53 protein-coding genes (1 of these 53 running past the window's edge) are annotated in these 56662 nt (G+C 66.9%); 13 read left to right on the top strand and 40 right to left on the bottom strand.

Annotated features, from left to right (window positions below; translation table 11 throughout):
• The 13 genes from B5F79_RS05160 to B5F79_RS05100 form a co-directional block, all read right to left on the bottom strand.
• Positions 1-81 carry the 5' portion of a tyrosine-type recombinase/integrase gene (locus tag B5F79_RS05160; protein ID WP_087218346.1) on the bottom strand. It extends 753 nt beyond the left edge of the window, so the window shows 81 of its 834 coding nt (coding positions 1-81); its start codon is at positions 79-81; its stop codon lies off the left edge, out of view.
• A gap of 227 nt (positions 82-308) precedes the next feature.
• A complete protein-coding gene (gene pheT / locus B5F79_RS05155; RefSeq protein WP_087218343.1) occupies positions 309-2777 on the bottom strand; it encodes a phenylalanine--tRNA ligase subunit beta in 2469 nt (822 codons plus the stop codon).
• Positions 2778-2823: 46 nt separating this feature from the next.
• A complete protein-coding gene (gene pheS, locus B5F79_RS05150; RefSeq protein ID WP_087218340.1) occupies positions 2824-3903 on the bottom strand; it encodes a phenylalanine--tRNA ligase subunit alpha in 1080 nt (359 codons plus the stop codon).
• Positions 3904-4232: 329 nt separating this feature from the next.
• Positions 4233-5540 (bottom strand): lipase family protein, encoded by a 1308-nt coding sequence (locus B5F79_RS05145; protein WP_087218337.1) that lies wholly within the window; start codon positions 5538-5540, stop codon positions 4233-4235.
• Between the two features lie 196 nt (positions 5541-5736).
• Complete coding sequence (locus B5F79_RS05140) at positions 5737-6525, bottom strand: sulfite exporter TauE/SafE family protein (protein WP_087218334.1); 789 nt, start codon at positions 6523-6525, stop codon at positions 5737-5739.
• A 63-nt stretch (positions 6526-6588) separates the two neighbouring features.
• The gene (locus tag B5F79_RS05135; protein ID WP_087218331.1) at positions 6589-7224 is read right to left on the bottom strand and encodes a hypothetical protein; all 636 of its coding nucleotides are present in this window, start codon (positions 7222-7224) and stop codon (positions 6589-6591) included.
• Between the two features lie 42 nt (positions 7225-7266).
• Positions 7267-8754 carry an arylsulfatase gene (locus tag B5F79_RS05130; RefSeq protein WP_087218328.1) on the bottom strand — a complete coding sequence of 496 codons (1488 nt, stop codon included), beginning with the start codon at positions 8752-8754 and terminating at the stop codon, positions 7267-7269.
• Positions 8755-8834: 80 nt separating this feature from the next.
• Positions 8835-9929: a radical SAM/SPASM domain-containing protein gene (locus B5F79_RS05125; protein WP_087218325.1), complete on the bottom strand. Its 1095-nt coding sequence runs from the start codon at positions 9927-9929 to the stop codon at positions 8835-8837.
• Positions 9930-10146: 217 nt separating this feature from the next.
• Positions 10147-11646, bottom strand: a complete 1500-nt coding sequence (locus B5F79_RS05120; RefSeq protein ID WP_087218322.1) for a sulfatase-like hydrolase/transferase — start codon at positions 11644-11646, stop codon at positions 10147-10149.
• 71 nt (positions 11647-11717) lie between these two features.
• Positions 11718-12551: a PTS system mannose/fructose/sorbose family transporter subunit IID gene (locus tag B5F79_RS05115; RefSeq protein WP_087218319.1), complete on the bottom strand. Its 834-nt coding sequence runs from the start codon at positions 12549-12551 to the stop codon at positions 11718-11720.
• Positions 12551-13360: a PTS mannose/fructose/sorbose/N-acetylgalactosamine transporter subunit IIC gene (locus tag B5F79_RS05110; RefSeq protein ID WP_087218316.1), complete on the bottom strand. Its 810-nt coding sequence runs from the start codon at positions 13358-13360 to the stop codon at positions 12551-12553. The genes B5F79_RS05115 and B5F79_RS05110 overlap by 1 nt, the downstream gene beginning before the upstream one ends.
• A gap of 70 nt (positions 13361-13430) precedes the next feature.
• Positions 13431-13919, bottom strand: a complete 489-nt coding sequence (locus B5F79_RS05105) for a PTS system mannose/fructose/N-acetylgalactosamine-transporter subunit IIB (RefSeq protein ID WP_087218313.1) — start codon at positions 13917-13919, stop codon at positions 13431-13433.
• Positions 13920-14000: 81 nt separating this feature from the next.
• Positions 14001-14441 (bottom strand): PTS sugar transporter subunit IIA, encoded by a 441-nt coding sequence (locus tag B5F79_RS05100; RefSeq protein ID WP_087218310.1) that lies wholly within the window; start codon positions 14439-14441, stop codon positions 14001-14003.
• A 398-nt stretch (positions 14442-14839) separates the two neighbouring features.
• On the opposite strand from B5F79_RS05100, the gene B5F79_RS05095 reads away from it, so the two are divergent.
• The 3 genes from B5F79_RS05095 to lacB all read left to right on the top strand — a co-directional run bounded on the left by B5F79_RS05095 (position 14840) and on the right by lacB (position 16723).
• Entirely contained in the window at positions 14840-15604 is a 765-nt protein-coding gene (locus B5F79_RS05095; RefSeq protein ID WP_087218307.1) for a DeoR/GlpR family DNA-binding transcription regulator, read from the top strand.
• A gap of 128 nt (positions 15605-15732) precedes the next feature.
• Positions 15733-16161, top strand: coding sequence for a galactose-6-phosphate isomerase subunit LacA (gene lacA, locus B5F79_RS05090; RefSeq protein WP_087218304.1), 429 nt, complete (start codon positions 15733-15735; stop codon positions 16159-16161).
• A gap of 40 nt (positions 16162-16201) precedes the next feature.
• A complete protein-coding gene (gene lacB / locus B5F79_RS05085; protein ID WP_087218301.1) occupies positions 16202-16723 on the top strand; it encodes a galactose-6-phosphate isomerase subunit LacB in 522 nt (173 codons plus the stop codon).
• Positions 16724-17132: 409 nt separating this feature from the next.
• Here the strand turns inward: lacB and B5F79_RS05080 are convergent, their stop codons facing one another.
• From B5F79_RS05080 to B5F79_RS05035, 10 genes are all read right to left on the bottom strand, one after another.
• A complete protein-coding gene (locus tag B5F79_RS05080) occupies positions 17133-17846 on the bottom strand; it encodes an SIS domain-containing protein (RefSeq protein ID WP_087218298.1) in 714 nt (237 codons plus the stop codon).
• A gap of 9 nt (positions 17847-17855) precedes the next feature.
• Positions 17856-19022: an N-acetylglucosamine-6-phosphate deacetylase gene (nagA, locus tag B5F79_RS05075; protein WP_087218296.1), complete on the bottom strand. Its 1167-nt coding sequence runs from the start codon at positions 19020-19022 to the stop codon at positions 17856-17858.
• A 161-nt stretch (positions 19023-19183) separates the two neighbouring features.
• Positions 19184-20350, bottom strand: coding sequence for an SIS domain-containing protein (gene agaS / locus B5F79_RS05070; protein WP_087218293.1), 1167 nt, complete (start codon positions 20348-20350; stop codon positions 19184-19186).
• A gap of 52 nt (positions 20351-20402) precedes the next feature.
• A complete protein-coding gene (locus B5F79_RS05065; RefSeq protein WP_087218290.1) occupies positions 20403-21131 on the bottom strand; it encodes a GntR family transcriptional regulator in 729 nt (242 codons plus the stop codon).
• A 47-nt stretch (positions 21132-21178) separates the two neighbouring features.
• Positions 21179-21607 carry a PTS sugar transporter subunit IIA gene (locus tag B5F79_RS05060; protein ID WP_087218287.1) on the bottom strand — a complete coding sequence of 143 codons (429 nt, stop codon included), beginning with the start codon at positions 21605-21607 and terminating at the stop codon, positions 21179-21181.
• A gap of 82 nt (positions 21608-21689) precedes the next feature.
• On the bottom strand, positions 21690-22310 hold the full coding sequence (locus B5F79_RS05055) for a hypothetical protein (protein ID WP_087218284.1): 621 nt from the start codon (positions 22308-22310) through the stop codon (positions 21690-21692).
• A 154-nt stretch (positions 22311-22464) separates the two neighbouring features.
• Positions 22465-23295, bottom strand: a complete 831-nt coding sequence (locus tag B5F79_RS05050) for a PTS system mannose/fructose/sorbose family transporter subunit IID (RefSeq protein WP_087218281.1) — start codon at positions 23293-23295, stop codon at positions 22465-22467.
• Positions 23276-24163, bottom strand: coding sequence for a PTS mannose/fructose/sorbose/N-acetylgalactosamine transporter subunit IIC (locus B5F79_RS05045; protein ID WP_087218278.1), 888 nt, complete (start codon positions 24161-24163; stop codon positions 23276-23278). Before B5F79_RS05045 ends, B5F79_RS05050 begins: the two co-directional genes overlap by 20 nt.
• Before the next feature lie 97 nt (positions 24164-24260).
• On the bottom strand, positions 24261-24725 hold the full coding sequence (locus tag B5F79_RS05040) for a PTS sugar transporter subunit IIB (RefSeq protein ID WP_087218274.1): 465 nt from the start codon (positions 24723-24725) through the stop codon (positions 24261-24263).
• Position 24726: 1 nt separating this feature from the next.
• The gene (locus B5F79_RS05035; protein WP_087218271.1) at positions 24727-26556 is read right to left on the bottom strand and encodes a glycoside hydrolase family 35 protein; all 1830 of its coding nucleotides are present in this window, start codon (positions 26554-26556) and stop codon (positions 24727-24729) included.
• A 317-nt stretch (positions 26557-26873) separates the two neighbouring features.
• Between B5F79_RS05035 and B5F79_RS05030 the strand changes: the two genes are divergently transcribed.
• Complete coding sequence (locus B5F79_RS05030; RefSeq protein ID WP_087218268.1) at positions 26874-27809, top strand: 1-phosphofructokinase family hexose kinase; 936 nt, start codon at positions 26874-26876, stop codon at positions 27807-27809.
• A gap of 209 nt (positions 27810-28018) precedes the next feature.
• On the opposite strand, the gene B5F79_RS05025 is transcribed toward B5F79_RS05030, so the two are convergent.
• The 8 genes from B5F79_RS05025 to B5F79_RS04995 all read right to left on the bottom strand — a co-directional run bounded on the left by B5F79_RS05025 (position 28019) and on the right by B5F79_RS04995 (position 35184).
• A complete protein-coding gene (locus B5F79_RS05025; RefSeq protein ID WP_087218266.1) occupies positions 28019-28906 on the bottom strand; it encodes an aldose 1-epimerase family protein in 888 nt (295 codons plus the stop codon).
• A 104-nt stretch (positions 28907-29010) separates the two neighbouring features.
• On the bottom strand, positions 29011-29874 hold the full coding sequence (locus B5F79_RS10835) for a sensor histidine kinase (RefSeq protein WP_158094846.1): 864 nt from the start codon (positions 29872-29874) through the stop codon (positions 29011-29013).
• Between the two features lie 50 nt (positions 29875-29924).
• Positions 29925-30686 carry a hypothetical protein gene (locus B5F79_RS10830; protein ID WP_143786245.1) on the bottom strand — a complete coding sequence of 254 codons (762 nt, stop codon included), beginning with the start codon at positions 30684-30686 and terminating at the stop codon, positions 29925-29927.
• Positions 30687-30786: 100 nt separating this feature from the next.
• Positions 30787-31563 (bottom strand): hypothetical protein, encoded by a 777-nt coding sequence (locus tag B5F79_RS05015; RefSeq protein ID WP_143786244.1) that lies wholly within the window; start codon positions 31561-31563, stop codon positions 30787-30789.
• A complete protein-coding gene (locus B5F79_RS05010; protein WP_087218260.1) occupies positions 31560-32540 on the bottom strand; it encodes an ABC transporter ATP-binding protein in 981 nt (326 codons plus the stop codon). Before B5F79_RS05010 ends, B5F79_RS05015 begins: the two co-directional genes overlap by 4 nt.
• Before the next feature lie 107 nt (positions 32541-32647).
• Positions 32648-33370, bottom strand: a complete 723-nt coding sequence (locus tag B5F79_RS05005; protein ID WP_087218257.1) for a response regulator transcription factor — start codon at positions 33368-33370, stop codon at positions 32648-32650.
• Between the two features lie 182 nt (positions 33371-33552).
• Positions 33553-34368, bottom strand: a complete 816-nt coding sequence (locus tag B5F79_RS05000; protein WP_087218254.1) for an HAD family hydrolase — start codon at positions 34366-34368, stop codon at positions 33553-33555.
• Positions 34369-34416: 48 nt separating this feature from the next.
• Entirely contained in the window at positions 34417-35184 is a 768-nt protein-coding gene (locus B5F79_RS04995; protein WP_087218251.1) for a DeoR/GlpR family DNA-binding transcription regulator, read from the bottom strand.
• A gap of 450 nt (positions 35185-35634) precedes the next feature.
• On the opposite strand from B5F79_RS04995, the gene B5F79_RS04990 reads away from it, so the two are divergent.
• Positions 35635-36486, top strand: coding sequence for a class II fructose-bisphosphate aldolase (locus tag B5F79_RS04990; protein WP_087218248.1), 852 nt, complete (start codon positions 35635-35637; stop codon positions 36484-36486).
• A 106-nt stretch (positions 36487-36592) separates the two neighbouring features.
• Here B5F79_RS04990 and B5F79_RS04985 read toward each other — a convergent pair whose 3' ends face one another.
• Positions 36593-37558: an ROK family protein gene (locus B5F79_RS04985; RefSeq protein WP_087218246.1), complete on the bottom strand. Its 966-nt coding sequence runs from the start codon at positions 37556-37558 to the stop codon at positions 36593-36595.
• Between the two features lie 183 nt (positions 37559-37741).
• Between B5F79_RS04985 and B5F79_RS04980 the strand changes: the two genes are divergently transcribed.
• The 3 genes from B5F79_RS04980 (at position 37742) to mscL (ending at position 40412) form a co-directional block, all read left to right on the top strand.
• Entirely contained in the window at positions 37742-39286 is a 1545-nt protein-coding gene (locus B5F79_RS04980; protein ID WP_087218244.1) for a carboxypeptidase M32, read from the top strand.
• 91 nt (positions 39287-39377) lie between these two features.
• Positions 39378-39854 carry a D-aminoacyl-tRNA deacylase gene (gene dtd / locus B5F79_RS04975; protein ID WP_087218241.1) on the top strand — a complete coding sequence of 159 codons (477 nt, stop codon included), beginning with the start codon at positions 39378-39380 and terminating at the stop codon, positions 39852-39854.
• Between the two features lie 78 nt (positions 39855-39932).
• Positions 39933-40412, top strand: coding sequence for a large conductance mechanosensitive channel protein MscL (mscL, locus tag B5F79_RS04970; RefSeq protein WP_087218238.1), 480 nt, complete (start codon positions 39933-39935; stop codon positions 40410-40412).
• A 103-nt stretch (positions 40413-40515) separates the two neighbouring features.
• Here mscL and B5F79_RS04965 read toward each other — a convergent pair whose 3' ends face one another.
• The 3 genes from B5F79_RS04965 to B5F79_RS04955 all read right to left on the bottom strand — a co-directional run bounded on the left by B5F79_RS04965 (position 40516) and on the right by B5F79_RS04955 (position 42694).
• On the bottom strand, positions 40516-41481 hold the full coding sequence (locus B5F79_RS04965) for a type I phosphomannose isomerase catalytic subunit (protein ID WP_087218235.1): 966 nt from the start codon (positions 41479-41481) through the stop codon (positions 40516-40518).
• 114 nt (positions 41482-41595) lie between these two features.
• On the bottom strand, positions 41596-42147 hold the full coding sequence (locus B5F79_RS11270) for a TetR/AcrR family transcriptional regulator (protein ID WP_158094845.1): 552 nt from the start codon (positions 42145-42147) through the stop codon (positions 41596-41598).
• Between the two features lie 223 nt (positions 42148-42370).
• Entirely contained in the window at positions 42371-42694 is a 324-nt protein-coding gene (locus tag B5F79_RS04955) for a hypothetical protein (protein ID WP_241147255.1), read from the bottom strand.
• A 176-nt stretch (positions 42695-42870) separates the two neighbouring features.
• On the opposite strand from B5F79_RS04955, the gene B5F79_RS04950 reads away from it, so the two are divergent.
• Entirely contained in the window at positions 42871-43860 is a 990-nt protein-coding gene (locus B5F79_RS04950) for an alpha/beta fold hydrolase (protein WP_241147254.1), read from the top strand.
• Positions 43857-45350: a glycerol kinase GlpK gene (gene glpK / locus B5F79_RS04945; protein WP_087218229.1), complete on the top strand. Its 1494-nt coding sequence runs from the start codon at positions 43857-43859 to the stop codon at positions 45348-45350. Before B5F79_RS04950 ends, glpK begins: the two co-directional genes overlap by 4 nt.
• Before the next feature lie 32 nt (positions 45351-45382).
• Here the strand turns inward: glpK and B5F79_RS04940 are convergent, their stop codons facing one another.
• Positions 45383-46603: a CapA family protein gene (locus tag B5F79_RS04940; protein WP_158094844.1), complete on the bottom strand. Its 1221-nt coding sequence runs from the start codon at positions 46601-46603 to the stop codon at positions 45383-45385.
• Positions 46604-46890: 287 nt separating this feature from the next.
• Positions 46891-48294, bottom strand: a complete 1404-nt coding sequence (gene asnS / locus B5F79_RS04935; RefSeq protein ID WP_087218223.1) for an asparagine--tRNA ligase — start codon at positions 48292-48294, stop codon at positions 46891-46893.
• 210 nt (positions 48295-48504) lie between these two features.
• On the opposite strand from asnS, the gene B5F79_RS04930 reads away from it, so the two are divergent.
• Together B5F79_RS04930 and pyrE are read left to right on the top strand one after the other, a co-directional pair.
• Positions 48505-49878 (top strand): ATP-binding protein, encoded by a 1374-nt coding sequence (locus B5F79_RS04930; RefSeq protein WP_087218220.1) that lies wholly within the window; start codon positions 48505-48507, stop codon positions 49876-49878.
• 47 nt (positions 49879-49925) lie between these two features.
• Positions 49926-50588, top strand: a complete 663-nt coding sequence (gene pyrE, locus B5F79_RS04925; RefSeq protein WP_087218217.1) for an orotate phosphoribosyltransferase — start codon at positions 49926-49928, stop codon at positions 50586-50588.
• A gap of 114 nt (positions 50589-50702) precedes the next feature.
• Here pyrE and B5F79_RS04920 read toward each other — a convergent pair whose 3' ends face one another.
• Together B5F79_RS04920 and B5F79_RS04915 are read right to left on the bottom strand one after the other, a co-directional pair.
• Positions 50703-52049: a polysaccharide deacetylase family protein gene (locus B5F79_RS04920; RefSeq protein WP_158094843.1), complete on the bottom strand. Its 1347-nt coding sequence runs from the start codon at positions 52047-52049 to the stop codon at positions 50703-50705.
• Between the two features lie 239 nt (positions 52050-52288).
• Complete coding sequence (locus B5F79_RS04915; protein WP_087218211.1) at positions 52289-52804, bottom strand: nitroreductase family protein; 516 nt, start codon at positions 52802-52804, stop codon at positions 52289-52291.
• Positions 52805-52889: 85 nt separating this feature from the next.
• Here B5F79_RS04915 and B5F79_RS04910 point away from each other — a divergent pair, with 85 nt between their 5' ends.
• Positions 52890-55481, top strand: coding sequence for a DEAD/DEAH box helicase (locus tag B5F79_RS04910; protein WP_087218208.1), 2592 nt, complete (start codon positions 52890-52892; stop codon positions 55479-55481).
• A gap of 147 nt (positions 55482-55628) precedes the next feature.
• On the opposite strand, the gene B5F79_RS04905 is transcribed toward B5F79_RS04910, so the two are convergent.
• The gene (locus B5F79_RS04905; RefSeq protein ID WP_087218206.1) at positions 55629-56630 is read right to left on the bottom strand and encodes a DUF362 domain-containing protein; all 1002 of its coding nucleotides are present in this window, start codon (positions 56628-56630) and stop codon (positions 55629-55631) included.
• Positions 56631-56662: the final 32 nt, after the last annotated feature.

The following is a 56662-nucleotide window of genomic DNA, read 5'->3' as shown; positions in this document are numbered from 1 at the left end:
GACAGTCGCAGGCGCCGCCTCTCTCCCCACGAGATGCGCCCTCCACCCGGCGAGCATGCGCTCGCGCTCTCCCCCGTCCATACAGGCCCCCTTCTTCCGCGCACGTTCCCTGTCACCGCAGCTCCCACATGGTATGGGCAGACCGACGGCCGCCGTCGCGCGCGGCCCGCGATTCCGTTGGGACGGAGCAAGATGCAGGACCGGGGGGTCGCACCTTGGCACGGAAGAAAAAGGCCGGGCGCCCGCTGGGGACGCCCGGCCAGATGCGTGCTGATATGACAGTTTGACCTGAGGAAACTGTCAACTGGTTAGGAGCGGACCTCGCCGCCGGTGGACTTGCAGACCTTGGTCACGAGCTTCTCGTGGGCCTTCTCCACCTCCTCGGAGGTGAGGGTGCGGTCGGCCGCGCGGTAGGTGAGCGAGAAGGCCATGGACTTCTTGCCCGCGCCCACGCGCTTCTCGTCGCGGTAGACGTCGAAGAGGCGCACGTCCGCGAGGAGCTTGCCGCCGGCGGAGGTGATGCGCTGCATGAGGGTCTCGCAGGTCACGGACTCGTCGACCACGATGGCAAGGTCAACGTCCACGCCCGGGAGCGTGGGGACCTCCTGGTAGGGTAGCTCGTTCGCGGCAAGGCGCAGCAGCGCCGCCTGGGAGAGCTCGAAGGCCACCACGGGAACCTCGACGCCCATCGCCGCGAGGGCGCGCGGGTGGACGTTGCCCACCCAGCCCACGACCTGGCCGCCGCCGGCCGTGACCTCGGCCGCGCGACCGGGCTGGAGCCAGGGGTACTTCTCGGCATCGGCCACCTTGAAGCGGACCTTGGTCACGCGCAGGGCGTCCAGGAGCTCCTCCACCACGCCCTTGGCGTCGTAGAAGTCGTACTCGGAGAAGCGCTGGTTCCAGGCATCGTCCGCGCGCTTGCCCGCCATGACGCCGCAGACGAAGCTGGGCTCGTCCGGCAGGCTCTTGCTCTCGTGGCCGTAGAAGACGCGGCCGATCTCGTAGAGCGCCACGTTGGGCACGCCGTGGTCGAGGTTGTAGGCCACGGAGCGGAGAAGCCCGGGCAACATGGAGCGGCGCATCTCGGACTGCTCGGCCACGAGCGGGCGGATGATCTTCACGGGCACGCCGCGGCCGGTCTCGGGGATGCCCAGGCGGGAGAGGTCGTCGGGCGCGGCGAAGCAGTACGTGGAGGTCTCGGACAGGCCGCAGGCACGAAGGACCGAGCCGATCTTGCGCACGCGGCGCTGCTCAACGGTGAGGCCGCCGGCGTGGTTCCTGGCCGCGGGCAGGGTGGCCTCGATGTCGCCCTCGCCCCAGAGGCGCACGACCTCCTCGATGAGGTCGACCTCGCGGGTGAGGTCGGGGCGGTTGGTGGGGGCGGTCACGACGTAGTGCTCCACATCGTTCTTCTCGACCGTGCAGCCCAGGCGCGTGAGGCGCGAGGTGATGAAGGAGTTTGTGATGGGGGCGCCGGCAAGTGCGCGGGCGCGGTACGGGCGGAACTCGATCCTGGCCGGGGCGTCGTCGGCCTCGCCGGGATAGACGTCCACGATGCCGGGGCAGACCTCGGCGCCGCAGCACTCCTCGAAGAGCGCGGCCGCGATCTGGGCCACGTTGGCGCAGTTGGAGCCGTCGACCTGGCGCTCGTAGCGGATGGAGGCCTCGCTCATGAGGTCGAGGTTGCGGGAGGTGCGCGACGTGTGCCCGCTGGAGAAGTTGGCGCTCTCCAGGAGCACGTCGACGGTCTCCTCCGTGATCTCGGAGTCGAGGCCGCCCATGACGCCGGCGAGGGCGATGGGGGTGTGGCCGTCGTCCGTGATGAGGCACATGTCGTGCGTGAGCTCGCGCTCCTGGCCGTCGAGCGTCACGAGCTTCTCGCCGTCGTGCGCGGCGCGGACCACGATGTGGCGCTTGCCGTCGCGCTCGGTGAGCTTGCCCAGGTCGAAGGCGTGGAGCGGCTGGCCGGTGAGGTACATCACGTAGTTGGTGACGTCCACCACGTTGTTGATGGAGCGGCCGCCCGCCGCGGCCACGCGCTGGGCGAGCCACTCGGGCGAGGGGCCGATCTTGACGTTGCGCACCACGCGCGCGGTGTAGCGCGGGCAGAGCTCGGCGTCCTCGATGGTCACGTCGACGAGGTCCGCGGCGTCCGGGCCCTTCTCCTCCTTGACGGAGGGGAGCTCGATGTGGGTGTCCTCGTCCAGGATGGTGGCGACCTCGGTGGCCATGCCGGTCATGGAGAGGCAGTCCGGGCGGTTGGGAGTGATCTCGCAGTCGATCACGGTGTCGGACATGCCCAGGTAGTCGGTGAAGTCCATGCCCACCGGGGCGTCCTCGGGCAGGATCATGATGCCCTCGTGGTCGTTGCCCAGACCAAGCTCGCGGGCGGAGCAGTTCATGCCGCAGGACTCCACGCCGCGCAGCTTGCTCTTCTTGATCTTGAAGTCGCCGGGCAGCACCGCGCCGATCATGGCGGTGACGATGTGGTCGCCCTCGTTGAAGTTTTGGGCGCCGCAGACGATCTGCAGGGGCACGGGGTTGCCGTCCTTGTCCACGTTCTTGTCGCCCACGGAGACCTGGCAGAGCCACATGTGGTCGGAGTCGGGGTGGGGCTTCTTGCTCACGACCTGGGCCGTGACCACGTGCTCGAGGTTGGCGCCGACCTTCTCCACGGCCTCGACCTCGGTGCCGGTGCGGGTGAACTCGGCCACGAGCTCGGCGGGGTCCGCCGGCACGTCGACCATGCTCTTGAGCCACTCATATGAGACGCGCATGTTCTTCTCCTTTTCGCGCGATCAGATCAGACGGTTGGGGCGGACCCTAGAACTGCTTCAGGAACCTCATGTCGCCCGTCATCAGCATCCTGAGGTCGGGCAGGTCGTAGCGAAGGGCCGCCACGCGCTCGACGCCGATGCCAAAGGCAAATCCGGTGTACTTCTCGGGGTCGATGCCGCAGAACTCGAAGACGTTGGGGTCCACCATGCCGGCGCCCAGGATCTCGAGCCAGCCGGTGTTCTTGCAGAAGCGGCAGCCCTTTCCGCCGCAGACGCCGCAGGAGACGTCGACCTCGCAGGAGGGCTCGGTGAACGGGAAGAAGTGCGGGCGGTAGCGCGTGGCGCGGTCCTTGCCAAAGATCTCGCGCGTGAAGTAGTCGAGGGTGCCCTTGAGGTCGCCAAAGGTGATGCCCTCGTCAACGACGAGGCCCTCCACCTGCGTGAACTGGGGCAGGTGGTTGGCGTCGGCGGTGTCCGGGCGGAAGACCGTGCCCGGGCAGATCATGTAGATGGGCGGCTTCTTGTTCTCCATCACGTGCACCTGGACGCCGGAGGTCTGGGTGCGCAGGAGGATGTCGGACTCGCCCTGGACGTTGGTCTCCTCGGCGTGGAGCATGGTGCCCGGAGCGTTGTCCACCACGTAGAAGGTGTCCTTGGCCGAGCGGCTGGGGTGGTCCTCCGGGGCGTTGAGTGCGGTGAAGTTGTACCAGGTGCTCTCCACGTAGGGGCCGTCCTCGACGGTGTAGCCGAGGCCGCAGAAGATGTCCTCGATCTCCTCGCGAATCTGGCTGATGAGGTGCTGGGTGCCCTGGGAGAGGCGACGGCCGGGCAGGGTCACGTCGCAGGCGTCGGCGGCCATGCGGCGCTCCATGAGCTCGTGGCCGAGCTCCTCCTTGCGGGCCTTGAGCGCGGCCTCGACGTTGCCGCGCACGGTGTTGGCGAGCTTGCCCATGGCCGGGCGCTCCTCCGGGGAGACCTTGCCCATGGAGCGCATGATCTGGGTGAGCGAGCCCTTCTTGCCCAGGACGCTCACGCGCAGCGCCTCGAGGGCCTCCATGCTCTCGGCCGCCGCCAGCCCCTCGGTTACCTGCGCCTCAATGGCCTTGAGGTCATCGGACATTGCCATTGCGTCTTCCCTTCTCGGGCCCGTGGCCCTTCTCGATAAAAAACCGCCCTCGAGCGGCTCTTGCTGCTGCCCAAGGACGGATAGTCTCCGCGGTACCACCTCGGTTGGCGCGACGGGTTGTCTCCCCCGCGCGCCCGCTCTTCTTGCCCCGTTCCGTGGGGCGCCCGGCTTCCCTACTCAACTTGACAAGGGGACAGTCCCTTTGTCAAGTCGTTCAGGTCGCGGCTGGTGGAGTGAACTCCGGGCCTCTGCCTTGGAGGGGGCTCTCAGCCGGTGACCCCCATCTCTTGTCCGCTGGCAACGCGACGCCCAGACCTCTCCGTCATCGCCTAGCGCCTCATGGTAGCACAGTTCTTTGTGCGCAGCGCGTCGAGCCAGGCGATGTAGGTGTTGGGATAGTGGCTCGCCAGGAGGCGCGCGACGTCCACCTCGGTGCAGGCGCCCAGCAGCTCAACGAGCCCCGCCGGGGAGACGAGCTCGTCGAAGCTCGAGACGCGCGCCGCGATCCGCGCGCAGAAGCGCTCGACGGCCGTGCGGTCCCCCGGGTCAGCCGGGCACTCCGTCCCCATGGTCTTGAGGTAGGACTCCCGCATCGCGCCCTCGAGCCGCGCGAAGGAGGCGTCGCCCTCGCCCGGGAGCCAGACGTCCGTGCCGTAGCGCTCGTAGCCCCAGCTGGAGAGCGGCAGGCGCGGCACCAGGTCGGACGGGTTGAGCACGTTGAAGATGTTGCCGTAGGCCGCGTCGCGCGCGTCTGCGGAGGAGGTGCAGTTGGGCGTGGCAAAGGTGTAGGCGCGCACGTCCTCGGCCGTGGCCAGCGCGCCGACCGCGTCCACGTAGCTCGCGAGCAGGTTGGCGACCGCGCCGCCGCGGCTGTGTCCGCAGAAGAGGTACGTGCGCTCGACGCCCGGGTCCAGCTGCGCCGCGCGCTCCTCGAGGTCCGCCACGATCTCCTCCGCGGCAAGGGTGAAGCCCAGGTGGTCCCCGTCTCTCGTAGCGTCCTCGGCGCCCTCGATCTTGATGTTGGAGAGCCACTCGGAGCCGTACGACCCGCGCACCACCACGACGCAGAGCTCCTTCTCCTCCCCCGTCGCAGACGAGCTCACGCGCTTGGTGGCGAGCGTGTACGCCACGACGTCCGTCCCGTCCAGCACGCCCAGGACCTCGTCCAGGACCTCGCTGCGATAGCGGTAGGACGCCGTGCACACCTCGTCGAAGCCCAGCGCCGCAAAGGCGTGCTCGGCATAGGCCGGGGAGTCCGACCCCTGCTGGTAGTAGGAGCTCTCCGCGTTGGCAACGGCGGAGAGCACGGCGCACGTGTGGGCGAGCTCGGGGTTGTAGGCGGAGGCGTCCTCGAAGAACCAGTCGTCGTCCCAGGCGACCTCCGAGGCAACGCGGTGGCCCTCTGCCGAGAAGAGCGCGCCGTACTCCAGCTCTGCCGTGAAGGCGTCGGTGCGGCGCTCGGACTCGACGGCGGGGGCGGTCACGGCATTGGTGCCCGTGACGCGCTCGAGCCGGCGCGCGTGCAGCACGGCCGCGCCCGCGAGCGTGGCGCCGTCGAGCAGCGCCACCACCACGAGAAGGGCCAGCAGGAGGTTGCGCCTCCTGCGCCGCCCGGGTCTGTCACGACGTAGCCGCATCCCCACCTCCTGTCCCGTTTCTGAAATGATACCCGGGAAGGGGGCGTGACCGACGCGCGGCGCGCAACGTGACAAAAGCGTTAGGCAGGCACAAAGAGCGCCCGTCGCGCACCTGCGCCCATTTATTGCTTTTGCTCTTTTTTATTTCTTTTGCTCTTCTGCAAAGACGCAGGCAGACGATGGCCCTCTGACGAGCCTACGCCAGCGCGAACTTCCAGATGTTGTACGCGTTGATGAGGATGATGAGCACCATCAGGCCCATGAAGAGCTTGTCGACGGTCTTGTCGTCGATCTTGGAGTTGACCTTGCGGCCCACGATGCCGCCCAGGATGCCGCAGACCACCATCGCCGCCAGGAGCATCAGGTCGACGCCCACGTAGCCGCCGGTGACGATGGAGCTCGCGGTGCTCGTGGCCTGCGAGAACAGGATGATGTAGAGCGAGCTCGAGGCCGCGCGCTTGGTGGCCATGGTGAAGAAGTAGAAGAGCACCACCAGGTTGATGGGGCCGCCGCCGATGCCCAGGAACGAGGAGCACACGCCCAGCGCAAAGCCGATGGCCAGGCACGCCACCATGGAGGTGACGTTGAGCGTGGGGATCTTCTCCTTGTAGATGGTGTAGACGAGCGTGCCCAGGGTGATGAGCAGAAGGAGCCCCGCCTGCACCGCGCCGGCGGTGTTGGGGTCCGGGAAGAGCCCGGCCACGATGGAGAAGAGCTCCTTGCCGGCGAGGCCGCCCACCGCGGCGCCGATGGCGAGCGGGGTGTCGGTCTTGGGGTCGATGGTGGAGGTTCCGGAGAGCTTGGCCTTGAGGACGGAGTAGAGCGTCATCGAGAGGACCGTGCAGCCGGAGAGGAAGTTGATCGTGGCCACGTCCGCCACGCCGGTGGCGTCGAGCACCGGCTTGATGATGATGCCGCCACCGATGCCGCAGATGGCACCCACGGTGCAGGCAAAGAAACTGACCAGGAGAACGAGCACTTGCATGGGTGACGACCTTTCTTCCTTCCCGGGAGGGGCCCGGGGACCCACCTGCCTGCGCGGGGCGCGCTAGCCCTCGGCCCCGTCGGCCCCGTCGCCCGCGCCGACGGGCGCCTCGAAGACGTCCTGGACGCGCTCGAGGTACTCGTTCGCGCGGCGGGCGTCGCCCTTGTTCTCGTACTGCACCGAGAGCAGGTAGAGCAGCTTGGTCCTGTCCGCGGACCCGGCCTCGCGGAGCTCCGCCTCCATCTCCTTGATGTAGGCGGAGCTCTTCTCGGCAAAGATCGCGTACGTGCGCTCGCACTCGGCGAGCTGCTCGGGCGCGGCCTTCTGGCGCAGCTCCCCGAGAAGCTCCTTGGCACGGGCGTAGTCCTGCTGCTCCACGAAGAAGTTGAACGCGCGGAGGAGAAGGACCAGGCGCTGCTCGTCGCTCGCATGAAGGCCAAGCATCTCCTCAATGATACGCCGCGACTCGTCATCGTCCTGCAGGCACATCTGCGCGTTGAGGCGCATGTAGAGCAGGTTGTAGCGCGGGTAGATGAGGCGCACCAGCGGGCCGTCGAGAAGGCGCAGGCACCCCTCGAAGTCCCCCCGCTCGAAGAGCCTCTCGTAGCGCGAGAAGACCAGGCGCTTCTGGACCTCGGTGTAGACGAGCGAGATGACGCAGAGCGCCACCAGGATGATGCCTATCAGCTGCCAGTCCATGCGTTCCCCTCCTCCGGGCGGCACGCCCCGCCCGCGCCTTGGCTACGCCTGCTCGAGCACGATCCTGGGCTTCCTGCCCACGACGAGCTCGCCGTCGCGCACGTAGCCCTCCTCGCGGTCGCGAAGCTCCTCTACGAGTATGGCACGGAGCTCGGCCACGCGCTCGGCACAGGCCGGGTCGTGGGCGAGGTCGTGCTCCTCGCGCGGGTCCGCGTCGAGGTCGAAGTAGCGCTCGATGCCGGTCTGCGTGAACCAGACGTACTTGTCGTGCTCCGTGACGATGTACTGGTTGGACTGCTCGTGGCTGCCGGAGTGCTCGCCGTGGAGGTACGCGCGGCCGAGGTTCTTCTCGCCCGTGATCTCGCCCTTGAGGGAGGAGCCGTCCACGCCCTCCGGAACGGGCACGCCCACGAGGTCGAGCAGCGTGGGCATGACGTCCATGAGGTCCACCACGGCCTCGGAGCGGCGCGGCGCGGGCTTGCCCTCCGGAAGCACCCTGGAGCCCACGCGCACGATGAAGGGCACGTGCGTGCTGCCCTCGTAGGGCAGGACCTTGCGAAAGGAGCTGTGGTCGAAGAGCATCTCGCCGTGATCCGCCGTGAAGAGCACCACGGTGTTCTCGTACGTCTCGTCGTTCTCCAGCGTGGTGATGAGGCGGCCGATCTGGTGGTCGATGTGCGTGATGCAGCCGTAGTAGCCCGCCATGGCCTCGTGGCGCAGGGTGGCGTCGCGGCAGCCGTGCGGGCTGTCGATGATCATGCCGTCGCGCTCGGTGGCCTCGACGTCGTCCCAGTCGCCGCGGGCGGGCTCGCGCAGCTCGCGGTCGAGGTAGGGCTGGTAGTAGGCCGCCGGGGCGTCAAAGGGCGGGTGAGGGCGCACGAAGCTGGCCATGAGGAAGAACGGGCGCGTGCGGTCGCGCGTCTCTATGAAGCGGATGGACTCGTCCACGACCCAGTTGGTGGGGTGCAGGCGCTCCTCGTAGACCCACGGGCGGGCGATCCAGGAGTTGTTCTCCACGCCCGTGCCGTTGACGTCCGCCTCGGGCCCCAGCTCGGAGCGGAGGAAGCGCACGTAGTCGTCGGAGACGTCCTGGTGCATCCAGTGCGGCTTGTTGGCCTTGCGGTAGTGGCCGATGTAGCCGTCGTGCAGGCGGTAGTGCTGGAAGCCGCAGCCCAGGCGCGGCGGGTGCACGTGCATCTTGCCCACCATGGCCGTCTGGTAGCCGGCGGCGGAGAACTCCTCCGCCATCATGTGGTCGTAGTTCCAGGGGATGCCGTCCTGGTACCCCACGCGCCCCGTCGAGCGCGGGGACTTGCCGGTGAGCAGCGAGGCGCGCGCGGGGATGCAGCTCGGGCAGGCCGAGTAGCCGTTCTCGAAGAACGTGCCCTGCGCCGCCAGCGTGTCGAGGTAGGGCGTCTTGACGTCCGGATGCCCGGCCACGCCAAGACAGTCCCCCCTAAACTGGTCGCAGACAATGAGGACCACGTTGGGACGGCGGCTCTCCAGCTCGCCGTCTGCGGTGCTTGCCATGATTCCTCCCGTTCGCCCGCACAAGGGGACGGGTCCCTTTTTGCAGAATAGTTTTATGTAAAAAGGGACCCGTCCCCTTTTTACCTGCTCACGAGCATGCGGGCGACGCGCGCGAGCGGCTCGTAGGCGTGCTCGAGAAACGCGCGGTAGCCGCAGTACTCGTCGTCGTAGTACGACGCGTTCAGCCGCTTGCAGTTGCGGTGGCAGATGCCCTCGAAGGGGCAGTCCGCGCACGCCGCGCAGGGCCTCCTCGGCTCCGCGAGGAAGGTGCGCATGGCCTCGCACGACGCCATGTCCTCGAGCGAGTCCTCGCGAACGTTTCCGCAGCGGTACTCGTCGAGCGCGTAGAAGTCGCACGGGTAGACGTCCCCGTTGCTCTCCACCACGAACTGCGGGGCGCAGCGGCCGAGCATCCCGCAGGCCTGGGGGTACTGCCCCAGGGAGAGCTGCATGACGTTGTCAAAGAGCCCCACCGAGATGACGTGGCCGGCCTGGACCTCGCGCAGCCACAGGTCGAAGAACGCGCGATAGAACGAGAAGAACGCCCGGGGCGTGAGCGCGTACTCCGCGCCCTCGCCGTCAAAGCCGGCGAGGCACGGGATGAGCTGCACGTAGTCGATCTTCTCGCGCTGGTAGAACTTGAAGACCCTCTGGGGGTGCCGGGCGAGCTGCGCGGAGAGCACCGTGAGGACGTTGAAGTCCACGCCAGCCTCGCGCAGCATGCGCACGGACTCCATCACGCGGGCGTGCGTGGGGCCAAGGGCGATGTCCTTGCGCAGGCCGTCGTGCAGCTCGCGGTAGGCGTCCACGGAGACCCCCACGAGAAACGCGTGCTCACGGAAGAACTCGGCCCACTCGGGGGTGATCGTGTGGGCGTTGGTCTGGAGCGCGTAGCTCACGTTCTGGTTGGTGCGGCGCTCGTCCACGTAGCCTGTGAAGTCCCGGAAGAAGTCCAGGCCCGCGAGCGTGGGCTCGCCTCCCTGGAAGGCAAAGGTCACCTGGGCGTCGTCCCCCAGGGCCAGCGCCCTGTCCACGAGCGCGCGGACGGTCTCCGCGCTCATCCGCTCCCTCACCGCGTGCGCGCGGTGGTCCGCAACGTCGCGGTAGAAGCAGTACGAGCACCGCATGTCACAGGCGCTCGACGCCGGCTTTATGAGGAAGCTGATGTACTTCATGGCAGAGTCTCCCGAACGAGGCGAAGGTCCTTTCGAGCATACCCTCCCCGCCGCGCGCGGCGGCGCGCTCCGGTCCCTCCGCGAAAAATCGCCAGCCACGGGCCCGGGGAGAGAGCCCGGCTGGCGACGTTTCGCGGGGCGGGACCGGGCCGGGGGCGGACCCCCGGCCGAGAAGGGAGCTCGACGGGGACGACGAGCGCGCCGTCCCGTCAAGCCGTCAGGAGAGCCCGAGCCGCTCGAACTGCTCGGCGGGGGCGGCGTGCTCGACGAGGCCGCGCTTGAGGAGCTCGATCATGCGCTCCTCGGCCTTCCCGTCCACGCCCACGAGGTTGTGCTCCTGCGCGTAGTCCGTCGAGAGGTCGAAGAGCATCGAGTCGTGGACCTCCTCGAGGCAGTCCTCGCGCTGGTCGATGTTGGCCGGCTTCCTGCACGGGAACTTGTAGACGGGGTAGTCCGTCCAGGAGAGGAAGCGGCCCATCTCGATCTCGTCCACGCAGTCGGTGCCCATCTTCTTGCGGATGGTGTGCGGGATCGCCGCGTACTCGTAGCAGGGCTGGTTGCCCGGCACGGGGGCGCGGAAGTAGGTGTAGCGCCCGTCCGTCACGTTGACGGTCATGGCGTGCACGCCGTAGAGCCCGTACTCGCGGGTGGGCGCCTCGGCGTCCGTGGCGAGCGGCATGAGCGAGGTGCCCATGACGGTGTCCGGCACGGGGCAGCCGTGCGCCTCGAGGACGGTGGGCATGATGTCGATGGCCTGCGTGAGCTGGCGCGCCCGCTCGCCCGCGCGCTCGCCGCCCGGGAACTTCACGATGAGCGGCAGGTGGGCCATCTCGTTGTACATGTGCATGTAGTTCTTGCCCAGGTAGTCGCGGCTCCCGAGGAAGTAGCCATGGTCCGTGGTCACGATGATGGTCGTGCCCTCGTACATGTCCTTCTCCTTGAGCTTGTCGATCAGCGTGCCGAACCAGTGGTCGGTCATGGTGACGAGCGCCTTGTAGCGGCGCTGCACGTAGTCGACGGCGCTCTGGGGAATGTCCGTGTCGGAGACGCGCTTGTAGGGCGGGATCTCGAAGTAGTCGCGGTCCAGGCCCTCGTTGCCGCCGTACTCGTCCATGTACCTGTCCGGCACGTCGAAGGGCTCGTGCGGGTCGAAGGCCTCGACCATGAGGAAGAAGTCGTCGTCCCCGGCATTCTGGTCCACGAAGTCGCACGCGGCGCGGAACGTGCGGGGCGAGGGCATGTCCTCCTCGTTGGGCCACGTGGCGCGGTTCTTCTGGTACTGCTCGCGCACGCGGCCGTAGAAGGTCTCGGGCATGTTGTCCGGCTCGTCGATGCGGCTGATCCAGGGGTCGCCCTCCTGGCCGCGGAAGTACTCGAAGGTGTTGAAGAGCTGGAGATAGCCCTCGCCGCCCGTGCGCTCGTAGTGGCAGTGGTCGGTCTTGATGCAGGTGTAGACGCCACCGGCGCGCAGCGTGTCCACGAGCGTCACGTCGAAGGGCTCGACGGGGCCCCAGGGGCGCTCGAGGAAGTTGTAGCGGCCGCACATGATGTCGCGACGGGCGGGCATGCACGGCGCCGAGCCGATCCAGTGGTTGTCAAAGACGACGGAGTCCTGCGCGAAGGCCTCGAGGTTGGGCGTGCGCGCGCTCCTCTCGGGGCAGTAGCACGAGAGGGCGTCCCTGCGCAGGGTGTCCATCAGAACGAGAACGGTCCTCATTGCTCCTCCTTGCTCTATGGAGAGACGCCCCGCCCAGAGGGGTGAGCGGGGCGTCGAGAAAGGGCGGCTCCTTACGCGAAGATCTTGGGGAAGCCGGGGACGTAGTAGTTGAGGGCGAAGAGCACCAGGCACACGGCGATGATGCCGAGGATGATCTGGGCGGAGTTCTTGCCCTGCCCCTTCTTCAGGAGTCGGTAGCAGATGAAGGTCACGATGATCGGCAGCAGGCACGGCAGGACGGAGTCGAGCTGGGTCTGGAGCACGAGCGGGTCGCCCTCGCCGAAGGAGAACTCGATGGCGGTCTTGAGCTTGACCGTCGTGGCGATGAGGCCGCCGGTGACCATGACGCCGAGGACGTTGGCGGCGTCGCCGAGGCGGTCGAAGACCTCAACGCCGAACTTGTCGACGAGCGCCATGCCGGACTCATAGCCCTTGTGCAGGCCGAAGTACTTGAGTGGCCAGTACAGGAGGTTGATGAGCAGGAACATCACGATCGGGCCGAGGATGCTGCCGTTGGAGACGCACAGGGACGCGCCGATGGAGCCAGCGATCGGGAACCACGTGAGGTTGAGCAGCGAGTCGCCGATGCCGGCGAAGGGGCCCATGAGCGAGGTCTTGATCGCGGTGACGGTGTCCTTGTGCTCCTCGTCCGTGTTCTCCTCGACGGCGGTGGCGATGCCGAGGATGAACGGGATGGCGATGGGGTGCGTGTTGAAGTACTCGAGGTAGCGCTGCATGGCCTTGATGCGCAGCTCCTTGGGGGCGTCCTTGTAGAGCTCCTCGAGGACGGGCGAGATGCAGTAGGTGAGAGACAGGGACTGCATGCGCTCGTAGTTGTGGGCGAACTGGCAGCCCTGGGTCCTCAGAAGGACCCTGTTGAGCGTCTTCTTGGAAATCTTACCCATTAGAGATCATACTCCTCGTCCTCGTCGCTGGCAGGGGCGGCAGTGGCTGCGGCCTGCGCGGACTTCTTGTTGCCCTCCACGACGAAGTCGTAGAAGCCGGCGGCAGCGGCGGCCACGAGGGCGATGCCGATCGTCGGGACCTTGAGGAAGGCAGCGAGAACGAAGCCGCAGATGAGGAAGATCCACATGTTCTTCTTCATCATCATGGTGAGCAGCATCGCAAGGCCCACGGCCGGCATCATGCCACCGGCGGTGGAGAAGGCGGAGAGGACCCAGGGCACCTGGTTCTGCAGGAAGGCCATGATGTCCTCGACCACGACGGAGCCGATGCCCGTGGCGATGAAGACCGGGACGGCGCGGGTCAGGAAGAAGCTGGCGGCGCCCGCCCAGAAGTACTTGTTGATGGACTTGAACTCGCCGGACTCGGCCGCCTTGTCGGCGCCGTGCAGGAACGTGATGTTGGTGGTCATCACGAGGATGTTGAGCTGCTGGACGAGCGTGGCCGTGGGGATGCCGATGGCAACGGCCAGGGCGATGGCGCTCGCGGAGTCGCCGCCGGACATGATGCCCAGGGCAGCGCCCACGATGGTGCCGGAGATGACATCGGGCGGCACGTAGGCGCCGATGTTGTTGACGCCGAGCCACATGAGCTCCATGGTGGCGCCGATCATGATGGCGGTGGTCATGTCACCAAGGATGATGCCGACGCCCACCGAGGCGAGAAGCGGCTTTCTGAATCCGAGGTGCGGGCCAAACTGGTCCCAGGTACAAAGACCCGCCCAGATGGCAAGCAGCAGTGCTTGGATCATTTCTCCTCCTTCTTACGACTGTCGTCGCTTGTGCTGACGGCGCCCCCCTCTGGCGCCGACGTTGCCTTTGCTAGGCCTCCGCGTGCGCGCCGGCGAGAAGTTCGGCGACGGAGACCTTGGGGTCGCGCGTGGTGGGCTGCATCCAGCACTCGACGCCCATGGCGAGGAGCTTCTCGAAGGCCTCGCGCTCCTCGGGGGTCACGGACATGTTCTTGTGCAGGCGCGTGCGCTGGTCGTTGTAGCGCATGCCGGAGACGTTGAGATAGTCGAACGGCAGGCCGTTCTCGTGCATCTTGAGGGCGTCGACGGGGTTGGTGAACAGAACCATCGTCACCTTCTTGAGGGTGGTCTTCTTGAGGACGTCAATGAACTTGTCGACGCCGAAGACCGAGACCTTGACCTTGGGGACGGCAAGACCGGCGACGGACTTCTGCACCGGGTCGTTGGCGACCTTGTCGTCGACGATGATCACGGACTCGATGCCGTTGTCCGGAATCCAGGTGGACGCCAGCTGGCCGTGGATGAGGCGGTCGTCGATGTCAACGAGCTTGAGTGCCATGTTCTTCTCCCTTTCTCTGCTTTCCTGCGTGCGAACGTGCGGCCCGCGGGCGGTCCCTCCCACCGCCCGCGGGCATATGGCCTAGAGGTCGAGGTCGTCCTCGTCCCCGCTGTCGGAGGTCATCTCGACCTTGATCTCCGCGAGGGTCTGGGCGTGCGCGGCCTCGATGAGCTGACGGATCTCGTCCTCGCTGGAGGCCTGGTCGCGCGAGAGGAGGAGCTCGATGAGCACGGGGAGGCTGAGGCCGGTGAAGGCCACCATTTCCATGCCCTTGAGCATGCTGCGGGAGATGACGTTGAAGGGGGTGCCGCCGTGGATGTCGCAGATCGTGACGATGAGGTCGCAGTCTGCCTTGAGCTCGGCGTAGGCCTGGGCGAACTCGGCCTCGAACGTCTCGGCGGACTTGTCTGCCGTGAGAGCGAGGGCTCGCACGTCCTCCTGCGGACCGGCAACCATCTCAACGCTTCCCAGCGCCGCGCGCGCAAACTCGCCGTGGCTCGCAACGATAACGCCAACCCTCATCTTGCTCTCCCTCTTTGCTGATTCACGAGCTGTTACCCTGCGTACTCCGACAAAAAATGAGAGGGATCACGGTCTTTAGCAAACATCCCTCTCACAATTACGGACCAAACCGCACGACATTCTGTTTGATTCTGTGCGATTGAACTCTAGCAAACGAACAGTTCGGCACGGGCAGGATTTGGGGATTCGGTGGTTCAAGCTCCCTAAACGGTAGGTATTTCTCGATAAGCGTTCGTTTTGTACGAGTTCGGTAAACGAACGCAGACGTTCTTCTTGAAAGCGTCCCCCATTTGCGGAACCGTTCGAAGAAGAGGGCCGAGAAGAACGCGCGTGCCTATATCCTGTTGTAGAGAGACAGGGGCTGCCGTCGTGGCACCCCTTCCCACGGGAGCGGAGAGATGCTCAAAGAAGAGAGACACAACACCATCGTCGAGATGTGCCGCGCCCGCGGCACGGTGACCGTGCGAGAGATCGCCGACATCCTCGGCGTCTCGGACATGACCGTGCGGCGCGACCTCATGGAGCTCTCGGACGAAGGCCGCATCGTGCGCTTTCGCGGCGGTGCCAAGACCGCGGAGAACGCCTTCGGGCGCTCGCTCATCTGCGAGCCCTCCCACCTCGAGCGCCAGCTCCTCCACATAGAGGAGAAGACGCACATCGCGGAGATCGCGGCGACGCAGGTCAGCGAGGGTGACACCATCTTCCTGGGCTCGAGCACCACGGTCGAGCTCGCGGCTCAGAACCTGCCCGCCGTTCCCCTGCGCATCGTCACCAACAGCCTGCCCATCTTCAATCTCTTCGCGGACGGAGACATCCGCGAGGTCACCCTCATCGGCGGCACGTACCGCTACCACTCGGGCACCTTCATGGGCCCGCTCGCGGAGAGCGCGCTCGAGTCGCTCGGCTTTGACAAGGCGTTCATCGGCGTGAACGGCATCCAGGACGGGTCGCTCTACACGTCGTACTTTGACGCCGGGCGCCTCTACCAGATCGCCTTCGAGCGGGCGGACGAGCACTTCGTCCTCGCCGACTGGAGCAAGATGGACATGCGCGGCTTCTACTCCTTCTACGACCTGCGCCCCGAGGACACCGTCGTCACCGACCCGGCCGTGAGTCCCGAGCAGCTCGAGTCCCTGCGGGCGAACTGCCGCGTGCTGCTGTAGCGCTCGCCGCCGCGGCCCGGCCGGTTCCGACATTTCTTCTATTCTCGTTCCAAAATGTTCGAAGTTGTTCTAAATTTGACGTCAGCGTTTGTTCGTATCGCACTTTTTCGCGAGAAGGGACCGCAAGCATGAGAATCGTCATCGGATCGGACGCGGAGGGCATGCCCCTCAAGGAGACCGTCAAGGCCTACCTGATCGAGCTCGGCCACGAGGTCGTCGACAAGAGCGAGGAGCCCGCCGCGGACTTCGTGGACTCCACGCTTGCCGTTGCGCACGACCTTCTTGAGAACCCCGACAGCCTGGGCTTTGCCTTCGACCTCTACGGCGACGGCTCCTACATGGCCGCCTGCAAGGTCAAGGGCATGGTCGCCTGCGAGTGCTCCGACGAGCGCTCTGCCTTCATGACGCGCCAGCACAACAACGCGCGCCTCATCACGATGGGCTCCGCCGTCGTGGGCGACGCCATCGCCCGCGGCATCGTGCGCGAGTTCCTCTCCGAGCCCTACGCCGGCGGACGCCACCAGATCCGCGTGGACATGCTCAACAAGATGGCCTAGCGCCAGCGCCGGAACCCATAGGACTCAAGGAGGACCAACCATGATCATCGCCATCGGCTGCGATCACATTGTCACCAACGAGAAGATGGCCATCTCCGACCACCTCAAGGCGTGCGGCCACACCGTCATCGACTGCGGCACCTACGACCACGCCCGCACTCACTACCCCATGTACGGCAAGGCCGTGGGCGAGAAGGTCGCCTCCGGCGAGGCCGACGCCGGCGTCGTCATGTGCGGCACGGGCGTGGGCATCACCAACGCCGTGAACAAGGTCCCGGGCGCCCGCTGCGCGCTCGTCCGCGACATGTCCACCGCCGTTCACGCCCGCGAGTGCCTGAACGCCAACGTCATAGGCTTTGGCGGCAAGATCACCGGCGAGTTCCTCATCGCCGACATCGTGGACGCGTTCCTCGCCGCGAGCTACCAGCCCACGCCCGAGCGCGACGCCCTCGTGGCTAAGATCGACGCCGTCGAGGCCGGCTGCGACGCCGCCGCCCAGGCCGACCCGCACTTCTTCGACGAGTTCATCGAGAAGTGGGACCGCGGCGAGTACCACGACTAGACGTTCTTCTCGGCGCCTGTGTTGCGGCGCCCAGGCGTTGTTACACTCCTCAGAGGGTAACAACGAGCCCCAAGTGGCCCTGTTTTGAGATTTGGCCCCGGTTGTTCCCCTCTAGAGGGTGTAACGACCGGGGCCAGCGCGTTGCGTAGCCGTGCCGGCGACAGGTTATCCCCCTCCAGAGAGGGTAAGGACGGAACCCGAATGCCGTGCGATCGAGGCGGAGGCCAATCATTCCCCTCCGCAGGGGGTAACAACCACCCCCAAAGGACCCCATAACAGAGTTTGACCCCCGGTTGTTACACTCCACTAGGGGTAACAACGGGGGCCAAACGGCCTCATTTTGAGATTTGGCCCCGGTCGCTCCCCTCCGCAGAGGGTAACGACCGGGGCCCGTCCATAACCGGATCCTCTAGTACTCCGCCAGGCGCTCCTTGAACCGGTCGAGGAGACGCTGGTTGAACTCGGGTCCGCCGTCCACGTTGGCGCTCATGAAGAGCGGCGGCTGCACGCCCCGCTCCAGCAGGATGTCGAGCGACTCCATGACGGCGCAGTCCAGGAGGAGGCAGCCCGTGTAGAGCGAGGTGCCACCCACGCGCGTGGGGATGCCCTCGACCTCAAGGCAGGCGTCGCCGAAGGAGGACTTGTTGTCGAGCACCACGTCCGCGCACTGGTAGAGGAGCTTGCCGGACTTGGAGCGCGAGGTGCCCGCGCGCGAGACGTCGAGCGCCGTCACGGCGATGACGGGCACGCCGGCCTCCCGCGCATGCGAGGCGAGCTCGATGGGCAGCGGGTTGCGCCCGGAGTTGGAGATCACGACGAGGCAGTCCTCGGGGCGAAGGTCCAGCTTGAGCCAGAACTGGTCGCCCACGCCATCGATCATCTCGTAGATGCCCCAGGCGGGCTCGCGGACCACCTTGGTCTGGATGTAGCCGCCGGCGCGGCCGCAGATCTCGAGCGCGTTGGCGTGGCTGTGACCGGAGCCGAAGGCGCGGATGATGCCGCCGCGCTCGATGGTGTTGGCAAAGATGGTCGCCGCCTCGTGGAGGGCGTCCTCCTGGCCGTCAAGCACCGTGTCCAGCCTGCGCAGGACCTCGGCCTTGAAGCGGGCCGCCGTGTTGCCCATCGAGACCCCCTACTTGACCTCGACGCCGCCCACGAAGGTGGTGGCGAGCGTCATGTCCGCGTTGAAGACCGTCATGTCCGCATCGCGGCCGGGCTTGATGAAGCCAAAGCGCTCCTCGATGTGGGCGGAGCGGGCGGCGACCTCGGTGGCCATGCGGATGGCCTGCTCTGCGGTCACGATCTGCCAGTCCACCATGTTCTTGACGCCCTCGGCGAGGGTGAGCACGGAGCCCGCGATGGAGCCGGTTGTGCCGTCCTCGTTGAGGAGGTAGCACAGGCCGCCCTTCATGACCACGGGCAGGCCGCCGGACATGTACTCGCCCTCGGGCATGCCGCCGCAGCCCAGGCAGTCCGTGATGAGGACCGTGTGGTCCCAGCCCTTGGCGTCCACGAGCGCCTTGACCGCGCCGGGGACGACGTGACGGCCGTCGCAGATGATCTCCGCGTAGGTGCCGTTGGTGGTCATGGCCGCGCCCACGACGCCCGGATCGCGGTGGTGCAGACCGCGCTGGCCGTTGTAGGTGTGGACGAAGCAGCTAGCACCGGCGTTGACGGCGGCGAGGGCCTCGTCGTAGTGCGCGTCGGAGTGGCCGATGACGGTCACGACGTCGCGCTCGTCGAGGGCGGCGCAGTACTCGCACGCACCGTCCTTCTCGGCGGCAAGAGCGCTCTTGACGATACGGCCGCCGGCCCTCTCCTGCCAGGCGTCGAAGGTCTCGACGGAGGGGTCGATGAGGTAGACGGGGTTCTGGGCCCCCACGTGGGCCTCGGTGAAGAACGGGCCCTCGAGGTAGATGCCGCCGATGCGCGCGCCCACGAAGTCCTCGCCGCGGGACTCGTCGGCCTCGGCGATGGCGGCGCAGGAGCCCGCGACCTGCTCCACGGACTCGGTGAACGTGGTGGGCAGCCAGCAGGTGGTGCCGCGGCGGGCGAGCTCCGCGCTCGCGGCGTTGATGCCCGCAGCCTCGCGGTCGGTGGTGGCGTGGTTGTAGAAGCCGTGGATGTGCGTGTCCACGAGGCCCGGGCCGACGATGCAGCCGGAGAGGTCGCGGATCTCGCAGTCCGGCGCCTCGGCGGACCACATACCGAACTTGCCGTCATCGATGGTGAGGTAGCCGCCCTGCATGGTGGCACCGGGGAGTACGAAGCGGTCGGCCTTGATGGCAAAGGTGCTCATGGCGAATCTCCTTGGAATGTGGTTCAAATGCAGACCTCAACTACGAAGACGGCCTTCCCAGGTGCCCGAGATTCTCGCGAAGGCGGAGGTCATAGACCCTAGGGTCATGACCGAACGCCTGAGCGAGAAGATCGGGTGCCTGGGAAGGCCGCTGGGATCAGTTAACCCTCAAAGGGGTGAATGGTGACGCCCTTGACCACGCGGTTGACGGTGCCGGTGGGGCTGGGGGTGTCGGGCGTGTTGCCCACGCGCACGGAGTTGAGCAGCGACACGGCCTGCGCGACCATGACGAACGGCAGCGCGAGGTAGCCCTCGGGCAGCGCGTCGTAGCCGGCGAAGGTGAAGGACTCGCCCTCGAAGGCGGGCGCCACGTCCTGCTGGACGGCGATGGTCTTCTGGGCGATCTTGTCGCCGTCGATCTCGTTGAGGATGTCGAGGTCGTACTGGCGGGTGTAGGCGTCGTTGTTCACGAAGACGAAGACGAGGGTCTTGTCGTCGACGAAGGACTTGGGCCCGTGGCGGTAGCCCATGGAGCTGTCCCAGGAGGTGGCCACGAGACCGTGGGCAAGCTCGAGGATCTTGAGCTGGCTCTCCTGGGCGAGACCCACGAAGGAGCCGGAGCCGAGGTAGGTCACGCGGTTGAAGTCACCGGCGAGGAACGCGGCGATCTCGGCCTCGCGGGAGACGACCTCGCGGCCCATCTTGGCGATCTGGGCGACCCAGGCGCGCTTCTGCTCGATGGGAGAGGCGTCAAAGATGAGGGTGGAGAGCAGCGTCATGCAGCTGTAGCTGCCGGTCATGGCAAAGCCCTTGTCGTTGGCGCGCGGGATGAGCAGCGTGAGAGCGTCTGCGTCGTCCGCGGACTCGACGGCGAGCTTGCCCTCGGGGGCGCAGGTGATGTTGAGGAACTTGACGTTCTTCACGAACTGCTTGGCAACCCGCACCGCGGCGAGGGACTCCGGGCTGTTGCCGGAGCGCGCGAAGGAGACGAGCACCGTGGGCTCGTCCGGGTTGAGGAAGTCGCGCGGAGCGGAGACGATGTCCGTCGTGGCAACGGGCTTGAAGTCATAGAGGGAGAGGTCGCCGGCGTGACGCAGGTACGGCGCGGCGGTGTCGCCCACGTAGTCGGACGTGCCGGCGCCGGTGAACACGACGGAGAGGCGCCCCTCCCCCATGGCGCGCGCGGAGGCGAGGAACTCCTCGATGGCGTCGAGGTTGTCCTCGTAGATCTTGAGGGTGTCCTCCCAGAGGTCGGGCTGCTGGGCGATCTCGGCGGTGGTGATGTCGGCACCGAGGGCCTTGAGCTCCTCCTGGCTCTTCTCGAACATGTGGGCGTTCCTTTCTCTAGGCCGGACTGACCGGCGGGGATGGTGACGAGTGCTACGCCCTCTGGTGCAGCACCTTGTACTTGAACTGGTCCGCGCGGGCGACGGAGAGGGTGTACTCGATGATCTCGTTGCTCATGTTGTAGGTGGTGCGCACGAGATCGAGCACCGGGGCGTTCTCGGCGATATCGAGCAGATGGGCATCAGAGGGGCGCGCCACGCTCGCGAAGAACTCCTCCTCCGCCACGCGGATCTTCTCGTGGTAGACCTTCTCCACCACGTCGTAGAGCGGCATGCTGTCCAGCAGGCGGCGCTTGAGCGTGAGAAACTTGCGCACGGGCAGGTAGCTCACCTCCACCATCATGGGCACGCCGTCGGCCGAGCGCAGGCGCTTGAGCTTGAAGAGCTTGTCCCCCAGGCGCGTGCCCATGTGCTCGGCGAGGTTCTTGTCGGCGTCTATCTCGGAGAACTCGAGGATGGTGGTCTCCGGCACGCGGCCGAGCGAGCGCATGTGCTCGGTGAAGCTGTACGACTGCGAGAGGTTGGCCACCTGGGCGGAGCGGTCCGCCACGAAGGTGCCGCGCCCGTGCTGCCTCACGACCATGCCGAGCTTCTCGAGCTCCTGCAGCGCAAGGCGGACGGTCGTGCGCGAGAGGCCGTAGCGCTCGGAGAGCTCGCGCTCGGAGGGCATGAGGTCGCCCGGCCGGTACTCCCGCTCGATCTTCTCGGTGAGGATGTCTACCAGCTGGTCGTAAAGGGGCTGCTTCTTGGGCCTCAGTGCCATGTGCGTTACCTGCCTACTCGTGCCGCTCTCCTGGCGAGAAGGACGGTCTACTCGTCCTCGTCGTCGTCCATGCCGGCGGAGGCATCGAGGCTCATGTGGCAGACGCCCTCCTTGCCCACCTCGACGGCCTCGGCGACGAGGTCCTCGACCGTGGAGTCCTCGGTGCGGGCCATCACGATGTCGATCAGCATGGGCAGGTTGGTGCCGGCCACGACGGAGACGTTGTCCTGCTCGGCGGTAATCATCATAGACTGGTTGAACGGCGTGCCGCCCATGAGGTCGCAGAAGATGAGCACGCCGTCGGTCTTCTCGCGCATGTCCTTGACCGCGGCGCGGAGGTTCTCGCCGTAGGCGCCGGCGGCGTCCTCGGTGAAGGTGACGATCTCGAAGGCCTCCTGGGGCCCGGCGATCATGTCGAGCGCGCTCTTGAGGCCGGTGGAGAAGTGGCCGTGCCCGGTGAGAATGAAGCCGATCATTGTGATCCTCCTTTTGTCATGGGTCCCTGCCCCTGAGCTAAAAGCCTATGAAACGCAGAAGGCGCGCCCCCGCGTGGCGGGTCTAGGCGGCCTGCTGGGTCGTGTTCGTCTTGGTAAGCTCCTCGAAGCGACGCTTGTACTGCTTCGCGTGGGTCTTGTCGCCCTTGTTGGCGTACTGCTTCCACAGTAGGAAGCAGAGCTTGCCCTGGAGCGCGGGGTTCTTCTCCTTCTTGAGCATCTGCTCCATCTGGTCGATGTAGCCGTGAGCCTTGGAGAAGACGATGTCGTAGGTGAGCTGGCAGTCCTGGATGACGGCGCGGTCGGCCGCCTTGTTGGTCTTGAGCTGGGCGAGGAGCTCCTTGCAGCGGTCCTTCTCGCCCTTCTGGGTGAAGTAGTTGAAGGCGACGGCAAGGGTCTGCGCCTGGCGCTTGGCGGAGTTTCTCATGCGAACGAGAAGCTCGATCATGCGCGTGGCCATCTCCTCGTCGTTCATTGCCTGGTAGCAGAGGAAGCGCAGGTAGTACTGGCGGTACGTGGTCATGGTCACGCGCGCGGGAATCCTGTCGAGGGCCCCGATGGCCTCCTTGTAGTGTCCCGTCTCGAAGAAGCCCTGGTACTTTGCCTCGTAGTAGTGGCGGAAGCCCTCTGTACCAAGGAAGTACGCGACAACGAGAACGAGAAACGCGATGACGCCTGGTTCCACGACGAGTGAGCCTTTCTAGAGACGACGGGCGCGCATCTCGGGAGATAGGGCGGGAACCGCGAGGTCCCGAGCCGTGAGATGCGCGCCCGCCTGAACGGTGCGACCAAGACCCGCGGCGCCCGGGAGCCCGGGCGCCGCGAGGCCGAAAGGAGCCTTAGCCCTTCGCGACGAGCTCGAGGGCGCCGAGCACGACGCCGAGCACCAGGACGACGAAGATCGCCTTGGTGGAGGTCATGCCCTTGCGGCCGAGGAGCCAGTACACGAAGCCGACGAGCGCGGCGGGGACGATCTTGGGGCAGATGTTGTTCAGGATGTCCTGAACGTTCAGAGGAACGCCACCGATGTTGGGGTTGATCGTGAGGACGATGCCAACGTTGGTGGAGATCAGCGCGCCGACCATGAAGACGCCCATGACGGTAGCCGCGTCAGTGATGGCGTTGAGCTTGTCGGACATGGTGGTGACGAGCTTCATGCCCTGATCGTAGGCGATGTAGGTCTGCTTGCAGCGGAACCAGTCGACCACGACGCAGGAGGCAATCCAGATGAAGATGCCCAGCGGGTTGCCGGCCATGGCCATGTTGGCGGCCAGGGCGCCGAAGATCGTCGGGAGCAGCGAGCCAAAGATGGAGTCGCCGATGGAGGCGAGCGGGCCCATGAGGCCGGTCTTCAGGGAGGCGACGGTCTCGAGACCCTCGACGCCCTCGGTCTCCTCGATGGCGAGGTCGATGCCCGTGATGATCGTGTTGAGGAAGTTGGAGGTGTTGAAGAACGGCGAGCACTGGGTGCGGCAGGCGGTCTTCAGGGCCTCGGTGTTGTCCCCATAGATCTTGCGGAGCTGCGGAAGGATGATCCACAGGTATCCGGAGTGCTGCATACGCTCGTAGTTCCAGCCAGCCTGGAAGCCGACGAGGTTGCGAATGTTAATCTGACGAAGGTCAGCCTTAGTGAGCTTGTAGCCGGTGGTCTTAGAGCTCATCGTCGTCATCTCCCTCCGCGCCAGCAGAGACAGCCGCGACGGGCGCGTTCTGGTGCTGCTGGTAGTAGATGTAGGCAAGAGCGAAGCCGATGAGAGCGACGGTCAGCATCGACAGACCCTTGAAGGAGCCGCCGTTGATCGTGGCGTCAACGGTGCTGGCAACAGTGGCCACGTCGCCGCCGATGGTCTGGATGCTCGTGAAGGCGGTGCCGAGGAGGGCGGCGATCACGAAGCCGAGAATCAGGTAGGCGATGTGCTTCTTGACGGGCAGGTAACGAAGCAGGATGGCGAAGCCGACGGCCGGCAGCATGCCACCGGCGACGGTGAGGCCGGTGCCGAGCCAGGCGAGGTCGCCGTTGAGGGCGGTGGTGATGGCGTCAACCAGACCCTGGCCGAAGGCGAGGGCGAGGAAGACCGGGATCATACGGGAGAGGCACCAAGAGACAGCGCCCATCCAGTAGTGAACGTTGTAGGCGCTCCAGTTCATCTTCTCGACGTCGGCGTCGCAGGCGTGACCCCAGAAGGTGTTGGCCATACGACCGAGGATGTCGGTGTAGACGAGGATGGCGGCCACGGGCACGCCGAGGGCGGCGAGCGCCTGCTCCGGGTCCATGCCGGAGCTCACGGCAAAGGCCGTGGCGATGAGGGTGCCGGAGTTGGCGTCGATGCGGGAAGCGCCGCCGAAGGTGCCAACGCCGAGGATGGTGAGCTGCATGCTACCACCGATGAAAAGACCAGTTGCCATGTCGCCCATGATGAGGCCCGTGATGAAGCCGGAGAACACGGCGGAGCCGGCGCTGGAGTACCAGTGCAGCTCGTCCATGATCTGGAAGCCCGCATAGAGCGTGAGCAGAAGAATCTGCCACCACTGAATCATGGTTCTTTTCCTCCTTCTAACAACTCGAACGTTACGTGCGAATCACGCTATATGGTTGCGGTGCATCTCCCCTCACCGCGTAGCGCCGTGCGAAAGCCTAGGGCCTGAAGGGCTCCGGGCTGTTCTGCGGGGTGAGCTGGATGACCATGGGAACGCCCATGGAGGCGAGCTCGTTCAGGGCGTCGACGTCGTCCTGGCCGCAGTTGATGTTGCGGTTGTAGGTCTTGACGATGTTCATCGAGGTGATGTTGCCGAGGATGATCTCGTCGAACTTGACGCCGGCCTTGGCGAGCTTGACGTAGACCTCGGGCTTCTTGACAACGATGAAGAGGCGCTGGGCGTCGTACTTGCCGGCGAGGATGTTGGCCGCGGCCTTCTCGACGGGCAGGACGGACAGCTTGCAGGTGGCCGGGGTGGCCATGCGCAGAACCTGCTTCTGGGTGGCGTCCTCGGCCACCTGGTCGTCCACGACCATGAAGCGGCTGACCTGACGGGCGTTAGCCCAGAGGTTGCCGACCTGGCCGTGAATCAGACGAAAGTCAACACGTGCTCCAACGATCATGCTACTCAACTCCTTCTTTCTCGAGGTGGTTGACGAGGGGCGCAGAGCGCAGGGAGATGGTGTCGCTCACCGTCCCCTCCGTGTCGAACATAACGAGCTCGTTGACGCCGGCTCGCGTGATGCCGTGGGGGACGTAGAGGGTGGCGATGGGACCGATCTCCCAGTACCTGCCCACGTTGACCCCGTTGACAAAAGCGACACCCTTGCCAAAGCCCGTAGTGTCTATGTAGGTGTCCGCCGCCTCGTCCAGCGTGAACTCGAAGCGCGAGAAGGACGGCGTCCCCTCGGCCCAGCCGGCGGAGTAGTCGATCTTCGAGACGTCCTCGAGCGAGAGGCGCCACGCCTCCCAGTTGAGGATGAAGTGCAGGTCGATGCACACGCCCGTGCGGATGCCCTTGCGCTGGGTGTCCGCCAGGAACTTGTGGCCGTAGTTCACGCGGCCCATGTTCTCCACGAGGACGTCGAGCCGGTTCTGCTCCTCGGGCAGGGCGTAGCGGATGTCCTCGCCGATGTGCTCCTGGTACTGGGTGGCCACGAGCTCGCCGTTGACGTAGACCTGCGCGCGGTCGCGCCCGTCCACCACGCGGATGCGCTCGGGCTCGAGCGTGTCGCGCTCGACCTGCGCGCGGTAGAGCACGTAGCCGTAGCTCTGACCCATGTCCTCCATGGTCTGGGGGTAGAGCGAGCGAACGGGCTCGGGGTCCAGCGCATCGAGGTTCTGGAAGAGGCCGGTGCGGCCCGTGAGCTCGACCTTCTGGGCCGGGACGTCGACCGCGGACTTGACCAGCGGATCGGCGGTCCAGTTGTCCGGGAAGAGGTCGCGCACCACGTCGCGCAGCTTGTACCACTTCTCCGTGGGGTTGCCCTCCTCGTCGAGGGGGGCGTCGTAGTCATAGGAGGTGACCTGGTGCAGGTCGTGCGTGTGGCGGGCGGAGCAGCCGTTCATGAAGCCGAAGTTGGTGCCGCCGTGGAACATGTACAGGTTGATGGACCCGTCGAGCTCCAGGAGCTCGCGCACGGAGTCCGCCAGGTCCTGGGCGTCGCGCTTGATGACGTTCTCGCCCCAGCGGTTGAACCAGCCGTCCCAGAACTCCATGCACATGAGCGGCCAGTTCTTGCCGTGCTCCTCGTGGAATGCCTTGAGCTGGGCGAAGTTCTCGCCCGCGCGGGAGCCGAAGTTGCCGGTGACGAAGACGTCGTCATCGATGAGCGTGCCTGCGCGCAGGCATCCGCGCCACGGACCGTCCGAGGTGCACAGGGGGACATCCACCCCGCGGTCGAGCATGAGGTCGCGGATGCCGCGCAGGTACTCCTTGTCCTCGCAGTAGGAGCCGTACTCGTTCTCCACCTGCATCATGAGGATGTTTCCACCGCGTGTGATCTGACGCTCCTCGAGGATGGGCATGAGGGCGTCGTAGTAGGAGGCAACGCGGGCAAGGAACTTGGGGTCGCGCGAACGCGGGCGCATGGAGCGGTCCGCGAGGAGCCAGGCGGGAAATCCGCCCCACTCCCACTCCGCGCAGATGAACGGGGACGGGCGGACAATGGCCCAGAGGCCGAGCTCGGCCGCCTCGTCCAGGAAGCGCGCGAGCGCAAGCCCGCCCGAGAAGTCGAACTCGCCGGGACGGGGCTCGTGGAGGTTCCAGGGGACGTAGGTCTCAACGGTGTTGAAGCCCATCGCCTTGAGGTTGTAGAGGGAGTGGTGCCAGTCCGAGGGATGCACCCGGAAGTAGTGGATGGATCCGGAGAGGATGCGGAACGGCTCTCCGTCGAGCAGGAACGTATCGCGAATCTCAAAGGTGTGCTTGGCGACGCTCTCGTTCGAACCCAAAGGAAACACCTCGTCTCACGTGACCTCGACAGCGGAACGCAGTGTAGCCATCATACATGTCTTCGTCATATTTTTGTCCACTTTATGAAGATTGCTGTGAGCGGTCGTTTTTCTCTGGTGAGCGGTAGGCACTATTTACGCAGCTAGAGGGTGGTGTTGTTCCAAAAATGTAAACAAACTGCAGCTCAGAATATGCAGAAACTGGTAGTAACGACTCTAACAGTTGGTCCTCTTTCCCCATACCAGACAAAGGGGCCCCAAGGCCCGCGCCCGAGGAAGTATGATTGCCTCACCACCATTCCGAGCAAGGGGGACCCATGATCTCTACCGTCACGCTCAACACCTCCATCGACAAGGCCTACCAGCTCGCGTGCCCGCTCGTAGACGGCACCGTCATGCGCGTGGAGACCTGCATCGACAACGCCGGCGGCAAAGGGCTGAACGCGGCCCGCGCGGTCGCCACCTGCGGCGAGAAGATCGTGGCCACCGGCTTTGTAGGCGGCAACAACGGGCGTCTCCTCTGCGAGCTGCTGGACGCAGACGGCATCGAGCACGACTTCGTGAGCGTGGCCACGGAGACCCGCTGCTGCATCAACGTCCTGGAGCCCAACGGCCGCTCGACGGAGTTCCTGGAGCCCGGCCGCCCTGTGACCGAGGACGAGGTTGCCGCCGTGCGCGAGAAGGTGGGCCAGATCGCGGCGCGCGCCGACGTGGTGACCTTCAACGGCTCCGTACCCAAGGGCGCGGGCGACGGCATCTACCGCGAGCTGGTAGAAATCGTGCGCGCGGCCGGCAAGCCGGCGATCCTGGACACCTCGGGCGCCCTTCTCGTGGGCAGCCTCCCCGCTCGCCCCACGATGATCAAGCCCAACACAGATGAGATCCAGGCGATCCTGGGCCGCAAGCCCGAGTCCATCGACGAGATCTACGCCGCTGCGCGCGAGGTCCACGAGACCTACGGCATCGAGAAGGTCGTGGTGTCTCTGGGCGGCGACGGATCCGTGATGGCCTGCTCCGAGGGCGTCTTCCGCGGCCGTGCGCCCAAGATCGAGGTCGTGAACCCCGTGGGCTCCGGCGACACGATGGTGGGCGCCTTCGCCGTTGCCATGGCGCGCGGCATGGCCGTGGAGGAGCAGCTCGCCTACGCGATGGCCTGCGCGAGCGCCAACTGCCTCACGCCCTCGACCGGCCACTTCGACATGGCGGTCGCCGAGGAGCTGCGCGCGGGCACCTCGGTCGAGAAGGTCGCATAGGTTCGTAAGACGCTACTGGGCCCGGCCCGTTCTTCTCGTGTGCTCAAACAGCTTCGCTTCGCGAAGAACTGCGCCACGAGAAGGACGGGCCGGGCCTTGTGTGGCTAACGTTGTCGAGCTGCGCGCGCGTCGGGCGCTGCTGGGCGACTTGGAGCGCATTTCGGGCTGAGCGCGCGTCGGGCGCTGCTGGGCGACTTGGGCTTTAGGGGCTAGAGCAGGGTGACGGTGAAGGAGTAGGACTTGCTCTCGCCGGGGGCGGCCACCTGGATGTTGCGCTTGTGCTCGAAGACGTCATCCTCGTCGTTGCAGGTGGAGAGGCCCACCCACGGCTCCAAAGCGACGAAGGGGCCGTCGTTGGCGGAGGACCAGACCACCAGATAGGGAAGGTCCGCAAAGGAAACCTCCACGCCCTTCTCGGCGTTCTTGGAGCGCAGGCGCACGGTGCGGGAGGTGAGCTCGTCGAGGATCTGCGCGTCCTTGTGGAAGAGCTCGTGGGCGAGCGGCAGCACGCGCGTGCCCTCGAGGACGGGGTGGCGCACGTCGATGTCGATGAGGCCGGTCTCCGTGACGGGCTCCGGGGCGGTGCAGGTCTCCTCGTGCTCGAACTCGAGGTAGCAGTCCTCGTAGGAGTCTCCCTCGACGAAGGGGCACCTGAAGCCGGGGTGCCCGCCCACCTGGAAGGGCATCGGGCGCCCGCCCGTGTTGGTGACCTCGTAGGTCACGGTGAGCGTGGTGTCGCTCACCTCGTAGCGGCTGCGCAGCTCAAAGGGATAGGGGTAGCTCGCCATGGTCTCGTCGTCGCTGCGGATGACAAAGCTCGCGTCCTTCTCGCCCGCGTGCTCGAGCTCCCAGGTGCGCTTGCGCACGACGCCGTGACGCGGCATGGAGAGCTCGCTGCCGTCCTGCGTGACGGCGCGGTCTCCGCGGATGCTGCCGCAGATGGGAAAGAGAATCGGCGCCTGCCCGCCCCAGTAGGCGGGATCTCCCTGCCAGAGGTACTCGAGGCCGTCCGCGTCCTTGATCGAGGCCAGCGTCCCTCCCACCTCCGTGAGGCCGACGCTGATCTTGTTGGTGGAGATAGTGCAGATGGTACCCATGCTTCCTCCTTCTCCGGGCGGCGCGTCCCGTGGCTCCGCATGTCACCATCGTCGCACATTGCTTGACAGTTTGACCCGCTTGACAGTTTGACCTGAGCAAACTGTCAAGCGGGTGCCGGACGGAGCTCAAGGCAAACCGAGAAGGACGGCGCGTCGCCGGCGGTGACGCCCACCGTGAGCGCACCGCCCATCGACTCCATGAGCGCGCGGGCGACGGCGAGGCCGAGCCCCGTCCCGCCGCCGCTGCGGGAGGGATCCCCCTGGTAGAAGCGCTCCGTGAGGCGAGTGGAGTCGAGGCGGGCGGCGTCCTCGGGCGCCACGGGGTTCTCCACCGTGAGCGCCGTGCCCTCCACGCGCACGCTCGGAGCGCCCGCGCCGTGCGTGAGGGCGTTCTCCAGCAGGTTTGCGATCACGCGCGCGAGCGCGTCGGGCGCGGCGAGCACGGGCGCGGTCTTGCCAATCCGCACGTCCGGCTCCCAGCCGCGCGCGGCGAAGGCCTCGTAGCGGGCCGCAAGCGCATCTGTCGTTGCCTGGGCGAGGTCGCAGGGCTCGAGCTCGAGCTCCCACGAGGGGTCCGCGGCGCGCGCGTACGTGAAGAGGTCGTCCACGAGCACGCGCATGGCAGCGAGGCGCTCCTCCGCACGCTCGAGGTAGCGGGCGGCACGTTCCGGATCCGTGGCGCGCCGGGCGAGCTGCAGGTAGCCCTGCGCCCCGGCAAGCGGCGTGCGGATGTCATGGGAGAGCGCAGCGAGCTGCTCACGGAAGCGCTCGTCGGCGGCGCGGCGCTGGAGGTCGCGCTCGAGGTCCGCGTCCAGGTGGCGGTCCACCGCGCGGGCGAGCTCTGCCACGGCGGGGTCCGAGGACTCCAGGCGGGCGCGCGGCGCCGGGTTGGCCGGCGCGCAATCGAGCAGCTCCGCCAGACGCGCGAGGTCGCGACTGCGCGCTCCATGCGGGGGAAAGGCACTCACGTCACACCGTCCTTCTCGCCAGGCGAAAAAGGGAGGGCTCCCCCTCCACCTTACACCGTCCTCCGCGCCATCACGCCGCGCACCAGGACGAGAAGGGCAGCCAGCCACACGAGCGGCACCACGAAGGCGCGCAGGGGGTCGAGGGGCATGAGCGCGGCGTACGGCGCGAACATCACGTTCGCCGTAAGACCCTCGAGGGGCAGCACGAAGCCTAGGGCCTCCGAGAGCGTCACGCCCATCGGCGTGGGCGATCCGGGCGGGACGACTGCCAGGGCAACCAGGCAGAGCGCGACGAAGGCAACCACCACGATGCCGGCCGTCGCTATCGCGCTGTGGCTCCTGGTGACCACGCCCGCGGCAAAGGCGAGCTCGGCGATCACGAGGTACGTGAGCACGCCGGCGACCACGCGCTCCGGGGCGCACATCCTCGGGGACGCGGCGATGACGGACGCGCCCGGCACCAGTGCGCCGGCGGCAACGTCGAGCGCCGCCGTCACCGCGAGCAGCCCCAGTGTGAGCGCCGCCACAGCGAGAAAGCGCGAGAGCACGTAGTCCAGACGCCCCCTCTCGGTGCCGCACGCAGAGCGCAGGGCCCCGCCGCGCTGGTCGAAGACGGCCACGCTCGCCCCGGCAAAGAGGAAGACGAGCACAAGCGCCTTGTCGCGGAAGATCGAGTCCTGCAGGCCGTAGGTCACGCCCTGCGTCACGCGCCAGGCGGAGTAGGCCCGGTCGAGCGCGACCAATCCGAGCGCCACCCACGTCCGGTAGTTGCGCGCGAGCGTGTAGAGCGCGGCGCGAATCTGGTTTGCCATGGGGCACCTCCAAAATTAACGTACTTTGAAATGTCATCGCATAGAGCCCAACTGGGCAAACGTACTTTTTCAGGAAACCAAAGTACGTTATTTTCCGACGCTAGAGCTGAGCCCGCGTCATCACGCGGTGCGCGAGCGCCCAGCAGACGGTTACGTAGACGGCGGGCAGCACGACGATGCGGGCGTCTGCCACGAAGGTGTCGCCGAGCAGGGTGCTCGGCAGGATGGGCACGATCAGCTGGAGCGCCTCGAAGGCGAGCTCCTGGGAGAGCGGAATGAGCACCATCATCACCGGCACGAAGAGCACCACGTTGAGAAATCCGGCGCCCAGGATGACCGCCACGAAGAACGTCGAGGCAAAGCCGCGGGAGCGTCGGGAGAGCCACAGGAGGAGCATGCAAAAGACGGCATATGTCCAGCCCATCAGGATGTGGGCCGCCACGCGGAGCGCCAGCTCGCCCGCGGGCATCCCCTCGAAGGTCGCGCCGGGAGCAAGGAACAGGGTCATGCTCAGCAGCACGGACCACAGGCCGAGAAGAGCCGCGAGCACCAGCGCCAGAATCATCCGGGATGCCACGTACCCCTCTCGCCCGCGCGCCGTGAGGATGGCCGCGCGCAGGCCGCCCGACGAGACGTCGTGCGTGACGATCCCCGCCATGGCAAGGCAGGTGCCAAAGAGGGCACCCATGCGGACGAGACCGAGGACCGCCTCCTCAAAGACCACGTGCATGTTGGCGTCAGGGAAGAGCAGCATCAGGAGGATGGACAGCACGGCGCGCAAAGCCGGCAGCACAAAGGCGCCCTTCACGTAGGCGTCGTGCGAGGCAAGAAAGAACGCGGCGCACAGCTGATTGGCGAAGGTGGTCATGGCACTCACCTGCCCTTCTTGGCAGCCGCTCCGTCAATGAGGCGGACGAGCTCGGCCTCCACGTCCGGCTCGCTCACGGCGAGCTCCGTCACGGCAATACCCGCGGAGAGGAGCACCTGCGCCAGTACCGTGCGATCCGGCTCTCCCCCACCAGGGGCGGTCACGCGCAGGGCGCCGTCCGGCAGCACGCGTACCGTGAGGCCAGGAAGCTCCTCGGCGAGCACGGCCACCGCGCGCTCCGGCGCGTCCACGCGCAGCGTGAGGTAGGTGGCGCAGGCGTCGGCGAGCTCCTCGGCAGTGAGCTGGCGTGTGAGGGCGCCATCGCGCATGATGCCGTAGTGCGTGCACATGCGCTCGAGGTCAGCGAGAATGTGCGAGCTCACCACCACGGTGACGCCGCGCTCTCGGTTGAGGCGGACGAGCAGCGTGCGCAGGCTCGCCACGCCCGTGGGGTCAATGCCCGTGAGCGGCTCGTCGAGCAGCAGGACCTCGGGGTTGCCGATGAGCGCGAGGGCGACGCCGAGTCGCTGGCGCTGCCCGGTCGAGAGGTCGTCGACGTAGGTGCCGCGGGGCCAGAGGACGCGGCCGCGGCCGTCACCGGCGGTGCGCGCGTCAAGACCCACGAGGTCAAGCGCTTCTCGGCACGCCTTCTTTGGGTCCGGCAGCCCGAGCACGAGGGCCCGGTTCATGAGGTTCTCGAAGGCGTCGAGCCTGCCGTAGACCGCGGGCGCCTCCACGAGCGCGCCGAGCCTTGGGTGGGACTCGCAGGGGCGCAGCTGACGGCCGAGCACGCTCACGGTGCCCGCATCCTGCCGCATGAGCCCCGCGATGAGCTTGAGCAGGGTGGACTTGCCCGCGCCGTTCTTGCCCACGATGCCAAAGACGGAGCCGGCCGGCACGGCGAGGCTCACGTCGCGCACCGCTCGCACCGAGCCGTGCGAGAAGGACCTGGAAAGGCTGCTCGTCTCTATTGGGTTTGTGGCCATGGCTCCTCCTTCCGTCGTTGCTTTCAGCCTACCCGGAAGGATTGGGCAAACGCTCCAGAGACCTACAAGACTTTGACAAGAAATGTGACAAAGGGACTGTCCCTTTGTCACGCCTCGAGCTTGAAGCCGATGCCCCAGACGGTCTGGAGGTAGGCGTCCGTACCCGTTGGGCGCAGCTTGGCGCGCAGGTTGCTCACGTGCGTGGAGATGGTGCGCTCCTCCGTGAGAGCCTCCTCGTTGCGGGCGAGCTCGAAGAGCGCCCGCTTGGTGAAGACGCGCCCGGGCTCTGCCATCATGGCGGCGAGGATGTCGAACTCGGTGCGCGTGAGGCGCACGGGCTCGCCGTTCACGGCAAACGTTCGCGCGGCGGGGTCGAGCTCCCAGCGACCGAGGCGCAGGGCTGCGGCGGCTCGTCCTTCTCGCCCCTCCCCGTGCGCGCGGTCACGCAGCTGGACCTCCACGCGTGCGAGCAGCTCGTCCAGGTCGAAGGGCTTGACCAGATAGTCGCTCGCACCCAGGCGCAGCAGGCTCACGCGGTCGGTCACGGCGGAGCGTGCCGAGGTCACGATCACGGGGGCTGTGACGCCGGCGGTGCGCAGGCGCCCGACAAGCTCATCGCCCGGGAGACCGGGCAGCATGAGGTCGAGAATCACGAGGTCGAAGGGCTGGTTCTTCTCGCCCGCGCGCTCCGCGAGCAGCAAGGCCTCGGTGCCGGAAAAGGCCGGCACGCATACGTAGCCCTCGTCCCCGAGGAAGGTGCAGACCACCTCGGAGAGCGCGGCGTCGTCCTCGACCACGAGGACGCGGGGGCTGTCGGCTGACTCGCTCATGCCCCCAGTATAGCCCCGCCCCACCGTGAGGGTATGTACACCGCCCGCTCAGGGTATGTACGCCTTCCGACCCTCTTTCTTCTCGCCCGCGTCTTTGACCTGCGGATTTGTGAGAGGGACCTCGAGGTCGACTGTACATACCCGGTATGCGCAGTGTGCATACCCTCAGGGACGGGCGCCCCTTAGTGCGTAAACGGCCACTCCCCCGCCGCGAGCGCCTCGATCGCAGCGGCCACGGCGTCGTCCTCGCAGGCGCCGATGTGCCAGCGCGAGACGGCAGCGACCTCGGGCGAGGCGCCCGCCACCGTCACGGAGTTGGGCACCGCGCGCAGCATCGGGAGATCGTTGTCCGCGTCCCCGAAGACCACGACGTCATCGAGGCCCACGCCCAGGCGCTCCGCGAGCCAGGCCACCGCGGTCCCCTTGTTCCAGCCGCGCGGCATGATGTTGGAGTAGGTGGGCATGGCGCGGTCCACGTCGAACTCGGTGACCTCCGCGTTGAGGCGCGCCACGAGCTCGGCCGCGGCTGGCTCGCCCGCGCCCGTGAAGACGTTGGCCTTGACCACGGCAAAGTCCGGGAGCTCGCGAGTCACGCGGCAGCGCTCGGCATAGGCCGGGAAGTGCGCCGCCAGGTCCTCCAGCGAGCCCTCCACCAGAAGCGGCGTCGCATCGTCAAAGCAGACGAGGCCCGCGCGCGGGGTCTCGGCGACGATGGCGCGCAGATGCTCGAGGGCGTCAGGCGCGAGCGTCTGCTCCATGACCTTCTCGCCGTGGAGGTAGACCTGCATGCCGTTGGTCGCGAGCGCCGTGGAGCAGCACGCCTGGTCCCCGCCAAAGAAGTCAGGGATCCACGAGTATCCGCGGCCGCTCGCGGGGCCCACCACGATGCCGGCGTCCACCGCCGCGTGGAAGGCGGCCGCCGTGCGCGCGGAGACCCGGCGCTGCCCGCGCGGAAGGACGGTCCCGTCGATGTCTGTGAGGATGAGCTTCACGGCCACGTTCTTCTCCCTTCAAGAGGCACCCGGCCAGTCCGGCCTGGGTCCGGCCTAGTATATGACGCGACAACCGAGCTCGGCGGCGTCCTCTCCCACGAGGCCCTCCGGGTCGGCGTCCATGACCACGGCGTCCACGCCCGCGAGCGTGCCAAACCAGAGGAGCCCCGGCGCCCGGACCTTGCTCGCGTCCATGAGGACGTACGTGTGCGCGGCGCAGCCCAGGTACGCGCGCTTGAGCTCGGCCATGTCCTGGTTGTTGGTCATGAGGCCGCGACCGGGCACGTAGGACGTGGGCGTGACGAAGGCCTTGTCCGGGTGGAGCATCTCGAGCGTGCGCATGGCGAGCGGCCCCGCGGTGTAGCGGTGACCCTTGCGCAGACTCCCGCCCAGGATGATGACGTCGAGCGAGGGCGCGGAGCGGTCCACGTAGTCGGCAATGGTGAAGTCATCGGTCACGATGGTCACCCCGGACCTGCCGGAGATGGCGCGCACGAGCTCGAGCGCTGTGGTGCCCGAGTCCACGAGCACCGAGTCGCCGTCCTCCACAAAGGGGGCCGCCAGACGCGCGATGGCGCGCTTGGCCTCGGCGTTCACGTTGACGCGCCGGTCCTGGACGGAGACCGTGAGCGTCTTGGAGAGCGAGACGGCGCCCCCGTGCGTGCGGCGGAGCTTGCCGTCGCGCTCGAGGGCGTCGAGGTCGGCGCGCGCCGTCACGCGACTGACGCCAAAGGCGTCGGCAAGCTGTGTGACCTGCACGGACGTGGCGCGGTCGAGCATGTCCAGGATGGCGGAGCGCCGCTCCTCGGATGACATCGCCATGTCCCCCGCCCTTCTCGGTGTTCTTCTCGCCCGCTCTTCTCGCCCGCCACGCACGATCTCCGTTACGCGCGTTTGTGTGCGAATTGTGTTTCCTTTTCTTTCCTTACAGGCAATCTATCACATTGCTTTTTCTTTCGTTTTGGAAAGAAGACGGCTGTAGGGGCATCCGGGGGGCCCAAACGGACAAGAGGCTCATTTGTAGGGTATTTTCCGGGCGCGACTGCAAGTACACTACAGTTTTGCCAGGCTTTTGACCTGCGGAAACTCGCAGCTTCATTTGTAGTGTACTCAAGTAAGCCCCCGGGAAATACCCTACAAATGAACTCCGCTCCTTGCGCTTGGTTTCCCTTTGGCGGAGCGGGTCCAACCGCCCACAGCGTCCCATCTGAGCACACGTTTGCCACCCTTCGTACAATGGCGCTATCAGCCACTCCGAGGAAGGGAGTTTCGATGCTCGTCACCACGAAGGAAATGCTGCTCGACGCCCAGGCCGGCCACTACGCCGTCGGCGCGTTCAACGTCGAGAGCCTCGAGTTCGTCATGGCCGTTGTGAAGGCCGCCGAGGAGCTTCGCTCCCCCGTCATCATGCAGACCACGCCCGGCACCGTGAAGTACGCCAACCTCGACTACTTCGCCGCCATGTGCCGCGTCGCCGCCGAGCAGGCCAGCGTGCCCGTGGCAATCCACCTCGATCACGGCGACGGCTTCGACCGCGCCGTCCAGGCCATGAAGGCCGGCTACACCTCCGTCATGATCGACGGCTCCCACGACACCTTCGAGGACAACATCGCCCTCACCTCCTCCGTGACCAAGGTCGCCAAGCCGCTGAACATCCCCGTCGAGGCCGAGCTCGGCAAGGTGGGCGGCAAGGAGGACGACGGCCCGGCCGTCGAGGGCGAGAGCCCCTACACCGACCCCGAGGAGGCCCGCGAGTTCGTCGAGCGCACCGGCTGCACCTCGCTCGCCATTGGCGTGGGCACCGCGCACGGCGTCTACACCGAGACCCCGCACATCGAGCAGAGCGTCGTGAAGGCCATCCGCTCCGTCGTTGACGTGCCGCTCGTGCTCCACGGCACCTCCGGCGTGCCCGACGACCAGGTGGCCGAGGCCATCAAGAACGGCATCTGCAAGGTCAACTACGCCACCGAGCTGCGCCAGGCCTTCATGCGCGGCTTTATGGGCTACATGGCCGAGAACCCCGGCGCCTTTGACCCCAAGAAGCCGAACAAGCCCGGCATGCAGGAGATCACCGACCTCGTCAAGGTCCGCATGACCAACCTCGGCTCCGTCAACAAGGCGTAGGGCAGCGAGACATCGCAGGCAAAGGCGGCGCGTCCAGCTTCCGGACGCGCCGCCTTTTGTTGCACGAGATTCTGACAAACTACCCTGGCACCTTTGTCATGACAAGCTAGTCCAGGCTGGGCGTCCTGGACTCGCGGCGGATGCGAAGGGCCTCGTAGGCGCTGCCGTACATAGCCGCCTGGTTGCCCAGGCTCGCAACCTCGATGCGCGCGGCGCGGGACGGCTTCAGCGCGTACGCGTCGAAGCGCTCGCGAAGCATGGGGGCGAAGGTGTCAAAGGCGCCAGCCACGCCGCCGCCGATGAGGTAGAGCTCAGGGTCCACGATGCAGGAGATCTGGGACATGACGAGGCCCAGGTAGTCGCACATGACCTCGACCGCGTACTTGGCGCACTCGTCGCCGTCCGCGAGCGCCCTGAAGACGGAGAGCGTGTCCGTGGCGTGCTCGACGTCCGCGGGCTTCACGCCGCGGCGCTCGCACTCCTCCAGGTAGGTGCGCACGATGCCCTGCGCGGAGGCGTACTGCTCGAGGCAGCCGTAGCGCCCGCAGCCGCACTGGCGCGTCTCGTCGCGGTTGACGGTCACGTGACCCGCCTCGCCGGCGGCGCCAAAGGCGCCCGCCACGAGCCTGCCGTTGGCCACGACGCCGGCGCCCACGCCCGTGCCCACCGCGATGACCACGCAGCTGGTGGCGCCCTTTGCGCTGCCGGCCCACATCTCGCCCAGCGCCGCGGCGTTGGCGTCGTTCACGAAGGCGATGGAGGCCTGCGGGAAGGCGGCCTTGAAGGCGGCGACGAAGCCCTTGGGGTCGAGCTCCACGTTGGCGATGATGCCGAGCGTGCCGTCGTCCGCCACGGGGCCGGGAACGTCGAGGCCGCAGGCGATGACGTCCTCGGGCCCGGCGTCGTGCTCGGCGATAAACTCCGTGATGGCGCCGGTCACCGCGGCAAATGCCTGCTCGCTCACGAGCTCGGTCGTGGTGATCTTCCTCTCGTCGAGCAGCTCCCCCTCGGGCGTGAAGAGGCCGACCTTGATGCTCGTCCCGCCCACGTCGATGCCAAGAACCATGTCCATGAGAGTCCTCCCTTCGCTGCGGGCGCTCGCCCCGCGACCATACGTAGTTTTCGATGATACGAGGCCCGGAAAGGCTTGTGGCCATCTTCTGCGCGGGCGGGTCAGCGCGTCGGCGGACGGGTAAACTGAGAGGGGCGCACGTCGAGCGCGCCGCGACACCCTCACGACCACCGAGGAGCAACCATGGCAGAAACGAACCCCGCACAGCTCAACGCCGCACTCGCCAACCCCCGCGCGGACATGGAGGCGCTCGACTCCCTCGAGCGCACGCTCTTCTCGCTTGGCTACGCAATGGGAGAGATCGGCTCCCTCGGCCCCGTCATCGACCCTCCCAAGGCCACCGAGGAGCGCGCCGAGGCGCTCGCGACCCTTCAGCAGGCCAGCGTGGAGGCCCTCTGCGACCCCGCGGTGGGCGCCCTTCTCGACCGCCTGGAGCAGGAGCCCGAGCTCGTGGGCAAGACTCGCATGTCCCAGATAAAGATCCTCAAGCGCGACCGCGCCGCCCTCGTTGACGTCCCCGCGGAGGAGCAGGCCGAGTTCAGCCGCCTCACCGTGGAGGCCAACGACGTCTGGCGCCGCGCCAAGCCCGCCAACGACTGGGAGAGCTTCGCCCCCTACCTCGACCGCATCGTGGCCGCCCTCAAGTCCATGGCGGCCAAGAAGGACGCCGAGAAGGACCCGTACGACGTCTGGCTCAACGAGTACGAGTGGGGCACCGACCGCGCCTTCTACGACAGGTTCTTCTCGCAGGTAAAGGACTGCGTGGTCCCGCTCCTGGCGGACTGCATGGCCAGCCGCCACAAGCCCGGGCACTCCTGCGTCGACGGCAACTTTGACGAGGAGCGCCAGTGGAAGCTCGCCCGCGACCTCATGAGCCTCGAGGGCTTGGACGAGGGCGCGCTCTGGATCGGCCGCACCGAGCACCCGTTCACGGGCGGCCCGTCGAGGAGCTTCGTGATCATCGCGAGCCACGTCTACCAGGACAACCTCCTCTCCAACGTCTTCTCCATGCTGCACGAGGGCGGCCACGCGCTCTACGAGCAGAACGTCGACCCGGAGTACCGCTACACGTCGCTTCGCGGCGGCACCTCGATGGGCATGCACGAGGCGCAGTCCCGCTTCTTCGAGAACCTCGTGGGCCGCTCCGAGGCATTTGCCGCCCCGCTGCTGCAGCGCCTTGTCAAGCGCTTCCCGGGACAGCTCCGCAACGTGACGCCGCACCTGCTCTACCTGGCCGAGAACTGCGCCGAGCCCGGGCTCGTGCGCACCGAGGCGGACGAGCTCACCTACCCGCTCCACATCCTCGTGCGCTACGAGATCGAGCAGCTCCTCTTCTCCGGCGAGGCCGCGGCGGCGGACGTCCCGCGCCTCTGGGCCCAGAAGTACCGCGAGTACCTGGGCGTGAGCGTGCCGGACAACACGCGCGGAGCCCTCCAGGACACCCACTGGTCCGACGGCTCCTTCGGCTACTTCCCCACCTACGCCCTGGGATCTGCCTACGGCACCCAGCTCAAGGCGGCCATGGTGGCGGGCGGCATGGACTTCGACGGCGTCTGCGCCTCCGGCGACCTCGCGCCCATCCGCGAGTGGCTGCGCGATCGCATCTGGCGCTGGGGCCGCTCCAAGGACTCCGGCGAGCTCATCGAGGCCGCGTGCGGCGAGCCCTTCTCGCCCGTCTACTACACGGACTACCTGACCGAGAAGTTCTCCACCCTCTATCGCCTGTAAATTGGGGACAGTCCCCAATTTACACACATGTTTGATATCAAAGTTTTGTGTCAATTGGGGACTGTCCCCAATTGACAGACGGGAAGGTGACATGAGGGCGCTGATTCAGCGCGTGGAGAGCGCTCAGGTCGAGGTTGAGGGCGAGGTCGTCGGCAGCTGTGGGGCGGGCTACCTCGTTCTGCTGGGCGTGGCTCCCGGCGACGACGAAGCGCTGGCCGAGCGGCTCTGGCGCAAGGTCGCCGCGCTGCGCATCTGCGCGGACGACGCGGGCAAGACCAATCTCTCGCTCGTTGACACCGGCGGCGAGCTTCTGGTGGTGAGCCAGTTCACGCTCTATGCGGATGCCCGCCGCGGCAACCGCCCGTCCTTCACCAACGCCGCCGCCCCGGATCTCGCCGAGCGTCTCTACGAGCGCTTCTGCGAGCTCGCGGAGGCCCAGCTGGGCGTCGGCCACGTGGGGCGGGGCGTCTTTGGCGCCCACATGCGCGTGAGCCTCGTGAACGACGGGCCCTTCACGGTTCTCCTGGACACGGCGGAGCTCGGCTGGGAAACCTCATCTGTTGGTTGAGGCCATATTGGTATGCGCGGCTGAATGCAACCTTGATATGATTGAAATGTTGTGCATCCAAGACAGAAAGGCTCTTGCATGAAGATCGTCGACGAGTTCAAGGAGTTTATCGCCCGCGGCAACGTCATGGACATGGCCGTCGGTATCATCGTCGGTGGCGCGTTCACCGCAATCGTCAACTCTCTCGTTACCAACGTCATCCAGCCGCTGATCACGCTCGTGACCACCGTCTCCAGCACCGCTACCGGCGGCGCGGCCGACGGCGCCACCGAGGCCATCAACAGCCTGCGCTGGCTCGTTCCCGGCACCACCGATCAGTACATCGACCTGGGCGCCTTCATCTCTGCCATCATCAACTTCCTGATCATCGCCTTCGTGGTCTTCTGCATGGTCAAGGGCCTCAACTCCATGCGCGAGCGCATGGACGCCCTTGCCAAGAAGAACGCCGAGGACGAGGCCGCTGCCGAGGAGGCCGCCCCCACCTGCCCGTACTGCCTCGAGGAGGTCAAGCCCGGCGCCACCCGCTGCCCGCACTGCGGCGAGAAGATCGAGGCCTAACAGTTGACAGTTTGACCTGAGCAAACTGTCAAGCAAGAGCGCCGCCCGGCATTGCGTCGGGCGGCGCTTTTTCATGACAGACTACCCTGTCCCCTTTGTCAGGTTACGGCAGGCGAGAGGTCACGAGCGTCATGTCGCCGGCAAACGCCATCGTGCCGCAGCCGGCGGGCGCGAGGAAGTGCGTGCCGCGGGCGATCTCGTGCGTCACGCCGGCCTCGGAAGCGCTCACGGTGCCGGAGCCCTCGATCACGCTCACGCAGAGGAACGGCCACTCCTGCTCCACGTTCTTCTCGCCGGACACGCGGACGCGGTCCACGACGAAGTTGGGGCACTCCATGAGCTCGGTCACGCCGTCCACCTCGGGCGCGGTGACCTCGCCGGACGCAGGCGCCTCCATGCCGTAGTCCACCACGTCGAGGCTCTGCTGGATGTGGAGCTCGCGGGTGCTGCCGTCGTCCTGGACGCGGTCGTAGTCGTAGACGCGATAGGTGACGTCGGAGGACTGCTGGGTCTCCAGGATGAGCGTGCCGCCCTGGATGGCGTGGACGGTGCCGGGCTCGATGGGGAAGAAGTCGCCCACGTGGCACGGCACGAGGTTGAGCATGTCGTCCCAGCGACCCTCCTCGATCATCTGGGCGAGCTCGGCGCGGTCGTGCGCGCGCTGGCCGATCACGATCTTGGTGCCGGGGTCGACGGCCAGGACGTACCAGCACTCGCGCTTGCCCAGCGAGCCGTTCTCGTGCTCCGCGGCGTAGGCGTCGTCCGGGTGCACCTGCACGGAGAGGTGGTCCTTGGCGTCGATGATCTTGACCAGCAGCGGGAAGCGGTCGCCCTCGACGTTGCCAAAGAGCTCGCGGTGCTGGTCCCAGAGCTCGGAGAGGTGCATGCCGTCCCAGGCGCCGCCGGAGACCACGCAGTCGCCGTTGGGGTGTGCGCTGATGGCCCAGCACTCGCCTATGGGGCCGTCCGGAATCTCATAGCCAAAGTCGGTCGCGAGCTTGCGGCCTCCCCAGATCTTCTCGTGGAAGATGGGCGCGGGAAAGATAAGGTCACGCGAAGTGTCGGGCATGGCTCCCCCATTCTTGCCGGGCTGACGGGCACGGATAACGTGTCACCCATCATACTCCCTGGGGCGGCGGAGGGGCCGCGAAGGGGGACGCGAAGGGGGCCGCGCCCGCGCGCCCTACAGCTGCAGGAGGCCCGCCAGGATGAAGTTGAAGACGGTTGCCATGCGCCTGCAGGAGTCCTCGAAGGTGCCCTCGGCGCCGATGATCTGGATGACGGAGCGCACGCAGGTGCCGGCAAGCCAGCTGGCCACGAACTTGTCCTCAACGGCCTCGCGCCCCGCCTTGGGCACGAGCAGACCCTCGTGAATCTTGTTCGCGAGGTCGGCTGCGACCTCGCTCACGAGGATCTCCATGACGGGGTTGTCCTTGTCGCGCGTCATGATCTTGACCACGTCGCTCTGCTCCGCGCACAGCTCGAGGAAGTCTCGCGCGGCCTCGGGGACCTCCTTCTCCCTGCGCCCCTCAAGGGAGCGGGAAAGCGGCACCTCGTGGTCGACCGAGGAGGCGAGCATCTGGGCAAGCGGCTCCATCACAGGCGCCACGACAGTCCTGAACAGGTCTTCCTTGTTCTTGAAGAAGAAGTAGAGCGCCCCGGTGGTAACCCCGGCCGAGGCGCAGATCTGACGAAGCGAGGCACCCTTGTAGCCCCGCAGTGCGAACTCCCTCATGGCCGCCTTGAGGAGACGGTCTCTGGTATCCGTGCTCGCAGGTTGCGCGTGCAACGCCATGGCAGCCCCCGTTCCCCGATGACGAGTCTGGCCAGAACCTCACGTACCGTTTTTTGTTCAGTATGAAGTAGATAGCCTGTTACGTTGCCGAGACGGGTGAGTTTTTCTCCGCCCACGGGCCATCACAATCAAAAGTGCAGGTAAAAGGGCTGGGATGCATCACCTATTGGGTGTCCTCCGAGACATTCGAGCCGTGACCGTGAAGGTGGAGGTGCGGAAGGTGGAGCCCGAACTCGTGGATGTGCCGATGGGCGTCCTGCGGACGGCAGAAGCGCTCGCAGACGTTCGACGTCCTCAGGTACTCCTCTCCAAACGGGTCGACCGCGGGGACGAGGTCGCGCGGACTCTCCGCAAAGTGGTCCTCGGGGCTGGTGTGCACGTGGGGGTTGGCAAGCGTGTAGCCCCGGCTGCACGAGCCCTGGTACATCCCGGACTCCTCGTGAAGGGTGAAGGTGCCGAAGACGCAGTCGACACAGTGAAAGCCCATGGTTCCTCCTCTGACAGTCCGTAGAGGATGGTACCCCAACGCGAGCGGTCATATCCTCCCGGCGGGCGGGGCAGCCGTGCAGAGCCCGCGAATGACGAGGATACTTCAAAAAGCAGTAAGGCCGCTGAGGACAGGGGCGACTAAGACGAGGGCGAGAAGAGCGCGGAGGTGGGCACGTGACCGCACCAGAGAACGGGCGCGAGGGGCTGCTCAGGCGCGAGGGGCTGCGCTTCCCCTCGTCCGACGGGCGCTCCACCCTTCGCGCGCTCGTCTGGTGGCCGGAGGGGGCGCCCGAGCGGCGGCCGCGGGGCGTCGTGCAGGTCGTCCACGGGATGGCCGAGCACGTGGAGCGCTATGACGCCTTCGCCCGCCTCCTCGCGGCAGAGGGCTTCGTCGTCTGCGGAGACGACCACATCGGCCACGGCGCCTCCGCTGACCCGAGCCGCTACGGCTGCCTGCCGGCGCGCGGCGGTGCCGAGGCGCTCGTGGAGGACGAGCATCAGCTGCGCGTCCTTCTCGCCCAGTGCACGGGCGAGGGCGTGCCCCACTTCATCTTTGGCCACTCGCTGGGAAGCTACATCGCCCGCGTCTACCTTGCGGAGCACGGGGCGGGCGTCTGGGGCGCCGTCCTCAGCGGCACCGGCACGCTCCCCGTGGCCGTCTCCTGGGCGGGCCACGCGCTCGCGCGGCTCACGTGCGCGCTGCGCGGCGAGGACCACCTCTCGAAGCTGCTCGACGCCATGGGCGTGGGCGGCTACGCGCGCGCCGTGCCCGGGCCTACGGGCTGCGAGTGGCTCAGCCATGACGAGAAGAACGTGGCGTCGTACGTCGACGACCCCCGCTGCGGCTTCATGTTCTCGGCCGGGGGCTATGCCGCCGTCACCAAGCTCACCGCTCGCGCGTGCTCCCTCTCCTGGGCGCGCCGCGTGCCGCGCGACGTGCCGCTGCTCTTTGTCTCCGGGGCGGAGGACCCCGTGGGGGACAGGGGTCGCGGCGTGAGGGCGGCGGCCGAGCTCGCGCGGCGCGCCGGGCAGCGCGAGGTGGACGTGCACATCTACGACGGCATGCGCCACGAGATCCTCAACGAGAAGGACGGGGCGCGCGTGATGGAGGACGTCCTCTCCTGGATATGCGCGCACCTTGACGAGAGGGGAAGCCAGCCATGAGCACACCCAGGTATGTGATAGCGCTCGACCAGGGAACCACCTCATCGCGCGCGGCCCTCGTGGACCGCGCCGGGCACATGGTGGACGTGGTCCAGCGGCCCTTCCAGCAGATCTTCCCGCAGCCCGGCTGGGTGGAGCACAACCCGCAGGAGATCCTCTTCTCGCAGATCGGGTGCCTCACGGAACTCGTGGCACGCCACGGGCTCACGGCGGCGGACGTCGCCGCAATAGGCATAGACAACCAGCGCGAGACCACCATCGTGTGGGACCCGTCCACGGGCGCGCCCGTGACGAACGCCATCGTGTGGCAGTGCCGGCGCACGGCGGACATGGTGGAGCGGCTCTGCGGCTCGCCGGAGGTGCGCGAGATGGTGCGCGCCAAGACGGGCCTTCTGCCCGACGCGTACTTCTCGGCCAGCAAGATCGCCTGGATCCTAGAGAACGTCCCTAGCGCGCGAGAGCGCGCGGAAGCGGGCGAACTCCTCTTTGGCACGGTGGACACGTGGCTCATCTGGGTGCTCACGGGCGGGCTCGTGCACGCGACGGACCCCACCAACGCAAGCCGCACGATGCTCTACAACATCCACGAGGGACGCTGGGACGAGGAGCTGCTCGCGCTCTTTGGCGTCCCCGCGTCCATGATGCCCGAGGTGCGCCCGAGCTCCGGCTTCTTTGGCGAGACGAGCTATCCGGGGCTCCCCGCCGGAATCCCCGTCACGGGCGTGGCCGGCGACCAGCAGTCCGCTCTCTTTGGGCAGTGCTGCTTCGACGCGGGGCAGGCCAAGAACACCTACGGCACCGGTTGCTTCATGCTGCTCAACACGGGGTCGGTGGCGCGCGAGAGCGAGCACGGCCTCGTGACCACCATCGCCGCGGCTCCTCCCGGGGTCGCCGAGACCCAGTACGCGCTCGAGGGCTCCGTCTTTGTGGCGGGCGCGCTCATCCAGTGGCTGCGCGACGAGTTGGGCATCGTGAGGACCGCCGCCGAGACCGAGGCGCTTGCTCGGAGCGTGCCGGACACGGGCGGCGTGCACATCGTGCCCGCGCTCACCGGGCTGGGAGCCCCCTGGTGGAAGCCGGACGCGCGCGGAGCGATCCTGGGCCTCACGCGCGGGACCACGCGCGCCCACCTCGCGCGGGCGGCGCTCGAGGCGCTCGCATACCAGATCCGCGACCTCGCGGACGCCATGGCGGCGGACGCCGGCGGCGCGCTCGACGTCCTCAACGTGGACGGCGGCGCCTCGGCAAACGACTTTCTCATGCAGTTCCAGGCAGACCTGCTCGGCTGCGAGCTGCGTCGCCCGGCCAACACGGAGACCACGTCGCTCGGCGCGGCCTACCTGGCGGGACTTGCCTCCGGCTTCTGGGGCAGCACGGACGAGCTGCGCGGCCTGCGGGAGACCGACGACGTCTTCCGGCGGACGATGGAGCCGGAGCGGGTGGACGCCCTTCTTGCCGGCTGGCACGACGCCGTGCGCCGCGTGCTGTAGCCCAACGGGGCTGACAGCCCCGTCCCCCCCCGTCACGGCCGCCAGGTGAGCTCGCAGCTCGCGGAATCAAAGCCGTCGCCCAGGAGGCCGGCACAGAAGTCCACGCACGCCTGGCGCGAGAAGTTGCTCTCGGTGACGTGCACGTTGTTGACAGCCGCGAGCTCCTCCGTGTAGTCCGCAAGGCGGTACGTGGTGAAGTCCGTGCCCGCCGCCTTGTGCGTCACCAGCGCCGTGAGCCGACACTCGGTGACGGACGCGCCGCCGTCCGCGAGGGACGCCCGCACGTGCGCCATCCCGCCCACCATGGTCTCCATGTCGTTCTGGTTGGACGTGAAGTTGCCCAGGGACCAGAAGACCGGCACCGAGCGCCCGTCGGACGCCGCCAGCACTTCGAACGGCTGCAGCACGTGGGGGTGGCCGCCCACGATGACGTCGACCCCGGCATCCGCGAGCACCTGCGCCCAGTGGCGCTGGCTGTCATCCGGCGCGGTTACGTACTCCTCGCCCCAGTGGGGGCACGCCACCACGAGCTCCGCCCCCGCCTCGCGTGCGGCCGCCACGTCCGCCGCGATGGTCCCCTCGTCCACCATGCGCACGGCCCAGAGCTCCGGCAGCGGGATGCCGTTGGTCATGGTGGCGTAGCTCAGAACGGCAACGACGTGTCCCTCGCGCTCGATGACGGGCGGCACGTCGGCCGCCTCCTGACTGTCCGCGATACCCGTCACCAGCACCTCCGGATGCGCCGAGCGCCAGTAGGCGAGCTCCGCCGCGATGCCGTCCATGCCGCGATCAAGCGCATGGTTGTTGGCGTGGGTGATGACGTCGAATCCCGCGGCGACCTCCGCGTCTCCCACTTCCTGCGGGCCGTTGAAGGCAGGGTAGCCGGAGAGTCCCAGCGACGCGCCGCCCAGCGGGCTCTCCTGGCTGGCCGCGGCCACGTCAGCGGCAGCTATGTCATCTGCCACCTGCGCAAAGAGGTGCGCATAGTCGCGCGTGCCGTCCGGCATGAGGCCCGTGTCCTGCACCGTGTCGTGCAGCAGGACGTCCCCCACCACCAGAATCTCCAGCTCGACGGGAGACGGAGCGGGCTCGACGGCCTCCCCTCCCCCGGACGCCTGGTCGTAGATCGTGACGTCCTCGCGCCCGGGCTCCGGTTCGGACACAGATGCGGCAGAGCAGCCCGCAAGCGTCCCCAGCCCCGCAAGGGCGGCGGCCGAGAAGAACGAGCGGCGCGTGAGTATGATGCGTGCCATGGGGACCTCCTCGCCGGGGGCGAACGTGGCCCCATTGTCGCACGTTCTTCTCGGCGTGCCGCACGTTCTTCTCGCCATGCGGCCCGGCGCCCCCTCGCCCTGCGGCCCCAAACGATGCAGGTAGTCTCTCTAAAAACGCCCTAAGGTTGTCGAGTTGTTCCCGCGCTTAATGCAAGAACCACCACCTGTCACGTTTGGAACGTGGCGAGAGGGGCGGAGGGAGGACGCGGCGAGAAGAACCTCGAGACAGCGAAGGGGCCGGCGCGCGGCCGGCCCCGAAGCTCACGTTAGAAGTCCGCGTTGCCCACGGTGCGCGGGTGCGGGATGACGTCGCGGATGTTGTCGACGCCGGTGAGGTACATGACCATGCGCTCGAAGCCCAGGCCAAAGCCCGCGTGCTGGCAGCCACCATAGCGGCGCAGGTCAAGGTAGTACTTGTACTGCTCGGGCTCCATGCCCAGCTCCGCGATGCGGCGCTCGAGCACGTCCAGGCGCTCCTCGCGCTGCGAGCCGCCCACGATCTCGCCGATGCCCGGCACGAGGCAGTCCACGGCGGCCACGGTCTTGCCGTCATCGTTGAGGCGCATGTAGAAGGCCTTGATCGCGGCGGGGTAGTCGGTCACGAAGGTCGGGCGCTTGAAGTGCTCCTCGGTGAGGAAGCGCTCGTGCTCGGTCTGGAGGTCAGAGCCCCAGTCGATCGGGTACTCGAAGACGTGGCCCGCGGCAGCGGCCTCCTGCAGAATCTCAATCGCCTCGGTGTAGGTGACATGCGCGAAGTCGGAGGTGGCCACGTGGGTGAGGCGCTCGACGAGGCCCTTGTCCACGAACTTGTTGAAGAACTCCATCTCGTCCGGGCACGCGTCCATCACGTAGTTGATCACGTACTTGAGCATGTCCTCGACGCACACCATGTCGCCCGCGAGGTCGCAGAAGGCCATCTCGGGCTCCACCATCCAGAACTCGGCGGCGTGACGACGCGTGTTGGAGTTCTCGGCGCGGAACGTGGGGCCAAACGTGTAGACGTCACCAAAGGCAAGCGCGAAGTTCTCCGCCTGGAGCTGGCCGGAGACCGTGAGGTTGGCGGCGTGGCCGAAGAAGTCCTGGGACCAGTCGATCTCGCCCTTCTCGGTGCGGGGCGGGTTCTCGAGGTCGAGCGTGGTCACGCGGAACATCTCGCCCGCGCCCTCGGCGTCGGAGGTGGTGATGATGGGCGTGTTCACGTAGACAAAGCCACGCTCCTGGAAGAAGCGGTGGATGGCATAGGCCGCCACGGAGCGCACGCGGAAGACGGCGCGGAAGAGGTTAGTGCGGCTGCGCAGGTGCTGCTGGGTGCGCAGGAACTCACGGGTCTGGCGCTTCTTCTGCATGGGGTAGTCCGGCGCGGAGGCGCCCTCCACCACGATCTGGGCCGCCTGGAGCTCGAAGGGCTGCGGGCGGTCCGGCGTGAGCGCGAGCGTGCCCGTGACCACGAGGGCCGATCCCACGCCCGTGGCCGCGATCTCGTCGTAGTTGGCGAGCTTCTCGCGGTTCATGACGACCTGCAGGTCCTTGAAGCAGGAGCCGTCGTTGAGCATGACGAAGCCAAAGTTCTTCATGTCGCGGACCGAGCGGACCCAGCCGGCCACGGTGACGGTGGTGCCACCGAGCTGGTCCATGTCCGCGAAGAGCTGAGAGATGTGGGTGCGTTCCACGGGTACTCCTCCGAGGTTCTTCTCGCCTGTAATGAGCCTCTGTAACTCTAGCGCAACGCACGGGACGGCGCTTGCAGGGCCCGTGGCAAAGGAGCGTCGTGACACCCAGCTGGCAACCCTGCATGACCAATTTTGAGAAAACTGGTCATATAAGATTACCAGTTTTAGTAATATTGGTAATATGAAGTTACCAGTTGTGGAGGTCATAGCATGAACGAAACCATCGCGGTCATCCTCCGGGAGTTCTCCCTCGACCTCTATCGACCCATCGTGCCGCGTGACCTCGACCTGGGCGAGCCCCTCGCCCCCCGTGCGGGCAACCTCGTCAAGGTTGTCACGGGAATGCGGCGCTCAGGCAAGTCCTACCGCCTGTACCAGGAGATGGACAGGCTTCTTGCGACGGGCGTTCCCGAGAGGCGCATCTGCTACTTCAACTTCGATGACGATCGATTGGGTCCCGTAACCCCACGCACGGGCGACGACCTTCTCGAGACCTTTCGCTACCTCAACCCCGAGACGCAATCTGAGGAAGGAATCTACCTCTTTCTGGACGAGCTCCAGGAGATGAGCGACTGGGGTCGCTGGCTTCGCCGCATCGTTGACACCACCCGCGCGACCATCTATGTGACCGGATCGTCGTCAAAGATGCTATCAAAGGAGATATCCACCGAGTTCCGCGGCCGCGCACTTGACTTCGAGCTGCTCCCCTTCTCCTTCGGCGAGGTTGTCTCCCTCGACCCCGCGCTCGCCGCCCATCGGGAGGAGCCGATTCACGCCCCCTCGAGCCAGGCTCAGTTCCAGGCCCTTCTCGACGCATATCTCGACAAGGGCGGGTTCCCGGCAGTCCAGGACCTGCCGCGACCGAGGGCAAACGCCCTGCTCCAGTCATACGCCCAGCGCGTCGTGGCCAAGGACGTAGTGGAGCGCCACAACCTGTCCCGCCCGCGCGTCGCCTCCGCCCTGGCAACGAGGCTCCTCGGCCTCAATGCGCGGCAGCTCTCTGTGAGAAAGATCGAGAACGACCTGCGCTCGGCAGGCCTTGCCACGGGACGCGGATACCTTGCGGGTCTCGTCTCGTACTTCGAGGAGGCGTATCTGCTCTTTCAGGTCAAGGAGTTCTCGCGCTCGCTCTCCGAGAGCACGACCGCCCAGCCAAAGGTCTACGCGGTAGACCCGGGGCTTGCGCTCGCCAACAGCCGGGCGGGGGTGAACGATCGAGGCCAGCGGCTCGAGAACGCCGTGTATCTGGAGCTGCGCAGACGAAACCCCTCCGCACGCGAGGGGACCATATCCACGCTCCACACCCACGAGCACGGATACGAGATCGACTTTGTGGTTGGCGACGTCCTCGATGGTGCTCCGTACCAGCTCGTCCAGGTCACGGACCGCATGGATGACCCCGAAACCGCCAAGAGGGAGACTCGCGCGCTCTGGGAGGCGATGCGGGAGTCGCGTCTCGACGAGGGGCTCATCGTGGTAGGAAACGGCCCAGCGGCGACATACGAGTCAGAGGCCGGTCGTATCGCGCAGGTGCCCGCGTGGAAGTGGCTTCTCTCGGACGATGCGGGCGCCGCGGACAAGTAGAATCTAGCTACGCACACGACGCGGCTTGGCCGCCGGAAGGAGAGCACATGGAAGCCTACAAGCGCGAATTCATCGAGTTCATGGTGGAGTCCAACGTCCTGAAGTTCGGCGACTTCACGCTCAAGAGCGGGCGCAAGTCTCCCTTCTTCATGAACGCGGGCGCCTACGTCACGGGCTCCCAGCTCAAGCGCCTGGGCGAGTACTACGCCCACGCCATCCACGACAACTTTGGCCTGGACTTTGACGTGCTCTTTGGGCCGGCGTACAAGGGCATCCCCCTGGCCGTGACCACCGCCATCGCCCTGCACGACCTGTACGGCAAGGAGGTCCGCTACTGCTCCGACCGCAAGGAGGAGAAGGACCACGGCGCGGACAAGGGCGGCCTGCTGGGCACCAAGCTCGCCGACGGCGACCGCGTGGTCATGATCGAGGACGTCACCACCTCCGGCAAGTCCATCGACGAGACCTACCCCAAGGTGACGGGCGCCGCCAACGTGGAGGTCAAGGGCCTCATCGTGAGCCTCAACCGCATGGAGGTGGGCAAGGGCGGCGTCGTGACCGCCCAGCAGGAGATCCAGGAGAAGTACGGGTTCCCCGTGGCGAGCATCGTCTCCATGGCCGAGGTCGTCGAGGCCCTCGACGGCACCGTCATCACGCCCGAGCTGCGCGCCGCGATCGACGCCTACTACGAGCAGTACGGCGTCAAGTAGCGAGAAGAGCGGTACGAACGAGGACGGGCCGGGGCGCTTTGAGCTGCGCCCCGGCCCGTCTCCTGTTGCTGATACTTTCCCGGGTTGACAGTTTGACCTGAGCAAACTGTCAAGCTACTCCACCACCTCGGAGGCCCAGACGTGGCCCTCGGGTATGGTGGCGTTTCCGGAGGCCACCGACTCGGGGATGCGGCTGTCCGTGGCCAGGAGCTCGTTGATGGTCACCAGCTCGTAGCCCTGACCCTGCAGCGTCTCGATGATCCGGGGCAGCGCCTCGACGTCCTGGTCTCGGTTGCCGCCGCCGTCGTGCATGAGGATGATGCTGCCACTGGTGACGCCCAGCGTGCAGTTCTCCACGATGGTGTCAACGCCGGGCAGCTCCCAGTCAAGGCTGTCGAGGTTCCAGATGATCGAGGCGGAGAAGGTGCCGCCGGAGGCCGCCCACGTGCTGGTGTCGAGCGCACCGTAGGGCGGGCGCAGCACCGTGGTGTCGCCGCCGCCCGCGGAGGAGATGGCGGAGAACGTCTGCGTCACCTCGGAGCGCAGCGCGTCCGGGTCGAGCAGCGTGAGCTGCTCGTGGTTCTGGGTGTGGGAGGCCACCTGGGAGCCCTGGTTCTTGATGGCCTGCACGAGGCCCTCGTTGCCGGGGATCTGCGAGCCGAGGCAGAAGAAGGTGGCACGCGCGCCGTACTTGCTCAGGATGTCCAGGTACCGCTGCGTGTACTTGCTGGGGCCGTCGTCAAACGTGAGGGCCACGACCTTGCGGCCGTTCTCGGGCCTGACGTTGACGCTCTCGATCTTCACGTTCTGGACGGGCTCGATGACCTCGCCCTCGATGGCCTCGCCGGAGATGTCTCCCACCGTGAACTTCTGACGGCCCGTCTTGCCGTACTGGGAGACAAACGTGACGGCGCCCACGCTGCTGGCAGGCTCGAGCTTGGGCTGGGACTCGCGCTCCTCCTCGTGGGAGGACTCGGTCACGTCCGTGCCGTCGCCAAAGGAGATGGCCTCGTTGCCCTTGGCGCGGAAGGAGCCGATCTCCCCCTCGGTGAGCTCGTCGCCGTTGACCTTCACGGTGAAGGCAGTGCCGCCCCCCTCCTCCAGGACGTTGCCGCCCACGGAGACGAGGTTGCCCGGCTTGGGCGAGACGCCCGAGACGGACAGGATGTCCGTGAGGCCGGAGTCGATCTTGACCTCGGCGGACTGCCCGTTCACGCTCACGTAGACCGTGCGGTTGAGCCACATCCATACGCCACCGCCCACGATGACGGCGATGACGAGAAGGGCGATGAGGGTGATGCCGCGCCCGCCCCCCGAGCCGCCATTGCTGGGCTTGCGGCGCTGAGGAGAGGAGCCGCGCCCGGAGGGCTGCCTACGGGCGGCCTCCGCACGCAGGTGGGGCGGCGCCGTGCGGGTGCGCGACTGGGGCTGATACTGACCACGAGAGTAGTTCTCGCTCATTGATTCCATCCGTTCGTGCTGGTTCCTGCTGATGTGGGGACGCACGCGACAGGGCGGCGCCCGACCCTCAGCCTACCAGTTTGGGCATGAGGAATCGGTGACGGTTGCGTCACTTAACCGCTGGTACACTGAGCCAACACGAGTCGCGCGCTTGACAGATTGCTCAGGCCAAACTGTCAAGAGCGTAAGCAACTTGACAGTTTGGCCTGAGCAATCTGTCAAGCGCGGGCACCGCCGCACTAGAGGCGGGAGACGAGCTCCTCCTTGGGCTTGCGCTCGAAGTGCTTGGCCGCGGGCTCGTCGCCCTCCGCGGGGTAGCCCAGCGGGAAGAGCGCCACGAGGTCGTAGTCCGCCGTCTCGGGGAAGGCCTCCTTCACCGCCGGCGCGTCGAAGTGGCCCACCCACGTGGTGCCCAGACCAAGGTCGTGCGCCGCCAGCATGACGTGCGTTCCCACGATGGAGGCGTCCACGTCCGCGAAGTTGCGACCGTCGTACTTGCGCACCCACGCCTCCGCGGGGGCGGCGCCCAGCATGAGGATGATCTTGGCGCCAAAGTTGAAGCGCGTGAGCGCGGAGAGGCGCTCCACCGCCTCCGGGCTCTCAACGACCCAGATGTGCCAGGGCTGCTTGTCCACCGCGGTGGGGGCGTCAACGGCAGCGTCGAGGAGCGCCTCGATCTTCTCGGCCTCGACGGGCGCGTCCGAGAAGGCGCGGCAGGAGTAGCGATCGTGCGCGAGCTGCAGGAAGTCGGTCATGGGAGCCTCCTCACATCGATGGACACCTCGAGTATACCCCCGGCTCCGCGCTAGAATGGGTGGTCCACCATCTGATAGGAGACGCATGGCAGACGCACCCGAGACGCAGACGCTCGACGAGGGCCCCAACGGAGAGGGCTCGCTGGGCAGGCTCATCCCCTGGCCCGACGACGAGACCTATCCCAACATCGGCGCGGAGGAGGCGCTCGACCTCTTCCTCGGCTGGGTGGACTCGCGCGGCATCGAGCTCTGGCCGCACCAGGAGGAGGCCCTGCTCTCCCTGGCGGCGGGCGACCACCTCATCCTGGGCACCCCCACGGGCTCGGGAAAGTCCATGGTGGCGCTGGGCATGTGCTTCATGAGCGTCTGCACGGACCGGCGCGCCTACTACACCGCGCCCATCAAGGCCCTGGTGAGCGAGAAGTTCTTTGACCTCGTGAGCCTCTTTGGCCGCGAGAACGTGGGCATGATCACGGGCGACGCCGCCATCAACGCGGACGCCCCCATCATCTGCTGCACCGCGGAGATCTTGGCGAACCAGGCGCTGCGCGAGGGCGAGAAGTGCGACGTGGGCTGCGTCGCCATGGACGAGTTCCACTTCTACGCGGACCCGGACCGCGGCTGGGCCTGGCAGGTCCCGCTGCTCACCCTTCCCCACGTGCAGTTCCTCCTCATGAGCGCCACGCTGGGGGACACCTCGACCATCGCGGAGTCGCTCACGGAGCACACGGGCGGGCGCACGGTCGACGTCATCGCGGACGCCCCGCGCCCCGTGCCGCTCTCGTACGAGTTCGTGGACACGGCGCTGGAGGGCACGGTGGAGCTGGCCCTGCGCGCGGGAGAGGCGCCGCTCTACATCGTCCACTTTGCGCAGGACGCCGCGCTCGCGAGCGCGCAGTCCCTGGCCAGCTACGGCGTCTCCACCAAGGAGCAGCGCGAGGCCATCAAGGAGGCGATGAAGGGCACTCGGTTCACCACCACCTTTGGCAAGACCCTCCAGCGCCTCCTGGGCTGCGGCGTGGGCGTGCACCACGCGGGCATGCTGCCGCGCTACCGCCTTCTGGTGGAGAAGCTCGCCCAGCAGGGCCTGCTGCCGGTAATCTGCGGCACGGACACCCTGGGCGTGGGCATCAACGTGCCCATCCACACCGTGGTGCTCACCGCGCTCTCCAAGTTCGACGGCCGGCGCATGCGTCACCTCAACGCGCGCGAGTTCCACCAGATCGTGGGCCGCGCCGGGCGCGCCGGCTTTGACACCGAGGGCCACGTCATCGCCGAGGCCACCGAGTACGACATCGAGAACGCCCGCGCGCTCGCCAAGGCCGGCGGCGACCCCAAGAAGGCGCGCAAGATCAAGACCAAGAAGCCGCCCGAGGGCTTCGTGGGATGGAACAAGCAGACGTTCGAGCGCCTCATCGCCGCCGTGCCCGAGCCGCTGCGCCCGCGCATGAAGGTCACGCACTCGATGGTGCTCGCCGAGGTCGAGCAGGGCGGCGACGCCTGGGCCCGCGTGCACGCGCTCGTCGAGGAGTCCGCCCAGCCGGCGGAGGAGAAGGTCGCGCTTGCCACCCGCGCGGACGAGATCTTTGCCACGCTGCTCGACGCCGGCGTGGTCACGCGCGAGGAGCTGCCAGACGGGGGCTCGGACTGGCACACCACCGTGGACCTGCCGGACGACTTCGCCCTGGACCAGCCCCTCTCGCCGTTCCTGCTGGCCGCGCTGGAGCTCCTGGACCCCGAGTCCGAGACCTATGCGCTCGACGTCATCTCCATGGCGGAGGCCACGCTCGAGGACCCGTGGCAGATCCTGCGCGCCCAGCAGCGCGTGGCGCGCGACCGCGCGATGTCCGAGATGAAGGCCGAGGGCATCGAGTACGACGAGCGCATGGAGCGCCTCCAGGAGGTCACGTGGCCCAAGCCGCTCGAGGAGCTGCTGGATGCCGCGTTTGCCGAGTACTGCGAGAAGGTGCCCTGGGCGCGCGACTTTGCGCTCAGCCCCAAGTCCATCCTGCGCGACATGGTGGAGACCGCGAGCGACTTCAAGGAGTACGTGGGACGCTACAACATCGCGCGCTCCGAGGGGCTCCTCCTGCGCTACCTCTCCGAGGCGTTCCGCGCGCTCGACCGCACCGTCCCGCTGGACAAGCGCGACGAGCGCCTGCGCGACATCATCGCGTGGCTGGGCCTGGTGGTGCGCACGGTGGACTCCTCGCTCGTGGACGAGTGGGCGGCCGCCGGGGAGGGCTCCTCGGAGGGGCTCGACGCCGCACCGCCCGCCGCGGACGAGGTCGTGCGCGACCGGCGCGGCCTCACGCTGCTCGTGCGCAACGCCCTCTTCGCCCGCGTGCGGCTCGCCGCCTTCGGGCGCGTGGACGAGCTCGGCAAGCTCGACGCCGAGTGGGGCTGGCGCGCGCCCGTGTGGCAGCGCGCGCTCGACCGCTTCTACGAGGAGCACGAGGAGATCGTCCTGGACGGGGACGCCCGCAGCGCCGCGTACTACACCATCGACGAGAAGGACGAGCGCTCGGGCCACGTCTGGCACGTGCACCAGGTCTTCCGCGACTCCGACGACGACCGCGACTTCGGCATCTGGGGCGACGTCGACCTCGACGCCACGCAGGACGAAGGCGCCGTGGTGTTCTCGAGCTACCGCGTGGGCTTCGTGGACGACGAGTAGGCGGGCTCTGCCGGCGCACGGCGTGCCATAACGCGTTTTTTCACCACGGCCATCTACCTGCGATTTCTTGTAAATGTGCAGGTAGATGGCCGTGTTCGTGCGTTGTGAAAAAAGCCGTTATGGCAAGGCGAGAAGAACGTCCGCTCGCTACCCCTCGAAGGGCACCACGTGGGCCACCGCGTCGGCAGGCTGGATGCGCGCACCGCCGTTGTCGAGGTCCACGAGCACGTAGCGGTTGTTGCCCATGCCGAGCTCCTTCATGTAGGAGAGCTGGCGCAGGCCGTGGCGCGTCTCCATGCGCTCCACGAGGGCGTGGCGGTCCTCCTCCTGCATGGCGTAGACCATGTCGACGCAGGCCTGGTCAACCGCGAGGATGTCCGTGGAGGCGAGGATGCCCACGTTGGGCGTGACCACGGGCTCGGCCGCGGTGCCCTCGCAGTCGCAGGAGACGGACATGTTGCGCATCGCGTTCACGAAGGTGATACGATCGCCGAAGTGGTCGCACACGGCCTTGGCCGACTCCATCATGCGCTCCATGAACTCCTCGTCCGAGATGTCCCACATGTCGTCGGAGCCAGGCGTGGTGTGGATCTCCCTCTTGCCGACCTTGCCGTCCGCGCAGCCGATGCCGATGTTCTTGGCAGAGCCGCCAAAGCCGCCCTTGGTGTGGCCCTTGAAGTGCGTGAGCACGACGAGCGAGTCGTAGTTGGCCAGGTGCGAGCCCATGTGCACCGCGTCGAACCACTTGCCGCCCGCCACGGGGAAGGGCGTAGCCCCCTCCTCGTCCAGGATGTCGACGGGTGCGAAGGTCCAGCCGTTGACCTCGAGGGTCGCACGGTGCTTCTCGGTGGTGTCGCGATCTCCGGCGTAGTAGCTGTTGGTCTCCACGATGGTGGCGTCCGGGAGGTCGGTCTCCAGGAGCTCGGCCACCCACGGGCGCGGGATGATGTTGGGGCCGTGCTGCTCCCCGGTGTGCAGCTTCACGGCCACCTTGCCGCCGACGCCGCCGCTCACCTGCTCGTACGCGCGGCGCAGACCCTCCGCGGAGAGGTCGCGCGTGAAGTAGACGATCGACTCGTTGCCCGCGCGCTCCGCGTAGGGCACGTAGCGCTCGCCACCGGTTCCGGGCTGGGGGTTCTTCTCGGCCATGACGCCTCCTCTGATGAGAGCTTCCTAATGGC

Origin of the sequence: Olsenella sp. An285, assembly GCF_002159625.1 — a bacterium.
Classification (GTDB): domain Bacteria; phylum Actinomycetota; class Coriobacteriia; order Coriobacteriales; family Atopobiaceae; genus Thermophilibacter; species Thermophilibacter avicola.
The sequence above is the reverse complement of the archived record's forward strand: the minus strand, read 5'-3'. Positions and strand labels throughout refer to the sequence as shown.

Coding starts and splice junctions, on each gene's coding strand:
- pheT (WP_087218343.1), bottom strand. CDS start 2,777: ATGCGCGTCTCATATGAGTGGCTCAAGAGCATGGTCGACGTGCCGGCG.
- pheS (WP_087218340.1), bottom strand. CDS start 3,903: ATGGCAATGTCCGATGACCTCAAGGCCATTGAGGCGCAGGTAACCGAG.
- B5F79_RS05145 (WP_087218337.1), bottom strand. CDS start 5,540: ATGCGGCTACGTCGTGACAGACCCGGGCGGCGCAGGAGGCGCAACCTC.
- B5F79_RS05140 (WP_087218334.1), bottom strand. CDS start 6,525: ATGCAAGTGCTCGTTCTCCTGGTCAGTTTCTTTGCCTGCACCGTGGGT.
- B5F79_RS05135 (WP_087218331.1), bottom strand. CDS start 7,224: ATGGACTGGCAGCTGATAGGCATCATCCTGGTGGCGCTCTGCGTCATC.
- B5F79_RS05130 (WP_087218328.1), bottom strand. CDS start 8,754: ATGGCAAGCACCGCAGACGGCGAGCTGGAGAGCCGCCGTCCCAACGTG.
- B5F79_RS05125 (WP_087218325.1), bottom strand. CDS start 9,929: ATGAAGTACATCAGCTTCCTCATAAAGCCGGCGTCGAGCGCCTGTGAC.
- B5F79_RS05120 (WP_087218322.1), bottom strand. CDS start 11,646: ATGAGGACCGTTCTCGTTCTGATGGACACCCTGCGCAGGGACGCCCTC.
- B5F79_RS05115 (WP_087218319.1), bottom strand. CDS start 12,551: ATGGGTAAGATTTCCAAGAAGACGCTCAACAGGGTCCTTCTGAGGACC.
- B5F79_RS05110 (WP_087218316.1), bottom strand. CDS start 13,360: ATGATCCAAGCACTGCTGCTTGCCATCTGGGCGGGTCTTTGTACCTGG.
- B5F79_RS05105 (WP_087218313.1), bottom strand. CDS start 13,919: ATGGCACTCAAGCTCGTTGACATCGACGACCGCCTCATCCACGGCCAG.
- B5F79_RS05100 (WP_087218310.1), bottom strand. CDS start 14,441: ATGAGGGTTGGCGTTATCGTTGCGAGCCACGGCGAGTTTGCGCGCGCG.
- B5F79_RS05095 (WP_087218307.1), top strand. CDS start 14,840: ATGCTCAAAGAAGAGAGACACAACACCATCGTCGAGATGTGCCGCGCC.
- lacA (WP_087218304.1), top strand. CDS start 15,733: ATGAGAATCGTCATCGGATCGGACGCGGAGGGCATGCCCCTCAAGGAG.
- lacB (WP_087218301.1), top strand. CDS start 16,202: ATGATCATCGCCATCGGCTGCGATCACATTGTCACCAACGAGAAGATG.
- B5F79_RS05080 (WP_087218298.1), bottom strand. CDS start 17,846: ATGGGCAACACGGCGGCCCGCTTCAAGGCCGAGGTCCTGCGCAGGCTG.
- nagA (WP_087218296.1), bottom strand. CDS start 19,022: ATGAGCACCTTTGCCATCAAGGCCGACCGCTTCGTACTCCCCGGTGCC.
- agaS (WP_087218293.1), bottom strand. CDS start 20,350: ATGTTCGAGAAGAGCCAGGAGGAGCTCAAGGCCCTCGGTGCCGACATC.
- B5F79_RS05065 (WP_087218290.1), bottom strand. CDS start 21,131: ATGGCACTGAGGCCCAAGAAGCAGCCCCTTTACGACCAGCTGGTAGAC.
- B5F79_RS05060 (WP_087218287.1), bottom strand. CDS start 21,607: ATGATCGGCTTCATTCTCACCGGGCACGGCCACTTCTCCACCGGCCTC.
- B5F79_RS05050 (WP_087218281.1), bottom strand. CDS start 23,295: ATGACGACGATGAGCTCTAAGACCACCGGCTACAAGCTCACTAAGGCT.
- B5F79_RS05045 (WP_087218278.1), bottom strand. CDS start 24,163: ATGATTCAGTGGTGGCAGATTCTTCTGCTCACGCTCTATGCGGGCTTC.
- B5F79_RS05040 (WP_087218274.1), bottom strand. CDS start 24,725: ATGATCGTTGGAGCACGTGTTGACTTTCGTCTGATTCACGGCCAGGTC.
- B5F79_RS05030 (WP_087218268.1), top strand. CDS start 26,874: ATGATCTCTACCGTCACGCTCAACACCTCCATCGACAAGGCCTACCAG.
- B5F79_RS05025 (WP_087218266.1), bottom strand. CDS start 28,906: ATGGGTACCATCTGCACTATCTCCACCAACAAGATCAGCGTCGGCCTC.
- B5F79_RS10830 (WP_143786245.1), bottom strand. CDS start 30,686: ATGGCAAACCAGATTCGCGCCGCGCTCTACACGCTCGCGCGCAACTAC.
- B5F79_RS05010 (WP_087218260.1), bottom strand. CDS start 32,540: ATGGCCACAAACCCAATAGAGACGAGCAGCCTTTCCAGGTCCTTCTCG.
- B5F79_RS05005 (WP_087218257.1), bottom strand. CDS start 33,370: ATGAGCGAGTCAGCCGACAGCCCCCGCGTCCTCGTGGTCGAGGACGAC.
- B5F79_RS04995 (WP_087218251.1), bottom strand. CDS start 35,184: ATGGCGATGTCATCCGAGGAGCGGCGCTCCGCCATCCTGGACATGCTC.
- B5F79_RS04990 (WP_087218248.1), top strand. CDS start 35,635: ATGCTCGTCACCACGAAGGAAATGCTGCTCGACGCCCAGGCCGGCCAC.
- B5F79_RS04985 (WP_087218246.1), bottom strand. CDS start 37,558: ATGGACATGGTTCTTGGCATCGACGTGGGCGGGACGAGCATCAAGGTC.
- B5F79_RS04980 (WP_087218244.1), top strand. CDS start 37,742: ATGGCAGAAACGAACCCCGCACAGCTCAACGCCGCACTCGCCAACCCC.
- dtd (WP_087218241.1), top strand. CDS start 39,378: ATGAGGGCGCTGATTCAGCGCGTGGAGAGCGCTCAGGTCGAGGTTGAG.
- mscL (WP_087218238.1), top strand. CDS start 39,933: ATGAAGATCGTCGACGAGTTCAAGGAGTTTATCGCCCGCGGCAACGTC.
- B5F79_RS04965 (WP_087218235.1), bottom strand. CDS start 41,481: ATGCCCGACACTTCGCGTGACCTTATCTTTCCCGCGCCCATCTTCCAC.
- B5F79_RS11270 (WP_158094845.1), bottom strand. CDS start 42,147: ATGAGGGAGTTCGCACTGCGGGGCTACAAGGGTGCCTCGCTTCGTCAG.
- B5F79_RS04955 (WP_241147255.1), bottom strand. CDS start 42,694: ATGGGCTTTCACTGTGTCGACTGCGTCTTCGGCACCTTCACCCTTCAC.
- glpK (WP_087218229.1), top strand. CDS start 43,857: ATGAGCACACCCAGGTATGTGATAGCGCTCGACCAGGGAACCACCTCA.
- B5F79_RS04940 (WP_158094844.1), bottom strand. CDS start 46,603: ATGGCACGCATCATACTCACGCGCCGCTCGTTCTTCTCGGCCGCCGCC.
- B5F79_RS04930 (WP_087218220.1), top strand. CDS start 48,505: ATGAACGAAACCATCGCGGTCATCCTCCGGGAGTTCTCCCTCGACCTC.
- pyrE (WP_087218217.1), top strand. CDS start 49,926: ATGGAAGCCTACAAGCGCGAATTCATCGAGTTCATGGTGGAGTCCAAC.
- B5F79_RS04920 (WP_158094843.1), bottom strand. CDS start 52,049: ATGAGCGAGAACTACTCTCGTGGTCAGTATCAGCCCCAGTCGCGCACC.
- B5F79_RS04915 (WP_087218211.1), bottom strand. CDS start 52,804: ATGACCGACTTCCTGCAGCTCGCGCACGATCGCTACTCCTGCCGCGCC.
- B5F79_RS04910 (WP_087218208.1), top strand. CDS start 52,890: ATGGCAGACGCACCCGAGACGCAGACGCTCGACGAGGGCCCCAACGGA.
- B5F79_RS04905 (WP_087218206.1), bottom strand. CDS start 56,630: ATGGCCGAGAAGAACCCCCAGCCCGGAACCGGTGGCGAGCGCTACGTG.